General features: G+C 64.2%; 47 protein-coding genes (2 of these 47 running past the window's edge). 9 read left to right on the plus strand and 38 right to left on the minus strand.

Translation table 11 applies throughout. The features are described 5' to 3' along the window. The 14 genes from GO707_RS02855 to kdpA form a co-directional block, all read right to left on the minus strand. Positions 1–223: the start of a prolyl-tRNA synthetase associated domain-containing protein gene (locus GO707_RS02855; protein WP_237974325.1), read on the minus strand. It extends 287 nt beyond the left edge of the window; the window shows 223 of its 510 coding nt (coding positions 1–223); its start codon is at positions 221–223; its stop codon lies beyond the left edge, outside the window. A 105-nt stretch (positions 224–328) separates the two neighbouring features. Continuing rightward, positions 329–769 carry a DUF4405 domain-containing protein gene (locus GO707_RS02860; RefSeq protein WP_114539624.1) on the minus strand — a complete coding sequence of 147 codons (441 nt, stop codon included), beginning with the start codon at positions 767–769 and terminating at the stop codon, positions 329–331. Then, positions 759–1160: a hypothetical protein gene (locus GO707_RS02865; RefSeq protein WP_114539623.1), complete on the minus strand. Its 402-nt coding sequence runs from the start codon at positions 1158–1160 to the stop codon at positions 759–761. The genes GO707_RS02860 and GO707_RS02865 overlap by 11 nt, the downstream gene beginning before the upstream one ends. Before the next feature lie 343 nt (positions 1161–1503). After that, positions 1504–2793 (minus strand): NrfD/PsrC family molybdoenzyme membrane anchor subunit, encoded by a 1290-nt coding sequence (gene nrfD / locus GO707_RS02870; RefSeq protein ID WP_114539622.1) that lies wholly within the window; start codon positions 2791–2793, stop codon positions 1504–1506. Positions 2794–2866: 73 nt separating this feature from the next. Continuing rightward, positions 2867–3496 carry a 4Fe-4S dicluster domain-containing protein gene (locus GO707_RS02875; protein WP_114539621.1) on the minus strand — a complete coding sequence of 210 codons (630 nt, stop codon included), beginning with the start codon at positions 3494–3496 and terminating at the stop codon, positions 2867–2869. A gap of 2 nt (positions 3497–3498) precedes the next feature. Continuing rightward, entirely contained in the window at positions 3499–5952 is a 2454-nt protein-coding gene (locus GO707_RS02880; protein WP_157011986.1) for a molybdopterin-containing oxidoreductase family protein, read from the minus strand. 655 nt (positions 5953–6607) lie between these two features. Then, complete coding sequence (locus GO707_RS02885; RefSeq protein ID WP_114539618.1) at positions 6608–7555, minus strand: slipin family protein; 948 nt, start codon at positions 7553–7555, stop codon at positions 6608–6610. Beyond that, positions 7458–8000 carry a GntR family transcriptional regulator gene (locus tag GO707_RS02890; RefSeq protein WP_227070354.1) on the minus strand — a complete coding sequence of 181 codons (543 nt, stop codon included), beginning with the start codon at positions 7998–8000 and terminating at the stop codon, positions 7458–7460. The genes GO707_RS02885 and GO707_RS02890 overlap by 98 nt, the downstream gene beginning before the upstream one ends. Continuing rightward, on the minus strand, positions 7988–9073 hold the full coding sequence (nrfD, locus tag GO707_RS02895; protein ID WP_198160993.1) for an NrfD/PsrC family molybdoenzyme membrane anchor subunit: 1086 nt from the start codon (positions 9071–9073) through the stop codon (positions 7988–7990). Before nrfD (GO707_RS02895) ends, GO707_RS02890 begins: the two co-directional genes overlap by 13 nt. Positions 9074–9155: 82 nt before the next feature. Then, positions 9156–9866, minus strand: a complete 711-nt coding sequence (locus tag GO707_RS02900) for a response regulator (protein WP_227070352.1) — start codon at positions 9864–9866, stop codon at positions 9156–9158. After that, positions 9856–12687, minus strand: a complete 2832-nt coding sequence (locus GO707_RS02905) for a sensor histidine kinase (RefSeq protein ID WP_227070351.1) — start codon at positions 12685–12687, stop codon at positions 9856–9858. The genes GO707_RS02900 and GO707_RS02905 overlap by 11 nt, the downstream gene beginning before the upstream one ends. Before the next feature lie 121 nt (positions 12688–12808). Then, the gene (gene kdpC, locus GO707_RS02910; protein ID WP_157011993.1) at positions 12809–13420 is read right to left on the minus strand and encodes a potassium-transporting ATPase subunit KdpC; all 612 of its coding nucleotides are present in this window, start codon (positions 13418–13420) and stop codon (positions 12809–12811) included. Between the two features lie 80 nt (positions 13421–13500). Continuing rightward, a complete protein-coding gene (kdpB, locus tag GO707_RS02915; protein ID WP_157011995.1) occupies positions 13501–15579 on the minus strand; it encodes a potassium-transporting ATPase subunit KdpB in 2079 nt (692 codons plus the stop codon). A 16-nt stretch (positions 15580–15595) separates the two neighbouring features. Beyond that, positions 15596–17383 (minus strand): potassium-transporting ATPase subunit KdpA, encoded by a 1788-nt coding sequence (kdpA, locus tag GO707_RS02920; RefSeq protein ID WP_157011997.1) that lies wholly within the window; start codon positions 17381–17383, stop codon positions 15596–15598. Between the two features lie 494 nt (positions 17384–17877). Between kdpA and GO707_RS02925 the strand changes: the two genes are divergently transcribed. Beyond that, positions 17878–18243 (plus strand): NifB/NifX family molybdenum-iron cluster-binding protein, encoded by a 366-nt coding sequence (locus tag GO707_RS02925; protein WP_022740458.1) that lies wholly within the window; start codon positions 17878–17880, stop codon positions 18241–18243. Between the two features lie 151 nt (positions 18244–18394). Here the strand turns inward: GO707_RS02925 and tsaD are convergent, their stop codons facing one another. The 3 genes from tsaD to GO707_RS02940 form a co-directional block, all read right to left on the minus strand. Next, positions 18395–20917 (minus strand): tRNA (adenosine(37)-N6)-threonylcarbamoyltransferase complex transferase subunit TsaD, encoded by a 2523-nt coding sequence (tsaD, locus tag GO707_RS02930; protein ID WP_157011999.1) that lies wholly within the window; start codon positions 20915–20917, stop codon positions 18395–18397. Positions 20918–21022: 105 nt separating this feature from the next. Continuing rightward, positions 21023–21535 carry a tRNA (adenosine(37)-N6)-threonylcarbamoyltransferase complex ATPase subunit type 1 TsaE gene (gene tsaE, locus GO707_RS02935; protein ID WP_114539610.1) on the minus strand — a complete coding sequence of 171 codons (513 nt, stop codon included), beginning with the start codon at positions 21533–21535 and terminating at the stop codon, positions 21023–21025. A 103-nt stretch (positions 21536–21638) separates the two neighbouring features. After that, positions 21639–22457, minus strand: a complete 819-nt coding sequence (locus GO707_RS02940) for a formate/nitrite transporter family protein (RefSeq protein ID WP_114539609.1) — start codon at positions 22455–22457, stop codon at positions 21639–21641. A gap of 350 nt (positions 22458–22807) precedes the next feature. Here GO707_RS02940 and GO707_RS02945 point away from each other — a divergent pair, with 350 nt between their 5' ends. Beyond that, complete coding sequence (locus GO707_RS02945; protein ID WP_114539608.1) at positions 22808–24505, plus strand: FAD-dependent oxidoreductase; 1698 nt, start codon at positions 22808–22810, stop codon at positions 24503–24505. A 39-nt stretch (positions 24506–24544) separates the two neighbouring features. Here the strand turns inward: GO707_RS02945 and GO707_RS02950 are convergent, their stop codons facing one another. The 5 genes from GO707_RS02950 to GO707_RS02970 form a co-directional block, all read right to left on the minus strand. Beyond that, on the minus strand, positions 24545–25984 hold the full coding sequence (locus tag GO707_RS02950; protein ID WP_157012001.1) for a LuxR C-terminal-related transcriptional regulator: 1440 nt from the start codon (positions 25982–25984) through the stop codon (positions 24545–24547). A 111-nt stretch (positions 25985–26095) separates the two neighbouring features. Further along, entirely contained in the window at positions 26096–26956 is an 861-nt protein-coding gene (locus tag GO707_RS02955) for a bifunctional 5,10-methylenetetrahydrofolate dehydrogenase/5,10-methenyltetrahydrofolate cyclohydrolase (RefSeq protein WP_157012003.1), read from the minus strand. After that, entirely contained in the window at positions 26956–27570 is a 615-nt protein-coding gene (locus GO707_RS02960) for a cyclodeaminase/cyclohydrolase family protein (RefSeq protein ID WP_227070346.1), read from the minus strand. Before GO707_RS02960 ends, GO707_RS02955 begins: the two co-directional genes overlap by 1 nt. A 170-nt stretch (positions 27571–27740) precedes the next feature. Continuing rightward, positions 27741–29429 (minus strand): formate--tetrahydrofolate ligase, encoded by a 1689-nt coding sequence (locus GO707_RS02965; RefSeq protein ID WP_227070344.1) that lies wholly within the window; start codon positions 29427–29429, stop codon positions 27741–27743. 213 nt (positions 29430–29642) lie between these two features. After that, a complete protein-coding gene (locus GO707_RS02970) occupies positions 29643–30413 on the minus strand; it encodes a type III pantothenate kinase (RefSeq protein ID WP_157012005.1) in 771 nt (256 codons plus the stop codon). A 136-nt stretch (positions 30414–30549) separates the two neighbouring features. On the opposite strand from GO707_RS02970, the gene GO707_RS02975 reads away from it, so the two are divergent. Further along, positions 30550–31245 (plus strand): response regulator transcription factor, encoded by a 696-nt coding sequence (locus tag GO707_RS02975; RefSeq protein WP_022740466.1) that lies wholly within the window; start codon positions 30550–30552, stop codon positions 31243–31245. Between the two features lie 250 nt (positions 31246–31495). Here GO707_RS02975 and GO707_RS02980 read toward each other — a convergent pair whose 3' ends face one another. The 9 genes from GO707_RS02980 to rlmD form a co-directional block, all read right to left on the minus strand. Further along, entirely contained in the window at positions 31496–32140 is a 645-nt protein-coding gene (locus GO707_RS02980; protein WP_114548806.1) for a biotin transporter BioY, read from the minus strand. A 122-nt stretch (positions 32141–32262) separates the two neighbouring features. Beyond that, positions 32263–33801, minus strand: coding sequence for an MATE family efflux transporter (locus GO707_RS02985; RefSeq protein WP_227070342.1), 1539 nt, complete (start codon positions 33799–33801; stop codon positions 32263–32265). A gap of 39 nt (positions 33802–33840) precedes the next feature. Further along, the gene (locus tag GO707_RS02990; protein WP_157012007.1) at positions 33841–34686 is read right to left on the minus strand and encodes a biotin--[acetyl-CoA-carboxylase] ligase; all 846 of its coding nucleotides are present in this window, start codon (positions 34684–34686) and stop codon (positions 33841–33843) included. A gap of 2 nt (positions 34687–34688) precedes the next feature. Then, complete coding sequence (gene folP, locus GO707_RS02995) at positions 34689–36002, minus strand: dihydropteroate synthase (RefSeq protein WP_114539600.1); 1314 nt, start codon at positions 36000–36002, stop codon at positions 34689–34691. A gap of 391 nt (positions 36003–36393) precedes the next feature. Continuing rightward, positions 36394–38742 carry an ATP-dependent zinc metalloprotease FtsH gene (gene ftsH / locus GO707_RS03000; protein WP_157012009.1) on the minus strand — a complete coding sequence of 783 codons (2349 nt, stop codon included), beginning with the start codon at positions 38740–38742 and terminating at the stop codon, positions 36394–36396. Between the two features lie 15 nt (positions 38743–38757). Continuing rightward, the gene (gene hpt / locus GO707_RS03005) at positions 38758–39306 is read right to left on the minus strand and encodes a hypoxanthine phosphoribosyltransferase (RefSeq protein ID WP_335878682.1); all 549 of its coding nucleotides are present in this window, start codon (positions 39304–39306) and stop codon (positions 38758–38760) included. A 227-nt stretch (positions 39307–39533) separates the two neighbouring features. Then, entirely contained in the window at positions 39534–40274 is a 741-nt protein-coding gene (locus GO707_RS03010) for a Maf family protein (protein WP_114539597.1), read from the minus strand. Then, positions 40267–41391, minus strand: coding sequence for a tRNA lysidine(34) synthetase TilS (gene tilS, locus GO707_RS03015; protein WP_157012013.1), 1125 nt, complete (start codon positions 41389–41391; stop codon positions 40267–40269). Before tilS ends, GO707_RS03010 begins: the two co-directional genes overlap by 8 nt. A 51-nt stretch (positions 41392–41442) precedes the next feature. Next, positions 41443–42777 (minus strand): 23S rRNA (uracil(1939)-C(5))-methyltransferase RlmD, encoded by a 1335-nt coding sequence (rlmD, locus tag GO707_RS03020; protein WP_232325538.1) that lies wholly within the window; start codon positions 42775–42777, stop codon positions 41443–41445. 251 nt (positions 42778–43028) lie between these two features. On the opposite strand from rlmD, the gene GO707_RS03025 reads away from it, so the two are divergent. Beyond that, positions 43029–43400 carry a phage holin family protein gene (locus GO707_RS03025; protein ID WP_022740483.1) on the plus strand — a complete coding sequence of 124 codons (372 nt, stop codon included), beginning with the start codon at positions 43029–43031 and terminating at the stop codon, positions 43398–43400. 309 nt (positions 43401–43709) lie between these two features. Here GO707_RS03025 and GO707_RS03030 read toward each other — a convergent pair whose 3' ends face one another. Then, a complete protein-coding gene (locus GO707_RS03030; protein ID WP_114539593.1) occupies positions 43710–46904 on the minus strand; it encodes an ABC transporter ATP-binding protein/permease in 3195 nt (1064 codons plus the stop codon). Between the two features lie 250 nt (positions 46905–47154). Here GO707_RS03030 and GO707_RS03035 point away from each other — a divergent pair, with 250 nt between their 5' ends. From GO707_RS03035 to trhA, 3 genes are all read left to right on the plus strand, one after another. Next, positions 47155–47670, plus strand: coding sequence for a ferritin (locus tag GO707_RS03035; RefSeq protein WP_114539592.1), 516 nt, complete (start codon positions 47155–47157; stop codon positions 47668–47670). Between the two features lie 19 nt (positions 47671–47689). Beyond that, entirely contained in the window at positions 47690–48580 is an 891-nt protein-coding gene (locus GO707_RS03040) for an epoxyqueuosine reductase QueH (RefSeq protein ID WP_114539591.1), read from the plus strand. A 121-nt stretch (positions 48581–48701) separates the two neighbouring features. Continuing rightward, the gene (gene trhA / locus GO707_RS03045; RefSeq protein WP_114539590.1) at positions 48702–49442 is read left to right on the plus strand and encodes a PAQR family membrane homeostasis protein TrhA; all 741 of its coding nucleotides are present in this window, start codon (positions 48702–48704) and stop codon (positions 49440–49442) included. Positions 49443–49450: 8 nt separating this feature from the next. Here the strand turns inward: trhA and GO707_RS03050 are convergent, their stop codons facing one another. Beyond that, the gene (locus GO707_RS03050; RefSeq protein WP_114539589.1) at positions 49451–50287 is read right to left on the minus strand and encodes a deoxyribonuclease IV; all 837 of its coding nucleotides are present in this window, start codon (positions 50285–50287) and stop codon (positions 49451–49453) included. Between the two features lie 431 nt (positions 50288–50718). Here GO707_RS03050 and GO707_RS03055 point away from each other — a divergent pair, with 431 nt between their 5' ends. Continuing rightward, positions 50719–51663 carry an AEC family transporter gene (locus GO707_RS03055; RefSeq protein ID WP_114539588.1) on the plus strand — a complete coding sequence of 315 codons (945 nt, stop codon included), beginning with the start codon at positions 50719–50721 and terminating at the stop codon, positions 51661–51663. Between the two features lie 5 nt (positions 51664–51668). Here the strand turns inward: GO707_RS03055 and GO707_RS03060 are convergent, their stop codons facing one another. Together GO707_RS03060 and GO707_RS03065 are read right to left on the minus strand one after the other, a co-directional pair. Beyond that, the gene (locus tag GO707_RS03060; protein WP_157012017.1) at positions 51669–52796 is read right to left on the minus strand and encodes an aldo/keto reductase; all 1128 of its coding nucleotides are present in this window, start codon (positions 52794–52796) and stop codon (positions 51669–51671) included. 65 nt (positions 52797–52861) lie between these two features. Next, positions 52862–53170 carry a thioredoxin family protein gene (locus GO707_RS03065; RefSeq protein ID WP_114539586.1) on the minus strand — a complete coding sequence of 103 codons (309 nt, stop codon included), beginning with the start codon at positions 53168–53170 and terminating at the stop codon, positions 52862–52864. Between the two features lie 300 nt (positions 53171–53470). Here GO707_RS03065 and amrA point away from each other — a divergent pair, with 300 nt between their 5' ends. After that, entirely contained in the window at positions 53471–54925 is a 1455-nt protein-coding gene (gene amrA, locus GO707_RS03070) for an AmmeMemoRadiSam system protein A (RefSeq protein WP_114539585.1), read from the plus strand. Here the strand turns inward: amrA and GO707_RS03075 are convergent. The 3 genes in view from GO707_RS03075 to GO707_RS03085 are tightly spaced (each overlapping or abutting the next) and all read right to left on the minus strand, a layout consistent with a single transcriptional unit that may run on beyond the window. After that, positions 54922–56127 (minus strand): hypothetical protein, encoded by a 1206-nt coding sequence (locus GO707_RS03075; protein WP_114539584.1) that lies wholly within the window; start codon positions 56125–56127, stop codon positions 54922–54924. The two genes, amrA and GO707_RS03075, sit on opposite strands and share 4 nt — an antisense overlap. Then, on the minus strand, positions 56124–57533 hold the full coding sequence (locus tag GO707_RS03080) for a galactokinase (protein ID WP_157012019.1): 1410 nt from the start codon (positions 57531–57533) through the stop codon (positions 56124–56126). The genes GO707_RS03075 and GO707_RS03080 overlap by 4 nt, the downstream gene beginning before the upstream one ends. Then, positions 57508–57671, minus strand: the 3' portion of a protein-coding gene (locus GO707_RS03085) for a glycoside hydrolase family 2 protein (protein ID WP_114539582.1). The gene runs 1906 nt beyond the window's last position; 164 of the gene's 2070 nt are visible here — the last part of the coding sequence; its start codon lies beyond the right edge, outside the window; the stop codon is at positions 57508–57510. The genes GO707_RS03080 and GO707_RS03085 overlap by 26 nt, the downstream gene beginning before the upstream one ends.

Genomic DNA, 57671 nt, shown 5'->3' on the forward strand with positions numbered 1-57671 from the left:
GCAAAGCCTTCAGATTCGCCGGCTTATCCTCGGGCATGACGACCAGATAGTAGTTGCGCTTCTTGTCGTCGCGCAAAAAGAGGTTCTTCACCACCACATTGGCGAAGGGCAATGAGAGCGCATCCATCGCCTCCATGGTGAAGACCGCCTCGTGATCGACTCGATCGTAGACAACCCCGCGACTGTCCAGATACGCGCACACCTCTTCTTTTCCAAATGTCACGGCCCCGCTCCTTTCCGCCGTCCGGCATCGCCTATCGCAAACACGCCGTCGATTTCTCTGCGGCACAGTATAGCGAAGAAAAGCGGGGTGGAAGACTAACTTGGATCAGCGGCCCATCAGGCAATCGCTTTCCGCAGCGCGAAGACCCCTGCGTTGCCGTAGAACCGCCAGCGCGGCGGGAGCGCGCACGACCAGATGCACGAGCAGGGCCGCCAAGAGCACCTTGGCCGCCACCGCGTGAAGCGGATCCCAAAAGTGGTAGCCCGAGGCGTACAGCCCCAGGGAGGGCAGCACCGTCCCCGACACCATGACGCCGGACACGACGCACACAGCAAGCGCCAGGAGCAGCACGGCGTTCAGAACGAGCTGGCCCACGCGCCCGCGGCCGCCCAGACCTTCCCCGCTCTCGACCACATGGGCCGCGACCATGATGAAGGCGCCGAGCCCAAGGAACTCGTGCAGCGGGATGCCCGTGAGGGCCGGGTTGGCCGCCAGCAGGTACACGGCGAGCACGGCGATGTCGAACAGCGCATGGCTACGCTTCATAGCAGGCCTCCTCTTCGCCGGCAGTCCTACGAGCGCCGCGGCCCATGCGGCGCACGAGCAGCCACAGCCCCAGCACGAGGGCCACCGGCATAAGTATCCACACGTTCAACGACATGTCGGAGGCCTGATGGTAGCGCTCGATCAGCGAGCCCCACCCATGGCACTCCGTCGACGCGCAACCGGCCTCGGGGCACACCATCTCGTGAGCCCCGTCGGGCTCGGGCACCGCCTCGAACCCATGGCACGCGTCCGACGCGCACCCCGCGGCCGGACACGGCGAATCAGCGGCGATGGGCTGGATAGCCGTCGAGGGCGCAGCCGCAAAGCCGACCATCGCCACCGCGCCCACGAGCGCCGCCAAGACAGCGGTGGCGACCAACTTCTTCAGCATTGCGAATCTCCTCCCTTTCGCTGAGCCAGACAATTTTCAAGCCATTATTGGACCAAGATTTTCGAGTTGTTAGGGGTTTGCTTGCGCGCTCGGAGAGCCCACAGGGAAAGCGCGGAAGCAAAACCCCAGGTCGTAGAGTTTTCTCCCAACCGATACGGCCAATGGCGCGCGCAACGACACCTAACAACTCGAAAATTTCGCTCCCACGCTTCACTTTTATTTTCTGAGACTTCCTTTGTGGAGCATCCCCTCCGAAACCACACTCGCGAATGCGCCACGTCTATCTCACCAAAGGGACCCGCGCCGGGAAGGGGCGGCGCGGGCCTGCACATAAGAGGGACGGTTACTCGGAAGGCGCCTCGTCGTCTTTCGGGCGAAGGGGCAGGAGCTTAATGCCCAGCAGGAACACCAGCACGCCCAGGGCCACGACGCCGAGGGTCACGCCGAGCTCCAGCGGCGTCGGCCAGTAGACCATGCCGCCGTAGATGCCGGAGAGGCCGGAATCCCACGCCGTGTGCTGCATGGGGGTTAGCGGGCCGGCGTAGTCCAGGTTGGCGATCTGGAAGCCGCCGACGAGCAGCTGCACGCGCTTGCAGAAGATGCCGAGGATCGCGAGCAGCGAGCCGGCGACCAGCAGGGCGTTGGTGCGCAGCGCCGGCGTGAAGCAAATGACGGCGCAGAGGGCGCAGCCGACGACCTCCGTCCAGAAGTAAGGGACGAGCGGGCCGGCCGTCAGCATGGCGACCACCTCCGCGCCCGAGCCGCCGGGGAACGCCTCGGTGAGCAGGTCGCAGCCGAAGAAGTACAGGTCCACCACGACGAAGGCGCCGAGCAGCTTGGCGAGCTTCACCAGGTAGGCCTGGTCGAGCGAGAGGTATCCCGCGCGGCGCAGCGCGATGGCGACCACCATCACGAGCGCCGTGCCGCACACAAGCGCCGAGGACACGAACCAGGGGGCGAGCAGGGCCGTGTGCCACATCTCGCGGCCTTGCTGAAGCCCGAAGATCCAGGCGGTCACCGAGTGCACGAGCACGGCGGTGACGAGCGCCACGACCGAGATCACGCGCAGGGCGGTGTGGGACACCTTGCCCGCGTCGGCCCGCACCTGGGCCCACAGGTACACGCAGGACAGGATGAGGTAGGTTCCGAGCACCACGATGTCCCACATGAGCGGGCTGCCTAGGTTGGAGTAGGCGAACAGCTCCCACAGGCGCGCCGGCTGGCCGAGGTCTACCACCACCATGCCGATGGCGGCCACGGTGCAGGCGATGGAGCTCATGACGGCCACCTTGGAGATGCCGCCGAAGCCCGCGATGCCAAAGGCCTTGGGCACCGACGAGATGATGAGGCCGCCGGCCGACAGGCCCACGAAGAACATGAACGACGTGATGTAGAGGCCCCACGAGCTCAGATTGCGCATGCCGGTCTGCACCATGCCGCCCGAGAGCTGCACACCCCACAGCACGATGCCGGCAACCATGATGACGGCCGAGACGCCGATGGCGGCGTTCAGCCCCTTGCCGCCCCATGCGGCCGTCTTAGCAGCGACCGCCTCATGGCTTTTTGAGCGGCCCTTGGCCGCACTAAGGTCGAGGTCATCATCGACGATGGCCCCAGTAGAGAAATCAGACATGAGAATCTCCTAGAAGTAGGCGGGCGGCGCAACCACGCCCCGCCCGCGATATCGCATGACGAGGGAAAGCGCCCTACACCAGGTAATACACCGACGGCTTCGTTCCCTCTTCAGGAAGCAGCTGCTTGTACTCGCGCGAAGCTATAAGCTTGGAAATTTCCGAATTCGGATCGTCCAAATCGCCCCAATGCCTAGCCTTTGCCAAGCATGCCTCTACGCAAGTCGGCTCTTCTCCACGGGCAAGCCTATGCCAGCACATTGTGCATTTTTCCACCGTATGCTTCTGGTGTTCAGGCGCATCTGTGTCTCCAACGGCAAATCCTATTGAATGAGTCGGCTCATCCCAATTGAAAGAACGAACCCCCGTATAAGGACAAGCAGCTATGCACATACGACATCCAATGCATTTATCATAATCTTGCCTTACCGCACCGGTATCCGGATCTTTAAACGTTGCACCGACAGGGCAGACCTTCACACATGCAGGATTCTCGCAATGTTGACACGCAACGGTTACATACTCCTTGCTGAGATTAGGAAACGTTCCACTCGCTGTATCCATGGAGGCGCCACCATTTGTCAAAACGCGGTTCCAGATCACATCGTCTGGTAAATTATTCTCAATTTTGCATGCTATAGAACAGGTATGGCACCCGACGCACCTTATTGTATCTATGGCAAAGCCGTATCTCGATCCACTCATTTTTACTCTCCCTGCCCCCACGGTCGAATGTCTGCCGCCACATCCATAAACGATGTGTTTACGGTAAACGGATTGCAATGAGCTGAGGTCATTTCCGAGAACCCGCCTTCCTTGAATTCACACTGCTGCCAGCCTTTCGGGTAAATCAGCACCCCTGGACGAATATCGTCTGCGTAAATCGCACGAACGACGGCATGTCCTCGTTCGTTGAACAGCTCGACATAAGAATTGTCTTCAATGCTGCGGGCTATTGCATCTGATGGATTAATCTTCACAATGGGCTCGGGCGCGATCTCACGCATCCATTCATTTTCGAACTCGCCAGTGTGCCAGCGTGTTCGTAGCCGGTGCGACATCAAAGTAAAAGGATATTTTTTCGCGACCTCACCCCTGGGCCACGCTTCGTTGGGGAGAGAGAACGTTGGAACATGTCCAAAATCAGGATCGAGCTCTTGACCCCAATCGATACGCGGCACAACCGTTTCGCAATAGATATTTGCCCTGCCCGTTTCTGTTGGAAATACTCCGCCATAGAATTTGATATCTGTTTCGTCGTAACAGATATCTTTTTCAACCCGAAGCCTATCGAGAGTGATGCCCCGTTCAAGACCGAGCTCGGACTCGTCAACCAATTCCCTCAAGTACTCTTCATCGGTCTTTTCAAAATACTCTCCAACGCCCATTTCGACCGATATTAACCGGGCAATATCAGAATCGCTTTTTGCCTCTGCAGGCGACTCGACCGCCTTTTCGGTTATTCCAACATACGGATAATAACTACCCTTTAGCACATCCTCGACTTCAAGCGCATGCGCACAAGGCAACACTATATCGGCATATTTCACACTATCGCTATATTGCAGATCAGACACAACGATAAAGTCAATCTTATTCCACCATTCCAATATCTCATTTGAGCTTCCACCGCTCGACATAGGATTCGCAGCAGCTACAAATAGAGACTTGATCGGGTAGTCTTCCCCAGCATATTGCCCGGAGTCCATAATGTCAGTCATAGAAAGAACGGGAACAGTATTAACAAACGTGCCTGTCGGAGCCATGAACGCAGGATTAGTGTTGAAAGAGTACCAAGAACCTCCAACACAAGAGCCAGCACGCCCTACCGTGCCCGTCAAAATAGCCAGCGTAGCAAGCGCCTGCCCGAACTCGGCACCATTATCGTAAGCCTGACTTGCATATCCTGCGATGTTCCAGATCTCTCCTTCGGATTCCTCGATTGCGAGCTTTCGGATATCGTCAACTGAAACTTCAGTCAGTTCCGAGGTTCTTTCAAGCGAGTACTTTCCGAGCTCATCGCAAAGCATGTCGAAGGCTGTTTTCACTGGTATCCCATGCACCAGCCTCTCTCCGGAGAGAGCCGGGCTGACAGCGGCATCATAGGCAACTGTTGTCTGCGATTGCTCATCCCAGACAATAGGAGAATCGAGGATTTCCGACACATTTTCGACAGAGGAGTCTCCTTTCTCCTTAGAAAGAATGCCGAGGTCGCTTGCACGAAGGATTTTTTTTGTATCCTGACGTATCAAAAAAGATGCATTCGAATGATTTAGCAAAAACTCCTTATTGTGCAAATCGTTTTCGACGATGTAATTCATTATCCCAAGGAGCAGAGCGGGGTCCGAACCGGGACGATTAGACACCCACATATTCGCCTTAGACGCAGTGGTGGAGTAGTTGGGGTCAACTACGATAAGCCTCGTACTTCCCTTTTCCATTGCATCAGCAAGGGGCCACCAATGCTGCCACCAAGCATCGACAAAGTTGCACCCCCACATGACAACTTTATCGGCATTGCCTATGAGCGAGGCTCCATTTCGGAACATCCCGTCCCCCGCAACCCGCGCCATGCCATATCCAAGGGCCATATCTGTGCAGTAATCCACCATGGTCATCTCGAGAACATTTGCAAGCCGTCCTAAAAGACCTCCAAAGTTGCCCGAACCAAGCGCGGCGCAATTCCCAGAACCCCAATAGTATGCAACAGAGCGTGGACCGAATTCCTCCCTATACGATTTCCATTTTGACGCAATAGTAGATATTGCCTCATCCCAACTGATTCGTTCCCAATTGCCTTCCCCTCGCTCGCCAGCTCGCTTCATCGGATAAAGAATTCGATTGGGGTTGTAAACAGCACGCATCCTTGAACGACCTCGAAGGCACATACGAGAACCCCGAGGGCTTCCGCCCTCAATCGGAGAAAGCTTTACAATCTTTCCATCTCTAACGTGTGCTTCATATTGACAGTAAACACAGGTCCAGCAGCAGCCTACACGACATTTTGTTTGGTCCTCAGGCTCCTCGGCAAAAGCCCCCTCATCAGGACCAAGCGCCCGTAAGACACCGCCGCCGATAAGCGCCGCCGCTCCCACAGTCGCCCCAGTAGCCTTCAGGAGACCTCTGCGAGTGAGATTGGAACGCTTTTCGCTTCCAGACATTCTCTCCTCCTCTTTCGAGTGAGAGGAACGCGCAATTCAGACAGAGAGCTGATCCGCAGAATCGTCTTGCGCTTTCCTCCTCTTTCCCATCCCCCATGGGCGAACCCGGTAATCGCGCAACAGTTTGATGGGATACCGTACATGTCTTTAGAATCGGCCGGATTCTGATGCTGCCAGTCTGTCATACTTTGTCATATGTTGTCAAGAGAAAATGTAGGACAATCTATGACAAAATTTGTCCTTGATTCAAAACACCGGATCAGAGATCATTTCATGCAAACCATTTTCATGGCAGAAAATTGCACCATTTTGCAAAGTCAAGTCTTGATTATAGAATATTTGTTTGTATTATTATGAATTAAGCGGGGAGCTGGGGCTCTCTGCATACATCTCCCCTAACACCAATTCTAGATAACGGGAGGGAGGTGATGCAGATGAGCATTTTCCTGGCCTTAGTCCAGACTTTGATTGGAGCCGCCACTCTTGGGGTTGCACTTTTGGCCCTAGAAAGCGGGGACCCGCCACATAGTGACGGGTCATCCAACAACAGCGAGGACTAGGCACCCTCGCTACCGGGACGTCTTCGGGCGTCCCGGCCCTTCGGGGCCAAGTTCTCTAGGCGAGGCCCATTGTAGCACAGATGCGTCGTCGGTCGCTAGGCCTTCTCCCCGCCTTCGGGCACAAAGCCCTCGCTGAAGGCGCTGGGGATGACGAGCGTGCCGCCAGATTGCTTCACGGACTCGTAGGCCAGATGCATGGTGCGCAACCTCATAGCCTCGGGGTCTCCGGCATAGCTGGCGCTCGCGTCCTTCAGCATGTCGGAGATATCCGCCTCCGCCTCGGCCAGGGTCATGCGGGCGTCGCGCTCGCGGGCCGCGATGGCACCGGCGGCCATCGCCGGCTGCAGCTCGCGGGGCACCACGATGTCGCGCACCTCCACGTCTATGACGTCGATCCCCCAGCCGTCCAGCTTCGCCTCCAGCACCTCTTTCAGCTCGGCATCCAGCTGATCGCGCCGACAGGCCACCTCGGCCAGGCTCGCACGGCCGATGGCCGCCCGCAGCGTGGCCTGGGCCATCCACGCCACGGCGCTCGCGTAGTCCTCCACCTCGCAGGCCGCCTTCTTCGGGGAAAACACCATCCAGAACACCACGGCATCCACGTTCACGGGCACCAAATCGGACGTGAGCGTCTCCTCGGCGCCGAAGTAGGTGGCCGCCACGCGCTGGTCGATGCGCACGGTGTAGAACTCGATGACGGGCCAGGTGAACACGATGCCCGGCCCCGCCACACGGTTGAAGCGGCCGAAGCGCATGACCACGGCGCGCTCCCATTCCATGACGATGTGCACCGACGAGGCGGCCAGGGCGCCAACTACCGCGGCGATCACGAGGGCCGCAAGGCCAATACTGCCCGCGAGGGCCTGGGCGCAGGCGAGCACCAGCGCGCAAACAGCGGCGAACACGATGATGGTGAACGCCACGGCGCCGTTGCGGGAGGTGCGGTTACGCCCCGTTTCCAGCCGCGCGCCCGTCTGCGGCGCCCTCTCCTGCGGGCTCGGGGAACTTGACGAGGCGTCCGCGCCGTGCTTCTTGCGGGTCATGGGCTGCTCCTTCGCTTGTGCCATCCTTCTCGCGCTTGGCCTTGGCGGCCACGAGCGCCGCTGTGAACTGCGCGTCGATATCCTCCAGCGACATGCCGAGCTCCTGGCAGCGCTTGAGGTACTCTGCCGTGACGATCTCCGCCGTCACCTCGGCCAAGACGCCGGGCTTGTCGGACACATCGGCCACGAACGCCCCGAGCCGCCGCTTCGACACGATGTAGCCGTCCTCCTCCAGGCTCTGGTACACCTTGCTCACGGTGTTGTAGTTCACCTCCACCTCGGCGGCCAGGCCCCGCACCGTGGGCAGCTGGTCGCCCGGCAGGTAGAACCCCGAGGTGATGAGGTAGATGAAGCGGTTCTTCAACTGGAGCCAGACGGGGATGGAGCTGGCATCGTCCAGCTGGAACAGGTCCCCGGCCGGTATCGTCTTGCCTAGTTTGACCACAGGGTCACGTCCTCTCTTCCCGTTGCGGAGCCTTCTCCCCCGCTTTCCTCTGCGGAAGGCGCGGAACGCAAGCCCGCCGCCTCCTCGTTTTCGGAAGGTACGGAAGCGGGGGCTTCCGCTTCCTGCAGCTCCAAGGGACGCTGGGCACCGGCCTCCACCACCGCGGCGCGCAGGCCCAGAGCACCCACGAGCACGAGGGCAGCCGCAAGAGCCAGGGCCGCAGCGGGATACGCCTTCGCGACCGCCTTCGCAGCCGAGCGCGAGCGCCCGTGCCCGCGAACAAGGCAGCCGACTTCCACGGCGAGCGCCGCCGCAAGGCCGCAGGCCACGAAAGCCGCCCACCAGGGCAGCGCCGCCGGGCCGTGCATGAGGCTCGTCGCCGAGGCTCGCACACCCGCGTGATCGCTTCCCAGCGCGAAGGCGAGAAGCCCCGCGGCCGCCACCGCCTCCGCCACGATGACGACCACATCGACGCGGGCGGCGCTGCGCACCGCCTTCCGAACGCTCCCGTCGCCTTCCACGAAAAGCGCCCCGGCCATGAGCAGGGCGCAGCCGCAGGAGGCGGCCGACAGTGCGAAGAGCGCCGGTACCCAGGGCGACGACCACAGCCGCACCCCGGAAAGCGTCTGCAGCAGCAGCCCGGCGTAAACCGCCACGACCACGGCCAGCCCGCAGGCGACGATCTCCGCGACCACCATCGCGCACCGACGCAACCAGGGCACGTACAGAAACCGCGCCAGGGCGAGCGCCGCCGCCAGCGCCGTCAGCAGCGCCACGGCCCAGGCGCCCAGGTTCATGAGCGTCACAGGCGGTGCCGTAAACAGCGACAGCACGCGGTCGATACGCCCGAGGTCGGCGGCGAGGCAGCCGGCGCCCAGGGCCAGCGCCCCGCAGGAGAGGGCCAGCACACCGGCGACCAGGCGCTCAGCCGGGCGCTTCTCAGCGAAGTCAGGCACCACATCCGCGCCGAAGGGCTCGCGCACGAAGAGCAGGTCGGCCACAGACGCCGCGGCCACGCCGCCCGCGCCGACCCCGGCCAAGAACAGATAGGCTGTCACCAGCTCCCCGAACAACGCGCCCCCTTCGATTCCGTTTCCCGAAGTATGACACAAACGCTCGCCAATGTATATGACAACATGGGGCAGAAGCGAAAACCTATTCCACACGCAGCATGCGGTAGCCGATGCCAACGTGGGTTTGGAGATAGACCGGGCTGGCAGGATCGGGCTCGATCTTTTTGCGCAAGGTGGCCATGAACACGCGCAGGCTGGGCAAGTCGCTCGCCAGGGCGGCGCCCCACACCTCCTTCAGAATGTAGTTGTGGGTGAGTACCTTGCCGGTATTGTGGGCCAAAAGCACCAGAAGCTTGTACTCGATGGGAGTCAGATGAATCTCGTCGTCGCCCCTCACGACAACCTTGGCATCGAAGTCGATGGCGAGATCGCCATTGCGATACGTCTCCCCCGCCTCTTCCTCGGTCTCGTCGAAGGCGACGCGACGCAGCGCCACGCGCACTCGGGCAAGCAGCTCCGCAACTGAGAAGGGCTTTGTCAGGTAATCATCGGCCCCCGCATCAAGAGCCGTCACCTTATCGGCATCCTCCTGGCGCGCCGACAGAACGATGATCGGCACGTGCGACCACCCGCGCACCGCTCCGATGACCTCCGTCCCGTCGCGATCGGGCAGCCCCAAATCCAAAATGACGAGGTTGACATCCCTCGCGCACGTAAGGTCAGCGAGAGCCGCCGTAGCCGTGGATGCCTCGCGCGAACGATAGCCGTGCACGTCAAGGGCACACGTAACCAGATTGCGCACCGCCGGGTCATCCTCCACAACGAGGATAACGCCCTCGTCTCTATCGCTCAACGTCCGCACTCCCTTCCTCGACGACGCCAACCGGAGCCTCTTCGCGCAGCTCTGCCGCGGGAAGAGCGAACGAGAACACGCAACCGTGCGGATAGGCATCGCGCAACACGATATCACTGCCGTGCGCCCTTAAGATAGAGCGGCAAAGCGAAAGACCCAGCCCCATTCCTCGACGCGCATCGCCCCCTTCGCCGTCCTCGCAGCCTGTGCCCACCCGTCCCCCGTGGTAGAACAGATCGAACACGCGCGCTTGCTCGGCGGGAGGGATGCCCGGACCGTCATCGGCCACCGCGACAACCACCCTATCGCCGGAAGCGCTGCGCTCGCGATGCGCGGTGAGGCGAATGGACGACCCCGCGGGCGTGTAGGCGATGGCGTTGTTCAAAAGGTTCACCACCACCTGCACAATCAAACGTCCGTCCATCTGAGCCAGGAGAAACTCATCCTCGATCTCCACCGTCAGCCGATGCTCGCTCACAAAGCGACTGACATGGCGCAGCGCATCGGCCAGCACGTCGGAAACCAGTTCGGGGGCGCGCGACACTTCGACGTCGCCGTCGTCGAGCCGCGTCACCGACAGCAAATTCTCCACCAGATTGATCAGCCAATTCGCGTCCTCATGGATATCCGACGTCAAACGCTTCCTCTGCGCCTCGTCCAGGACGTCCCCCGAGGCGAGCAACATATCGGCGTCGCCCGAGATGCTCGTGAGCGGCGTTCGCAAATCATGGGAAATGGCACGCAGCAGATTCGAGCGCAGCGCCTCCTTCTCGGCCTTCACGGCGAGGTTCTTCCGCTCGCTCGCCAGCGCCAGAGCCTCCGCCGCCTGACCGCATTCGTCAAGCAGCGCTACGAGCAGATTGCGCTCGAAGGAGCCGAAGTCGTCGTCGCCTTGCTCCATCACCAATCCCGCCACACCGAACACGCGATCCTTCGAACGAATGGGAAGGTACAGGCAGCGCGCCTCGCGCAAGGTATCCGTCGTCGCGCCGGCGGCCTCGCCATTGGCGGCGACCCACGACGCAACAGCCATCTCGCCCGGAGCCGCGAGATCCAGCTTCTCGGCGTCTCCCCCGCCGCTGCCGGGGACATCGAAGACCCGCGGCGGAAGGAGGCCGCCATGCGCCGCCCCGTCGACCTGGTACATCACCACCGGCCGATCGAGAATCTTCACCACTTGGGCCGCCGCCGTCTCCAAACAAGCGCCGAGGCTCACGACCGCCTGGAACTCCCGACTGCTCTCCAAAAGCACCTCGGTACGATAGGCCCGTCGCGCCGCCGTGGTCGCCTGACGCTTCAGTCGGATGGCCAAAGATGAGGCCCCCAATGTTCCTATCAGCAGAAACGCGAAGATGATGGGGGCCGATAGGCTATAGGCATGGAAGGTGTAGCGCGGCGCCGTGAAGAAGAAGTTGTAGGCCACGACACTGCCCAGCGCCACAAGCACGGCATACAGAAAACCATCCGCGCGCGTGGCGAGCAGCAGCGCGACCAGCAGATAGGTCATGAGGATGATCGAGGGCGTAGGGCTTGCCAGCCACGCCACTTCCCCCAGCGCCGTCGCAACGGCTATCGCGAGAAGCGCTCGAAAAACATCGGAGGCCGTGAGGCGAAAGCTCGCATGGGTGCGCAAGCGCTCGAGCACCGAGGGGGCGTCCACCGCGGGGACGGCCGTCACCATGGCCTCGGGAGCGGCCCGCATCAACCGCGACGCCACGTCCCCGCATCCGAGCAGGCCGATGCGACCGGGCATCGAGGGCACCACGATACGGCGAATACCCGCCGCTGCGGCGTAAAGGGCCACGGGCTGCACCGGATCGTCCCCCGTCAACGTGACGATGTGCGCACCCATCTCCTCCGCAAGGGCGATCGAGCGGGCAAGGGCCGCATCGCCTTTCGATCGCCCCTCCACGCCCTCGCCGCCCGATTCGACCACAAGCGCCGTGCACGAGCCGCCAAACGCCTCGGCCATACCCGCTGCCGCGCGAATAACTCGCGGCGCCGCCGCATCGGCGGTCACCAGCACCAAAACGTCTTCGCCGCCAGCCGCATGCGGCACCGTAGCCGCAGAGGCGCGCGTGAGGCGGTCGGCAGCGCGACGCAGGGCAATTTCGCGCAGCGCCGCCAAATTCGATCGCGAGAAAAAGTGCGAAAGCGCCGACCCGATCCGCTCGGGCGCGTAGATTTTGCCCGAGCGCAGGCGCTTGATGAGGTCAGCAGGCTCCAAATCGACGACTTCGACCGAATCGGCCGCGTCGAAAACGCGGTCGGGGATCCGCTCGGAGGGCGCCACAGCCGTCACGGAGGCAATCTTGTCGTTAAGCCCCTCGAGATGCTGCACATTCACCGTCGTGTACACATCGATACCCGCACGGAGCAGCTCTTCGACATCTTGATAGCGCTTGCGATGGCGGCACCCCGGCGCATTGGTATGCGCCAGCTCGTCTACCAGCACAACTTGGGGACGGCGCTTCAGGGCGGCGTCGAGGTCGAATTCGCGCAAAGCGACGTTTCGGTGCTTCACCGATTTCACGGGCAGCACTTCCAGGCCATCGAGCAAGGCAAGGGTGTCGGCACGCGTGTGCGGCTCAACGTAGCCCACTACCACATCGACGCCCTCATCTTGGACATGATGAGCCTCGGTGAGCATGGCGAAGGTCTTTCCCACGCCGGCGGCGTACCCGAAGAACACTTTGAGCCGGCCGCGCCCCTCGAAGCGCTCCGCCTCACCCGCTTCCTCTTCCTCCCGGATTCGCTGCAGGATGGCATCGGGGTCGCCGCGGCCGCCGCCGATCTCCCATCTCTCTCGAACTTCCGCCACGTCACTTGCCCTTTCGCGTCGTCCCGACAGCGCCCCTGCATCCTAGCACGCCCCACCCCTCAGCCGCATCTCATTCGCTATCCGTTTCCCTCAGGTTTTCTCCAAGCGCGCCAAGCTCCACTTACTCCAGCACGCCGTCGAGCATGAGGTTCACCTTCAGCACATTCACCCGCGCTTCGCCGATAATGCCCAACAGGGGGTACTCGGTGCACTGAGCAATAATGGCACGCACCTCTCTCTCGGGCCGTCCCGTTGCCGCAGCGATACGTTCCACCTGGTAATCGGCAGCGGCCGGCGAGATATGCGGATCGAAGCCCGATCCCGACACCGTCACCAAATCACTTGGAACGGGCTGCGCGGCACGGTCGGGATGGGCCGCCCGCACCTGCTGTATGCGTTCGTCCACTCGCGCGGCAAACTCGTCGCTCGCGGGACTGAGGTTCTCGGGGCTGTACCACAAAAGCGGCTGCCCCTCCGCATCGGAGAAGGAGCCGGCGTCGACCACCGTGGGCCGACCCCACAAATGGGTGTCGCTTCTAAAGGGCTGTCCCACTAACTCGCTGCCGTACTTCACCCCGTCGACCTCGATAATAGAGCCTGTCGCCTGGTACGGGAACGCTATAGCCGACAGCCCCGTCACAGCCCAGGGGTAAACGATCCCGCACAGCACACTTGCCGCGATAAACAACGCCAGGGCACTCGCGAAGCACCGCGTCACCATCTTTCCACTCATAATGCGTTCTTCCTGTTCTCGAAAATTGCCTTCACAACGGTTCAAACGAAGGCCGCCGCCATGTTGCGGCCCGGATGCCTTTACGCAACGCCGACAAGTACCATGAGCGCATCGAGCGCCTTGATGGCCGCAAAGGGAACGATCACGCCGCCCAAGCCGTACACTGCCAAATTGCGCGCGAGCAGACGGTGCGGCGACGCCTCGCGACACTTCACCCCGCGCAGCGCAAGCGGAATGAGCGCGACGATGATAAGAGCGTTGTATATGATGGCCGCAAGCATCGCCGAGGCGGGTGTGGCCAGATGCATGATGTTGAGCACCTCCAAACCCGGATAAAGGGGCACGAGCAGCGCAGGGATGACCGCGAAGTACTTTGCCAGGTCGTTGGCGATCGAAAACGTGGTGAGGCTGCCGCGGGTCATGAGCAGCTGCTTGCCGATACGCACGATTTCGATGAGCTTGGTGGGCGAGGAATCCAGGTCCACCATGTTGCCGGCCTCCTTGGCCGCCTGAGTGCCGGAGTTCATGGCCACGGCCACATCGGCTTGGGCCAGCGCCGGAGCGTCGTTGGTGCCGTCGCCGGTCATGGCGACCAGATGCCCCTCGGCCTGGTAGCGGCGGATGGCCGCAAGCTTCGCTTCGGGCGTGGCCTCAGCGATGAAGTCGTCAAGCCCCGCCTCAGCGGCGATGGCAGCGGCCGTGAGGGGGTTATCGCCCGTGACCATCACTGTTTTAATGCCCATGGCGCGCAAGTCGGCGAAGTTGTCGCGAATGCCCGACTTGATGATGTCCTTCAAGTGAATGACGCCGAGCACGCGCGCATCGCGCGCCACCACCAAAGGCGTCCCGCCCGATCGAGACACCTCCTCGGCCACGGCGGCCACCTCCGCGCCAAAGACGCCCCCGCGCGCTTCCACGTAAGCCCGCACGGCGTCGGCCGCACCCTTGCGAATCTCGTGACCCTCGAAATCCACACCGCTCATGCGCGTTTGGGCCGTAAAGGGAACTACCGCAAAACCGGACTGCGCCAACTCGCGCTCGCGGATGCCGAAGCGCTCCTTGGCGAGCACCACCACACTGCGTCCCTCGGGCGTCTCGTCGGCCAGGCTTGCCAGCTGAGCCGCATCGGCAAGTTCGCGCTCGCTAACGCCGCCAACGGGCAGAAAGGCCGCAGCCTGACGGTTGCCGAGCGTGATAGTGCCCGTTTTGTCGAGCAGGAGCACATCTACATCACCCGCCGCCTCGACGGCACGTCCGCTGGTGGCCAGCACATTGGCTGCATTCAGTCGGCTCATGCCGGCAATGCCGATAGCGGACAGCAGCGCGCCGATGGTGGTAGGCGCCAGGCACACGAACAACGCCACCAACGAGGTGATTCCCAGAGGATTTCCCGAGCCGTGCTGCGCGGCGGTAAATGCTCCGAACAGGTACAAGGACAGCGACACCGCAAGAAACACCAACGTCAGCGCGATGAGCAGCAGCTCGAGAGCCTGCTCGTTGGGGGTCTTTTTGCGCGCGGCTGACTCGACCATGGCGATCATCTTATCGAGAAAGCTCTGACCCGCCTCAGCGGTCACCCGCGCTACCAGCCAATCGGAGAGCACCGTCGTGCCTCCGGTAATCGACGACCGATCGCCGCCGCTCTCGCGCACGACCGGCGCCGATTCGCCGGTAATCGCGCTTTCGTCCACGCTTGCCGCCCCCATGATGACCTCGCCGTCGGCGGGCACCTGCTCGCCCGCGCGAACAAGGTACACCTGCCCCCGCTTCAACGTAGCCGATCCCACCGCGCGGCCTCGATCAGCAAGAAACGCCGACGGGTCTTCCATCGTGGCGGCATCAGCGAGGGCGGCGTTGTCTATGAGGCACGCCTCGACATCGCGTTTGGCGGAGCGCAGCGCATCGGCCTGCGCTTTGCCGCGACCCTCGGCGAGCGACTCGGCAAAGTTTCCGAACAGCACCGTCGCCCATAGCACCACGCAAATTGCCGCAATGTAGCCCCACGGAGCGTCAGATATGCCCGCGAGCGCCAACGCAAGCAGCACGGTGGTCAAACAGGCCGACAGATACACCATGAGCATAACCGGATTTTGAGCCTGGCTGCGAAAGGACAGCTTGGCGAAAGCGTCGCGAATCGCTCGTTTCGTTTCCTTTTTCATAGACCACGCACCTTACCTAGAACGCACCCATGAACTGCTCGGCCAGAGGTCCCAGCGCAAAAGCCGGAAGAAGGGAGAGCGCGCCGATGAGCACGATGATGACCAACAGCAGCACGGCGAACAAAGCGCCGGAGGTGGAAAGCCCGACCGCTCCCGTCGCCTGAACCTTGAGCTGCGCCAAATTCCCGGCGAGCACCAGCGCCGCAGCGAGCGGAGCCAGGCGGGCAAAGAGCATTTCCACCCCCAGCACCACATTGATCAGCGGCGTGTTCGAGCTCAGACCGGAAAGGCCGCTGCCATTGTTTCCGCCGGCCGAAGTGGCCGCATACAGCAACTCGGTAAAACCGAAGGGAGCCGGAGTTCCCACCGCCGCCGCGCTGGCGGGGCTCATCACAAGCACCGATGCGGCAAGCAGGATGGCAAGCGCCGGCGCCACCACGATAACGACCGCCATGCGCATCTCGGCCGGACCCAGCTTCTTACCCAGGTATTCAGGAGAGCGTCCTATCATCAGGCTCGCAACGAACACCGCCAGCACCGCGAAGCCAAGCAGGCCCACCAAACCCGTGCCGACACCGCCGCCGACCACCTCGCCAAGTCCGATGAGCGCCAGCGGCACCAGCGTTCCGATAGGAGTCATGGCCTCGATTGATGCGTTGGCCGAACCGTTGGAAGTAGCGCTCGTGAGCGCCGTCCACGCCGCCGATTCTCCGACGCCGATACGACATTCCTTTCCCTCCATATTGCCAGCCGACTGATCCAAGGCGCCCAGATACACTGCCCCATCGGCTGAAAGCTGGGGCGTGGCCGCCGTCTCGGCGGCGATAACGGAAAACAGGCCCGCCGCGAGAATCGCGAGGACAACCGTCATGAGCGCGCGACTCTGCCGACGGTCGCCCACCATGCGCCCGAAAGCAAATACCAGAGCGAAGGGGATGAGCGGCATCGCCGCGCATTGGAGGAGATTCGTAAGCGGCGTGGGGTTCTCCAAAGCCGAGGCGGAATTCGCGCCGTTGAAACCGCCGCCGTTTGTTCCCAGCTGCTTGATAGCCACCTGAGACGATTGCGGACCGAGCGGTACGACCGCCTCGGTCACCTCCTGCACCGCCGTCGGATCATCGGCATCGACGAGAGCCCCCTCGGCATCAACGCTCACCGGCTCCAAAAGCTGCACCATCTCATAGCCCTGAAACGTCTGGGGAGATCCCTGCCATACTCCCACCAAAGCGAGCACCAGCGACAGGGGCAGCAGCACGTAGAGCACCGCGCGCACGACATCGACGAAGAAGTTCCCGAGCTTGCCGCCGTCCGAAGATGCCAGGCCCCTCAGCAACGCGAATGCCACCGCGATGCCGACGGCCGGCGAAAGGAAGTTCTGCACCGCCAGACCAACCGCCTGCGAGAAGTAGCTCAGATTCGTCTCACCGGCGATAGGCTGCCAATTGGTGTTCGTCACAAAGCTCGCCGTCATATTGAAGGCCGTATCGAGCGCAAGCCCCGGAAAGCCCTCGGGGTTCCAAGGCAGTGCGCCTTGGCAGATCAGCAGGGTGAAGAGGCCAATAAAGCTTACCGCCGTAAAGGCGAGCGCACTGGCGAGAAAACGCCTCCAATCCATACCATCATCCTCGCGCGCGCCCACAAGACGGCACGCAGAGCGCTCGAGCGGGCCAAGCGCACGCCGAATGAGAAGGGGCCGACCTTCCATCACGTCAACCAAATACCCCGAAAGCGGGAGGGCGCAGGCCACGACGAGCGCCACCAGCACGCCCGCCTGCAGAAACTCCGACCCCGCGATCGCGCTCATCGCTGCTCACCGCCCCGCAGCAGCAAAACTGCCAAATACGCCATCGCGACGAGCGCCAACACGCCCACGATAGGTGTCACCACGAACATGATCTTGCCCTTGTCTCTCAAGATCCCGCAGGACCGCTTGCCAACATCCGGGAGGCAACGCGCTTCGCGCGCAAGAGCACCACCCGATGAATGTCAGCATAATCAGCAAGGGCTAAAGACGCCGTTAAGGTTCATGCGCCCGCATTAAGACGGTATTAAGATTGCAGTCCGGCAGCTCGTCTCCGCGTCTGCGTCGCATCCGCCCCGCTATTCAGCTTTCAACGGATACAGCGCGAGCGAGCTAGAAGCAACGGCGCCTCGAACGCTGGTGCACCGGACGCCACTTCGGAGGTCGTCGCCGATTTTCAACGCATGTTTGACGCAGTTCAAGCTATAATTCGCCCTGAAAGACACGTATGACTTGCCCGAGCAAAGGGCAAGTCGCAACAGCAAAGGAGCATTCGCATGAAGATCGCCATCCCCAGCGAAACCGACGCCGGCCTCGAGAGCATCCGCAGCGGGCACTTCGGCCACGCCGCGTACATGACCGTCGTCGAGTTCGATGACGACATGAACATCGTGGGCGTCGAGTCGGTGAAGAACGCCGATCACGATGCCGTGGGTTGCGGCGGCGTGATCGACTTCGTCTCCGGCATCGGCGTCGACGGCATTCTCACCGTGGGCATGGGCATGCCGCCGTTCACTCGCTTCACCAACGCCGGCATCAAGGTTTACTCCGACACCACCGAGCCCAACGTCGGTAACGTGGCCCGCCTGTTCGCGGAGGGCAAGGTCGCGCTCATGGATCCCGCCAACGCCTGCCGCCACTAGAGAAGGCCTCGGCCCGCAAAGGCCACGGGGCACCTGCCCCATCGCTCGCCCAGCCCGAAGAGCCGCCGACTCTTCGGGCTTTTGTTTTGGGCTCAACGCTCCGGGCCGCTAAGGGCAATCGGAAACGCCCGAACCCTGACGCCCGGAGCCGCTAGTACGGCACCTCCAAGTCGCCATGGGCCAAAGCGTCGGTGCTAAGCGGCGAGAACGCCCCGGCCCGATAGCGGTCGAGCGCCACTTCGGCGATCATGCCGGCGTTGTCGCCGCAGGAGGCGAGCGGCGGCATCACGAGGCGCACGCCCTCCTCGGCGCACATCTGCTCGTAGGCGGCGCGCAAGGTCGGATTGGCCGCCACGCCGCCGCCGAGGCAGAAGGTGGGCGCCCCCGTCTCGCGCAGGGCCGCGCGGGCTTTGGCCACCTGCACGTCCACAACGGCCGCCGTGAAGCTCGCGCAGATGTCGGGCACATTGAGCTCGCGCCCGGCGGCGCGCTCGTTGTTGATGTAGGTGACCACGGCGGTCTTCAGGCCCGAGAGCGAGAAGCGCAAATCACCCGAATGCAGCATGGCCCGGGGGAACGGAATGGCATCCGGGTCGCCCTCGGCGGCGAACTTCGAGACGACCGGGCCGCCGGGGTAGCCCAGGCCCAGCGCCTTGGCCACCTTGTCGAAGGCCTCGCCCACCGCATCGTCGATCGTCGCGCCGAGCACGCGATAGTCGCCCCAGTCGGCCATATGCACGAGCAGAGTGTTGCCCCCGGACACGAGCGAGACCACCGCCGGCGGCGCGAAATCCTCCAGCCCGATCTTGTTGGCGTACAGGTGCCCTTCCAAATGATTCACCACGATAAAAGGAATGTCGGCGCCCCAGGCCGCGCCCTTGGCGAAGGCCACGCCCACCACGAGTGCGCCCACGAGTCCCGGCGCGTAGGTGACGGCCACGGCATCGAGGTCGCGCCAGCGGAGGCTCGATCGCCCCAGGCTCGCCGCAGCGACGTCGAGCGCCTCGTCGCACACGCCGCAGATGGCCTCGATGTGCTTGCGGCTGGCAATTTCGGGGACGACGCCGCCGAAGCGGGCGTGGAAATCCACCTGGGTCGCCACCACGTCCGAGCGCAAAACTCCCCCGCCGTCGATGACGGCGGCGGCCGTCTCGTCGCAGGAAGACTCGATGGCCAGAATGAGAGGATGATTTGTCGCGATCACATCGCTCTCCCCGTAGGGGGCGACCTCGGTCGCCCCTGGATACGAAGCATGGCCGGGCTGCGCGTTAGCCGCTCCATCCTCGCGGCCGAGGGCGGCGCAAGAGGCGCCCCTGCGGGATTCGTCCGCGACGCTCTCGCCGTTCGGAACCGCTGCCAGGGTGATGGTGGGCAGAGGGCCCTGCATGATGAGGGCGTCCTCGCCGTCGGAGTAGTAGCGCGGGCGGCGGCCCAGCACCTCGTAGCCGAGGGCCGCATACAGCGCTTGGGCCCCGGCGTTTGCGGCACGTACTTCCAGCGAGCTCGTGCGCGCCCCCAGGTTGCGGGCGTCGTCGGCCACGCGGGCGAGCAGCACCCGAGCGATGCCGTGACGGCGCCACGCGGGATCCACCCCCACCTTCAGAATCTGCAGATCGCCATCGACCACCCAGCCGCCGGCATAGCCCACCAGCGGCGCCTCGGCGGAAAGCGGCATCTTCGGGTCCGCGGCGTAGGCGGCCCACCATACCCGGTCGGCGCGGCCCAGCTCGTCGGCCACGAGCGTCTCGTTCCACGCATCGGTTCCCATCACGGCCGCCTCCAGGGCCGCCACATCGGCCACATGACACGCATCGAGCGGCTTGTAGGCGATGCCCTCGCCGTTGGCCCGGGCGTTGGCGATGGCCGTGTCGTTCATGGTCACGTGCTTCGAGCCCCGCTTGCCCGCCAGGGCGCCGTCGGCCCGGGCCAGGCGCTGCCGCTCATTCTCCTCGGCGTCCGACAGGCGCGTGTACACGGGCAGGGCGAAGGCCGGATCGTGGCGCTCGGCGTCGAAGGGATCGCACTCCCCCGCGCGCCATGAGGCCCGAAGCGCCATCAAGAGGCCCGCGCCCGTCGGCGTCCACAGCGCCTCGGGCAGAAGGATGCCCGCGCCTTCGAAAAGCTCCACGTACTTGCGCAGGGCATCGCCCGCGATCAGGCGATCGGAGGCACTTGTCGCGCCGAGCTCTTCGGCGAAGGCATCCGCCTTGATCACGCGGTCGGCGGTCACGCGCTCCGCCCCCGCGTCGCTCAGGCGGTATTCCACGGGATACACCTCGCGGCGCATGGCGTCGGCCACGACGAGCAATGACCCGCGCTCGCTCGCCTTCCACGCGCCCCAGGCCACCGCGTCCAGCGACGAGACGCCCACAAGGCCCACCTCTAACGCGGACGCGATGCCCTTGGCACAGGCCAGGGCGATGCGCACCCCGGTGAACGATCCCGGTCCGCGCCCCACGGCCACGCAGGCGATCTCGCCGCGGCCCACGCCGGCCTGGGCGCACAGCTCATCGATACGCGGCAGTAGCTGGGTGTTCGACGCCCGCCGCGCCTCCACTTCCACGCTCGCCACGCACTCGATCGACTGCGTGGCGGCATCAAGCTTTCCCAGCCCAATGGCAATGACCTCGTTGGCCGTGTCGAAGGCAAGTACGAAAGAACGCTGTGTATTCAAAGGGAGAACCTTCCCGAAAACGACAAATCAGTGCGGCCTATTGTACCCCACTGCCCGCGCGCCGCAAGATAGCGAACCCAAGATAGCGAACTGCCCGAGGTCTCTCTACAGCTGGCACTTTCCCAAGCGCGATTTGGAATCGTTGGCCCAGACGCACAGAAGCTGGCGCGAGCGGGAGCCGAAGGAGTGCGCGACGATGCGCCGTGCGCCGTCGCCGTCGGCTGTGATGGCGATCTCCAGATAGTCGTAGGGCATGTCCTCGGGGAACTTCTCGGCCCATTCCACGAAGGCCGCTCCGTCTCCGTCGCCGTCGATGGCGCTGTAGTAGTCGATGTCCTCCAGCTGCCAGCGCGCATCCAGCCGGTACAGGTCGTAGTGGTACAGCGGCAGGCGCCCGTCGTGGTACTCCAAAAGGATGTTGAAGGTGGGGCTTGTCACCGCCGCCCGCACGCCGAGGGCTGCGGCCACTCCTTGCACGAACTGGGTCTTCCCCGCCCCCAAATCGCCGGTCAGAACGATGGTGTCGCCCGCATGCAGATAGGGCGCGAGCGTCGCCGCCAGCTGCTTGGTAGCCTCGGGGGTCGTAGTGGTGCGCTGATATGTCAGTCCGTTCGCCATGCTCCCATCATAGGCCGTCGGCCGCGCTTCGCAAGAGCACCCGCAGGGAAGCCGCAAAACCTGACCGAATTACCCACATTCCTGAAGAATTCGGCAGATTCTTCTACGCCCTCTTCGTGCCATGGCAGGCGTACATGACCAGCCCCACGGCCACGCCGCCAACGATGTTGCCCAAGGTCACGGGAATGAGGTTCGCGAAGATGAAGTCGCCGAAGGTGAGCAGGGCGGTGTTGATGCCCGCCGCATCGATGAGCCCCGTGTAGGCCGGATTCAGGTAGGCGAAGATGCCCGCGGGCACGTAGTACATGTCAGCGACGCAGTGCTCGAAGCCGGCCAGCACGAAGCCCATGATGGGGAAGAAGATGGCGAGCACCTTGCCGGCGGTGTCCTGGGCGGTGTTGGCCTGGTACACGGCGATGCACACCATGAGGTTGCAGAAGATGCCCAGCACGAAGGCGTTCATCCACGGCAGCGCGTTCTTCGCGGCAGCCACCTTGGCCGTGTACACCGCCAAGTCTCCCCCGCCGATGTTCAGCTGGCCGAAGAACGCCATGCAGGCGGCCAAGGCCACGGCCCCCACGAGGTTGCCGAGAAACACGATGCCCCAGTTGCGGAAGAGCCGCCCCCAGGTGATCTGGCCGTCGATGGCGGCGGTCACCATAAGGGCGTTGCCCGTGAACAGCTCGGTGCCCATGAGGATGACCATCATGAGGCCGACGGGGAAGATGAGCCCCGACATGAGCCGCACGAGCCCGGCGTTCTCCAGGCCGTGGGCGGCCGTGGACGAGGTGACCGCGCCGAGCCCGATGAGCACGCCGGCGGCCACCGCCAGCAGGAACAGCCGCCATGCCGGCGAGGCGGCCTTGCCCACGGAGGCCCTCATGTAGTTGTCGGTGATCTCGGTGGGGCTGAAGATGGCCATGGTTGCTCCTCTTCGGTCAATCGTCGCGCATCGGTACGCCTCCCATCATTCCACGAGAAGCCGCGCCCGACCCCCGCGGGCCCGCCCCAATCGGGCAGCGGCGTCGCGGGCCGCCGAAGGCGGACGGAAGCGACCGGCGGACGGCCGCCGGCGGCCACAGCGGGGATGGCGGCCCAAAAGGTGCCGCTCATACAGTCATATCACCATTTTATGGGAAAGGGCGCGACACATTACCCCCCTTTCCATGGGAAGCGCGAAAGCGGCAAGAGGGGCAGTATGGGCACCGAGGCGGCACAAGCCGCCCCGGGCGCGGAGAAGCGCCCACGTGCAACGACCCCAAGGAGGGAAACATGGAGAACATGGATCGACGGACGTTCCTCAAGGGCGGGGCCGGCCTGGCGGCGGGCGCCGCACTTCTGGGCGCCGCCGGCTGCGCCCCGTCGACTCCGGCAGCCAACGACGCGCTCGCCAGCACGGCGGCCGGCGAGCTGCCGGCCGACCTCAAGGAGAGCGACTTCGAGTTCAGCATCGTGGAACGCGAGCCCATTACGGAATTTGCCGCCGAGGAAACCTACGACATCGTCGTAGTAGGCGCGGGCTGTGCCGGCGTGCCCGCCGTGCTCACCGCCGTGGAGGAGGGCGCGAAGGTGGCCTGCCTCCAGAAGGAGGCCACGGTCTCGGCCAACGGCAACGGCTGCTCCTTCGTCGTAAAGGCCCACTCGAACCCCGCCGGCATCGTGCGGTGGCGCAGCGACTGGGCCCGCCTCAACGACTGGCGCATCAACAACGAGCTGTTCAACTACTATGTGGAATATGCCGAGGAGGCCGTGCCCTGGGTTATCAGCCAGGGACGCTCGGTCGGCATCGAGCCCATCGAGTTCCTCACCGACAGCTCCATCCGCTACGACGATGGCGGCGTCGTCGCCGTGTGCGATGCCACCCAGGCCTCGAACCAGGATCTTATGGTGGCCCTGGCCCAGAAGGCGGCCGAGGGCGGCGCCACGTTCTACTACGAGACCCCCTGCGTGCAGCTGGTCCAGGAGGAGGACGGCACCGTAACGGGCGCCATCGGCAAGCAAAAGGACGGCAGCTACGTCAAGCTCAACGCCACCAAGGGCGTCGTGCTGGCCGCCGGCGACTACATGAACAACGAGTCCATGGTGGACCGCAATTTGCGCGACGCCGCCATGTTCCCCCTGTGCCTGGTGAACCACACCGGCGACGGCCACATCCTCGGTATTCTGGCGGGCGGCCGCATGGCGCCCCTCGGCCATGCGCGGCAGATCCACACCAACTACATCGGCCCCTTTATGTTCTACCCCTTCCTGGCCCTCGATGTCCACGGCAAGCGCTTCTGCAACGAGACCATCCCCATGAGCAGCCTGAACATCTCCATGTCCGCCACTTACAAGCCCGAGGACCGCGGCATCCACTTCCGCATTTTCGACTCTAAGACCGAGGGCGCCGTGGAGGGCATTCCCGGCGTGCCGCCGGTGGCCCTCGTGGGCGAGGGAAGCGCCTGGATGGATCCGGAAACGGTGGTATCGGGCAACACCCTGGAGGAGCTCTGCGAGGCGGCGGGCATTCCCGTGGCCGACGGCGTCGCCAGCATCGAGCGCTACAACGAGCTGTGCGCCAAGGGCTGCGACGACGACTTCGGCGTCGCCGGATCCGATATGGCGGCCATCGACACTCCCCCCTTCTTCTGCATCAAGGGCGATGTGGGCATGTCGGGCATCAACGCCGGCGTCATGGTGGACAACCGCTACCGGGTGATCGACACCGAGGGCGCCCCCATCCCGGGCCTGTACGCCGCCGGCATCCAGGCGGGCAACCCCTGCGGCGGCATCAACTGGAGCATGCCGGGCGGTTTCTCGAACTCGCACATCTTCACCGCCGGGCGCTACACGGTCATCCACGCGCTGACCGGCGACATGACGCCCGCCCACCCGGCGAGCTTCGAGGACCTCGCCGACTCCTTCGTCGGTGAAGACGGCGGCTACGCCTGGGACAGCCCCCTCTGCGCCACGGCTATTACCGTCTGGTAAGCCAAGAACCCCTCGTCCCTCCCTTTGCGACCGGGCCCCTCAGCGGGCCCGGTCGTTTCCATTCGCGGCCTCGTTAACCATGTCGATCAGCTCCTGGCGCGAGTGCACGCCGAGCTTCCGATAGAGGCTCTTCGCGTAGGTCTGCACGCTGCTCACCGAAAGGAACAGGCGCTCGGCGATCTTTTTCTGGGTGTTGCCGCGATAGAGCAGCCCGAGCACCTCCCCCTCCCGCTCGCTCAGCCCATGGGCATCGGCCATGGCGGCGAGAATCTCCGATACATCGGCGGCGCCTGCAGCGCATTCGGAGCTTGCGGGCTCGACACCGTCAGGGCGCAGGCGCACGAACCAGAGCATCCCCAGCGTCATGGCGAAGGCCGTGACGAGCATGACGGCGTTGACCACCGAGTCCATCTGTCCGGGAGAGAGCCCGATAAGCCCGACGGTATGGATGGCGCAGTCGACGGCCACGATGAGCATGGGCGCAGCGACCGCAGCCAGCCACCAAGGGAGGTCCCGCGCTCCCATGCCCTCTTGAACCGCCACCCACAGCAGCGTGATGGCCATGGGGCGACTTGACAGGATCAAGGCCCGGCACAGCACAGCCAACGGCGAGTAGAGCAGGGCGGTGCAGTAGAGACAGGCGATGCAGAGGATGAAGAAGCCGAGCCACGGAAAGGCCGCGCGCCGCTGCCGCCATGCGGCGAGGGTGAAGAGGCAGAAGGCCGGATAGAGCACGAGGGCGAAGGCACAGTGAATCCATCCATCGGAAAACCAGGTCTCGCCCCGAGCCACCGACGAGAGGCTCATGAACGCCCCGCTTCCCAGTAGGTAGCAAAGCAGAATGGCCGTCGCGGGCACGGCGGCGCGCCCCGAAAGGGACGGCGCGAGGCGGGACGGAAGCGGTGCTTTGGGGGCATCGCAGCCAATGTGGCCGAGAATCACCAGGAAGATACTGCTCAGGGCGAACATGAGAGGGTTTGAGATGTCGCCGGTGGGCAGGGGATCCGTAAGCGCCACGATGGCCTCGCCGATTAGGAACGACAGGAGCAGGGAAAGGGCGAGCACGACGGCGTTGTCCCGAGGGGTCAAGCGCCGCGATGCCGCCGCGAGGGCCAGGGCAATCACTACGCCGTAAAGCGCCATGATGGCGGGGTAGGCAGCCATCATCCAACGCGGGACCGCTCCGGCATCGGCGCTGGCAACGAGCGCGGCCGCGCAGGCGAGCAGCAAGGCGCCGGACCCGACGATGGCCGCCGTGCTGCCGGCCACCCGTTCGGCCAGGCTGTCGCGAAACACCACGAGCACCCCACCCATAAGGGCCATGGTGACGAGCGTGATGAGGTTGCTGGCGAAGACGGGGCCTGCAACGTAGGAGGCATGGGACTCGGGCAGCACGTTCGCCGGGTAGGGGAACAGCACGAACAGCGACCAAAAGCAGGCGTAGGCCAGCGCGAGCAGCAGGATGCGCAGCTTGTTCAACCTCTCTCCTCTCGAATCAGAACCGGTCGCGCGCGGCCCCATGGGGGCCGCCACCATTATACCCGCCATCTGTCCCCAAGGGGCAAGGCACGTTTCACGAGTCGTCCGCCCCTAGCGCTGCCCAGCCTCGGCCGCCTGCACCACGTGGGCCATAGTGACGCTCGTAGTCACGCCGCCGAGGCCTCGGGGCACCGGCGTGATGGCGCCTTCGGGCCCCAGCACGGGCTCCACGGCGCCGAAGTCCACATCGCCGCAGAGATTGCCGGCGGCATCGAAGTTGATGCCCACATCGAGCACCGTCTGGCCCGGCGAGAAGTACTCGGGACCGTAGGCGCGGGCGCGGCCGGTGGCGCACACGACGATGTCGGCCTCGCGGGTGTGGGCGGCCACATCGGCAGTGCGGGAATGGGCCAGCGTCACGGTGGCGTGGCGCGCCAAGAGCATCATGGCCACCGGACGCCCGATCACGAGGCTGCGCCCGAGCACCACCACTCGCTTGCCCGCAACGGGAATGTCGTAGAAATCCAGCGTCTCCAGGCAGGCCTGGGCCGTAGCCGGCGGGAAACCCTCGCCGGTATCGGCGAACACGCCGGCCAGCGACGCCGACCCGATGCCGTCGATATCTTTGGCCGGGGACAGGCGATCGCACACGGCGCGCTCGTCCATCTGCGGCGGAAGCGGACGGAACATAAGGCAGCCGTGGATGCGCGCATCGGCATTCACGAGGTCGATGACGGCCTCCAGCTCGGCCTGCGTCGCCTCCGTTGGCAGCACGAAACGACGCACGGCGATGCCGTGGAGATCGGCCTGGCGGGCGCAGGTGCGCTCGTAGGACAAATCGTCGGGCCGCTCCCCCACGCGCACAATGGCGAGCGTCGGCGCCACGCCGTGCGCCCGCAAGCGGTCGATGCGGGGCAGCAGGCGCTCCCACAGGGCCGAGGATACCTCCTTGCCGTACAGAATCCTCGCCATCAGCTAAGCCTCTTCACGACATCGGCGTACACCTCATCGGCCATGGCGCCCCCTGCGGCGAGAAGGTCCTCCATCTGATTGCGGTAGACGTCGGCCCGCTCGACATCATCCATGGAGCCGATGTTGATGACCACGTTCAGGCTCGCCGCCATAAGCGCTGCTTTGGCGAGCACGGCGCCCGCCCCGGCATCCGAGAGAGCCAGCACCGAGCCGTGCCGGGCCACGAACACGCAGGACTCGATGACCTGCAGGCAGCAGGCCATGATCTCAAGCGGCACCTCGCAGGCGCCCACGAGCGCCTTCTGCAGCGCCGCGTTCTGGGCCGCACGCTCAGCATCGGTGTCCTTGGGCATCCCGTAAGCGGCAGCGAGGGGTTCGAAGGCGCGAGCGTCCTCGTCGATGAGCGACAGCAGGTGCGCCCGCGTGTCGTCCAGCTCGACGAGCTCGGCCCGCATCCGCTCCTCGACATCGGCGTACTTCTTCTTGCCCACGGTGAGGTTGCCCACCATGGAAGCCAGCGCCGACGCAAGCGCCCCCGCATAGGCCGAGGCCCCGCCTCCACCGGGAGTCGGGGCCTTTGAAGCCAGCGCCTCCACAAACTCGGTATCGACCACGCAAACCCTTCTTTCCGAAAGAGCAGGGCTCGGACTCGGTGCGGTGGTACCGCGCGCAGTTCATTGAAGTGCACGAAGCACGTCCGGAGCAGAACTCCGACGGTGCACTTCAATGTTGTTTGAGCACGGCACTTCCGCTCCGAATCCGAGCCCGGACAACTACGTAAATGCTAGAACAACCCCGTGATCGTGCCGTCTTCCATCACATCGATCTTATGGGCGGCGGGGGCCTTCCCCAAGCCAGGCATGGTCATGATGGAGCCGGTGAGCGCCACGATGAAGCCGGCGCCGGCGGACACCTTCACCTGGCGCACCGTGATCTGGAAATCGCGGGGAGCGCCCAGCTTGGTGGCGTCGTCCGAGAACGAGTACTGGGTCTTGGCCATGCACACGGGCATCTCTCCGAAGCCCAGGGCCTCCAGCTGCGCGATCTCCTTCTGCGCCGCGGGCTCGAACACCACGCCGTCGGCATGGTAGACGCGCTTGGCAATGGCCTCGATCTTCTCGGCGATGGACAGGTCGTCCTCGTAGGAGAACGTGAAGGTGTCGGCGGAGCGCCCGGCCTCATCCCCGTTCTCGCACAAGGCCACCACCTCATCGGCCAGGGCCAGGCCGCCCTCGCCACCGCGCGCCCACACCTCGGACAAAGCCACGTTCACGCCCAGCTCGCGGCACTTGGCTTCCACCAGGTCCAGCTCGGCCTTGGTGTCGGTCGGGAAGGCGTTGATGGCCACCACGCAGGGCAGGTTGTACACGTTGGTGATGTTCTCCACGTGCTGCAGCAAATTCGGCAGGCCCGCCTCCAGCGCCTCCAGGTTCTCCTCGTTGAGATCGGCCTTGGCCACGCCGCCGTGGTTCTTCAGCGCGCGCACCGTGGCGACGACCACCACCGCATCGGGCTTAAGGCCGGCGAGGCGGCACTTGATGTCGAGGAACTTCTCCGCGCCCAGATCGGCGCCGAAACCAGCCTCAGTGACGCAGTAGTCGCCGAGCGCCATGGCCATGCGCGTGGCCATGATGGAGTTGCAGCCGTGGGCGATGTTGGCGAAGGGACCGCCGTGGACGAAGGCCGGGGTACCCTCGAGCGTCTGCACGAGGTTCGGCTTTAGGGCGTCCTTCAGCAGCGCGGCCATGGCGCCTTCGGCCTTCAGATCGTGGGCTGTGACGGGTTTGTCGTCGTAGGTGTAGCCGACCACGATACGGCCCAGGCGCTCCTTCAGGTCGGTGATGGAGGTGGCCAAGCAGAAGATGGCCATGACCTCGCTGGCCACGGTGATGTCGAAGCCGTCCTCGCGGGGCACGCCGTGGGCTTTGCCGCCCAGGCCGTCCACGATGTGGCGCAGCTGGCGGTCGTTCATGTCCACCACGCGCTTCCACGTGATCTTGCGCACGTCGATGTTGAGCTCGTTGCCGTTCTGGATGTGCGCATCCAGAAGCGCCGCGAGCAGGTTGTTGGCCGCGCCGATGGCGTGGAAGTCGCCCGTGAAGTGCAGGTTGATGTCTTCCATGGGAATAACCTGGGCGTAGCCGCCACCGGCCGCGCCGCCCTTGATGCCGAACACTGGCCCCAGCGACGGCTCGCGCAGCGCCACGACCACGTTCTTGCCGCGCAGCGAAAGCGCATCGGCCAGGCCCACCGTCGTGGTGGTCTTGCCCTCTCCGGCCGGCGTGGGATTGATTGCGGTCACCAGGATGAGCTTGCCCGGGGCGTGCTCCTCCTCGCGCAGCAGGTTGTAATCGACCTTCGCCTTGTAGTTTCCGTACAGCTCAAGGTACTTTTCGTCGACGCCGGCAATGGCAGCGATCTCGCCAATAGGTTTCGGTTCGGTCGCCTGGGCAATTTCAATGTCGGTCAACACGTCGGGCCCTTCTTTCTCATGTCGCGGCGCGCAGGCGTACCTGGCAGCCTCATCGATAGATGGCGCAGCGCCGGCGGAAGGAATCGTCCTGCCGACCAAACGCTGACGCTCCCATTCTAGCGATGCGGCCGCGCCCCGTCGCCCCTCTATCCCCAAAGGGCGCAACTTCCCCTCATTGCGGGGATTCCCGAAGGCATCCGCGCCCAACAGCCCCTAGCGGTAGGCGCGATCGGCGATAAGGCGCAGGCCTTCCAGCGTCAGCTCGGTGTTCACCTCGTCGATGGTACTCGAGTAGCGCTCGACGACCGGCGCCAGACCGCCCGTGGCGATGACCTTTGCCGGATAGCCCAGCTGGTCGAAGATGCGGCGCACCAGCCCGTCCACCCGGTCGGCCTCTCCCAACATGATACCCGATTGGATGGCCTCCACCGTGTTGGTGCCGATGACCGCCGGCGGTGCCACCAGCGCGATGTCCGGCAGCTGAGCGCCGTGAGTGAACAGCGCGTTGGCCGAAGTCTGCACGCCCGGCGCGATAACGCCGCCGCGGAAGCGGCCGTCGCGATCGATGACCTCGATGTTCGTGGCCGTTCCGAAGTCGACCACCACCACCGGCGCCCCGTAAAGCGCCCGGGCCGCCACCGCGTCGGCCACCCGGTCGGCACCGATCTCGCGGGGGTTGGGGTAATCGGCGTCGAAAAGGCCCTCGGCCGTCTCGGCATTGCACACCAGCGACCGCGCGCCGGTGGCGTCCTTGATGGCCTGCATCCAGGCCTTGGTCAGCTGGGGCACCACCGAGGCGACCGCCGAGGCGCGCACCTGGGAAAGATCGAGGCCCTCGAGGGAAAACAACGTGGAGAAGACGATGCGCAGCTCGTCGGCCGCCGCCTTCCGATTGGTGGCGATTCGCCACATCGCGCGCAGAGAATCCCCCGCGTAGACCCCGATTACGGTATGGGTGTTACCGATGTCAATAGCAAGTAACATAATTATGACAATCTTCCTCAGTTTTCCAGTGAAACGCCCTTGTTTGCGTATAGTTAACGCGTAAGAGATTATAGCAATGTCTCAACGATATGCCCCCGACGGGCATTCGTCGATATGACGAGAGAAAGGCAAGACCATGATAGAGACACCGAGCCGCATCCTTGTCGTTGACGACGAGCCTTCCATCACCGAATTCGTCAGCTACGCGTTGAAAAAGGAGGGCTACGAGACCGACGTCGTCGACAACGGCGAGGACGCCTTCGCGTTGGCAAGCGCCAACAACTATGATCTGTTTATCTTGGATATCATGCTGCCGGGCATGGACGGCTACGAGCTGTGCCGTCGGCTGCGTTCGAAGACCACGGCCCCCGTGCTGTTCCTTTCCGCCCGCGACACCGAGCTGGACAAGGTCGTGGGCCTGGAGATCGGCGGCGACGACTACCTCGCCAAGCCCTTCGGCGTGCGCGAGTTGATCGCCCGCGTCCGCGCGCTTCTGCGCCGCGGCCAGGGCGGCGAGTTCCCCGGCGCGAGCAATTCCATCACCGCTTCGGGCATCACGCTGGACGAGGACGCCCACACCGCCGCCGGCGACCACGGCGAGATCGACCTGACGCCCCGCGAGTTCGAGCTTCTGGCCTCGCTCATGAAGAACGCCGGCAAGGTGGTCTCCCGCGAGGATCTGCTCCGCGACGCCTGGGGCTGGGAGTACCTCACCGAGACCAAGACGGTGGACACCCACATCAAGCGTCTGCGCGACAAGATTCACGCCGCCGGCTACGACCCGGCCCTCGTGGAAACGGTGCGCGGCTACGGCTACCGCTTCAAGGCGTAAGCCAACTCGCGAGAAATCTGCTCCCATGAAGGGAAGGCTCCCGAGCGGGAGCCTTCCCTTTTAGCGACGGGTTTCTACCGACCGTTTTCTAAGGGTAAATGCCAGTTCGGCCCCGTTATGGCGTGCTGCGATGCCCGTTAAGGGGTGAAATGGCAAGCAAATGCCAGTTCGGCCCCGTTATGGCAACACGCGGACGACCATTTCGGGGCCCAACTGGCATTTGCTCGAGGATTTAGCAGCGACGAGACGCCTACCGCACGGCGGCGCGGACGGCGTCGGCGCAGATGACAGCGGCCACGATCTTGCAGAGGTCAACGACCATAAACGGCGCCACCGCCGTGAGGAACGCCGTGGCCAGATCCACGTGCCCCACCACCATGTACTGGACGCACCCGCACACGTAAGCGATAGCCGTAAAGATGATGCCGGCGATAATCTCTACCCCGAAGCTGCGCAGAAACGCACCCGCGCGCTGGAGCGGCGTCATGGCCGTCTTCTCCGCGCGAGTGAGCCGCGGCGCATTCTTGCCGCCGGCCATACCGAGCCTCGTGCGCACCGCGTGCAAAAACAGCGCGGCAGCCGCCACGCCGAAGAGGTATCCCCACAGAAAGCCGCCCGTCGGCCCGGCCAGAACACCGATTCCACCGCGCATGCCCGAGAACACGGGCACCCCCACCGCACCCAGCAGCAAATAGCCCGTGATGGCCGCAATGGCCTCCTTGGGACTCAGCACCACTATGGCAAACGTGATGGCGAACATCTGCAGCGTGAAGGGAATGGGGCCCAAGGGCACGACCACCCAGGCCGATACCGCCATGATGGCGATGGTCAAGCCGACAAAGACCACCGACCGCGTTCGCTGGGTCGCCTCGCTGCGCGTCTTCGTTGATTCCATGCATCTCTCCTTCCACTCGAAGAATTTCATGGTAGGAGACGAGCGCGCCCCGCAGCCCTCGCGAAGCGCCTCAAGCGGTTAGCGGGCTGCCATGCCAATAAATTTGTGCAAGTGCTCAAAAACTAATCGTACATCGCGGCGAGCTTGCGGAGGCGCACCATTTCCCAGGCCACGAAGATGGCCGTGGTGAAGATGGAGAGAAAGTCAGCCACCGGTGCCGCGAAGTACAATGCGTCCAATCCGGTGAACTGCGGAAACAGCTGCGGCAGCACCACAGGCATCAGGTACAGCAAGGGCACGAGGAACAGAATCTGTCGCGTCAAGGTGAGGAACACCGACTTGGCCGGCTGGCCCGTGGCCTGGAAGTAGTTCGAGCTGACGATCTGGAAGCCCACGAAGGGCAGCATGAGGAACTGCACGCGGATGGCGAAAGCCGTGAAATCAACGAGGCCGTCGTGGGAGATGCCGAAGGCATGGGCGATGGGCACCGCGAATACCTCGACGATGATGAACATGAGCACTGAGATGGAGGATGCCGCCCCGATGCCGTACCACAGCGTCTTGCGAACGCGATTGACGTTGTGAGCGCCGTAGTTGAAGCCGAGCAGCGGCTGCAGGGCGATGGCGATGCCGATGAGCGGCATGACCGAGAACTGCCCGATGCGCTGCACCACGCCAATGGCCGCCAGCGCGTCGTCGGCGCCGATGGGCGTCAGGGCCCCGTATTTCACCAGCTGGAAGTTGATGACGAAGTTCACGATGGCCATGCCCGCCTGCACGCAGAAGCTCGGCAGCCCGAAGGCGAGAATGGTGCGATCCATGGAAAAGCTCAGGCGCATGGCGGGCAAGCGCAGCCGCATGGGAACGTCGCTGCGCAGGCAGAAGTACTGCAGCACTGCCAAACACGAACAGGCCCAGCCGAGCACCGTGGCCAGAGCGCTGCCCATGACCCCCCAGCCGAGCGCCAGAACGAACAGGGCGTTAAAGGCCACCGAGCCCACCAGACCGATGACCATGGTGCCGAGCGCCCGGTTAGGGGCGCCGCAGGTGCGGATGAAGTTGTTCACGCCAAGGCCGATGCACTGCAAGATAAAGCCGGCACAAAGGATCTGGATGAACGTCTGGGCGTAGGGGCGCACCTCCGGCGTGGCGCTCGCCAAATCGAGCACCCAGGAGACCAGCGCCGGATTCCACCCGATGACGAGCACAATGACGGCAGCAACGAGACTCAAGGACACCACATTGCCCAGGGCGCGCTCGGCATCGTCGCGCTTGCCCTCGCCGAGGCGCAGGGCCGCCAGCGCGTTGCCGCCGTTGCCGATGAGCATGGCGATGGCCATGAACACGATCATGATGGGGTTGGCCACCGTCATGGCCGACAGCCCGATCTCCCCTACCGCATGTCCCAGAAACACCGAGTCGATGATGGCATAGGAGCCGTTGATGAGCATGCCCACCACCGACGGAATGGCGAACTCCGTAATGAGCCGCGGAATGGAGGCCGTCCCCATCCGCAGCACCTTGTCGTCACCCGCCGACGAGGCGCGCAACCGCTCCCCGCGCGGATCTCCGGCTGCTTGGGCGTCCACGCCAAGCTCGCGCTCGCCCTGCGCAGCTGCGCCCTCTTTCAATTCCCCGTCAAGCTTCTTCTCGTCACTCATGCCTTCGCGCCTTTCTTCTCTTCGGCGCTATTGTAGCCCTTACGGCATCACCATGACGTGGGCCTCGCCGGAGGCGACGGGGACGGTGTCGTCGGCGGTGCGGACGAGAAGGCGGCCGCGCTCGTCGACGCCGGTGGCCGTGCCTTCCAAAGTAGCGGTGCCGGCGGCGTCCTCGATGCGCACCGCGCGACCGGTGAGGAAGGACGAGCCCTCGTAGCTGCCCAACGTCGGCATGAAGCCGAGCTCGCGCCAACGACCGTAGTTCACGAGGATGCGGGCGATGACCTCGCGCTGGATGTCGGTGATGACCTCCTCGCGACGAGCAGCCTGCTCGCGCTCCGGCAATGCCGCGATGGCCTGGGCCAGTGACACGAAATGCCCCGGGGCGGATTCAGGGGCCGGCATGATATCCGCCATGTACTCGGGAACGTTGCGACCCTGCACGGGACGGTCGACCTCGGGGCGGAACACGTTGATGCCGATACCCACGCACACGCCGCCCCCGCACGCCTCCAGCGAGATGCCGCAGAGCTTGCGGTACTCGTCGGCGCGCTGGCAGTCGGCGGGCATATAAATCACGTCGTTGGGCCATTTCACTTGGATGCCGTCCTCGAACTGCGGCGCCGCCACCTGGCCTAAGGCGCGCTGGACCGAAAGGCCCACGACCAGGCTCAAAGTGGCCAAGCCGCTACCGGCCACGTCGGGGCGCAGCAGGATGGACATGTACAGGCCGCCCTCGGGACTGTCCCATTCGCGGCCCTGGCGGCCGTAACCGCTCAGCTGGCGCCGAGCGCGCACGATGAGGCCCTCGGCCTTTCCCTCGCGCAACGCGTTCTTCACGACCTCGTTGGTAGAGGTCACCTCGTCAAGCACCGTCAGCTTCATGGCTAGATCCTCCTCGCCTTCCCGACGCGCTCGGCCTCGGGCACGCGCCCCACGGGAGTTCCATCCGCCAGCTCCCAGCCGGGCAGAATCTCCAGCACAGGCTTCACGACGAAATCGCGCTCCGTCACGCGCGGGTGCGGAAGCGTGAGCTCGTCGTCGGACGCAACGTACATCTGGTAGTCGAGAATATCGATATCGAGCGTGCGCGGGCCGTTCTCAATGGCGCGCACGCGGCCGAGGGAGTTCTCGATGCTGTGCAAATACCCCAAAAGCTCTTTGGGCGGAAGGCCGCTGCGCAGGAGCACGACGGCGTTCACGAAGGCATCCTGATCCTCGTAGTAGGCCGGCTCGCTCTCGTAGAACGAGGACATGTCCACGATCTGGGTGTCGGGCAGGCTGCACAGCTGGCCCACGGCGAGGTTCAGCTGGGCGATTTTGGCCTCGGTCTCCTCGCCGGGCTCGGCCACCAGCGCCACGTTCGACCCCAGGCCCAAGAGCACCGCCGGCCGCAAGTCCTTCAGCGCGGCGACCGTCATCTCCACATTGTGGGTGCGCACGACGCTCGCCCCCAACTCGCAGGCGAGCAGCGCTTCGGCCGCCGAGGCCACGTCGCGGTCGTGAAGCTCCTCCACCTGGTAGGCCTCGCCCACGAAGCGCTTGCGCGAGACCGCCACCATGACCGGATAGCCCAGATGCACGATCTCGTGGAGGTTGCGCATAAGCTCGATGGTCTGCTTGGGAGTCTTGCCGAAGCCGGGGCCCGGATCGACGCAGATGCGGGAGCGATCGACGCCGGCCGCTTCCAAGGCAGCGGCCGCATCGCGCAGGTAGTCGCGCACTTCAGCAACCACGTCCTCGTAGACGGGGTCGTTCTGCATGGTGGCCGGCTCGCCCTTCATGTGCATGACCACACACCCGCAACCGCAGCGACGCACCGCTTCCACCATGGCGGGATCGCGGAAGCCAGACACGTCGTTGACGATGGAAGCGCCAGCATGCAGAGCGCGAGTCGCCACCTCGGCATGACGCGTGTCCACCGACACGCAGATGCCGGCCTCCACGAGGGCCGCGACGACATCCCCAATGCGATTCCACTCCTCTTCAGGCGTGACGGGCGTGGCACCCGGGCGCGTCGACTCGCCGCCTACATCCACGATGGCGGCCCCGGCGCGCACCATGTCAAGCCCGTGCTCCACGGCCGCTTCGGGATCGAGGTACGCCCCGCCGTCGGAGAAGGAATCGGGGGTCACGTTCAAAATACCCATGATGAGGGGCGTGCTGGTGTCGAAGTCGTATTGTCCGCAATGCCAGATCATGAATGCTGAAGCCTCGTCTTTCTCGGCGTTTCCTCCCTTTGATTCTTAGCCGATAAGTGTAACGGCGCAAAAGGCCCGTGTACACTGGTTTCTGATGAGTGTACCGTATTATCTCTTAGAGTGGGCTTCAAGATTGGTCGCGCGCACAAAAAAGAACGCCCGGAGGCGGCGCGCCGCTTTCAAGAACGCCGCGGCAAGGCGACCATGACAAAGCAGCCAAGGCAAGACAGCCATAGCAAGGCGACGCCAAAATAAGAGGCGCGATTTCCTGATTTTCACCTCGCAGCAGGCGCTGGAAGGTGGAAATCGGGAAATCGCGCCAATCTAAGGGCCATTCAGGTGGAAATCGGGAAATCGCGTCTCGCTCTCAGCCCCCCGGAGAAGCCGGCCGCTAATCCCTCTTGTCCGGGTCGGGAGCATCGGCGGAGGAATCCATGTCGTCCTCGCGGTCGATTTCCGCGTTCACCTCGGCCTGGGTGGGCATATCGGAGCGATCGGCATGCTCGGCGGGAGTGCGGAAGGGGGCGTTCGGATCCTGGTCGCCCGGCTCTACCGGCTCGTCTCTCCAATTCGGGTCGGCCAGCGTCTCGCCGGCGTCGGGATCGACCGCTGCGCCCGAGCCACCCGCTGCGCCCGGCGTGCCGTTCGCGCCGTCGCCCTCTCCCTGAGCCGCCAGAAGCTCGGCGTCCTTGGCGCGGGCCGCGGCCTCTTCCGCCTCCTTGGCGGCGATGATGCCGTCCTCGCGCGCCAGGTACTCGTCCCACTTGTTCTCGAGCAGGGCCTCGCAGGCCTCGCCCTCCACGGTCTCGCGCTCGAGCAGCACGCTGGCCATGAGATCCATCTGATCGGCGTGGGAGGACAGAATCGCGTGGGCCCTATCGTGGGCCTCCTTCATGATCTTGGCCACCTCTTCATCGATGCGACGGGCCGTCTCCTCGGAGTAATCTTGGGTGTTGCCGTAGTCGCGGCCCAAGAACACCTCGTGGTTGGGCTGGCCGAACACCTGGGTGCCCAAAGGGCTCATGCCGTACTGGGTGACGATGGCGCGGGCCATCTTGCTCGCGCGCTCAAGGTCGTTGGAGGCGCCGGTGGTGATGTCGTCGCAGAAGATCTCCTCGGCCACGCGGCCGCCCATGAACACCGCCAGCTCGTCTTTCATCTCGGAAAGCGAGTTTAAAACCTTGTCCTCGTCGGGAATGGAGAGGGTGTAGCCCAGCGCCCGGCCGCGCGAGATGATCGAGATCTTGTGCACCGGATCGGCATGGTCGAGCAAATGCCCCACGAGCGCGTGCCCGCTCTCGTGGTAGGCGATGGTGTGCTTGGTCTTCTCGTTCATCACGCGGCCCTTGCGCTCCGGGCCGGCGATAACGCGCTCCATCGACTCGCTCACCTCGCGCATGGTGATGATCTTCTTGCCGCGCCGCGCCGTGAGCAGGGCCGACTCATTCATGAGGTTCGCCAGATCGGCGCCGGTGAAGCCCGGGGTGATCTTCGCGATCTTCGCCAGATCCACATCCGACCCGATGGGCTTGTCCTTGGAATGCACCTCCAGAATGCGCTGGCGGCCCTTCACGTCGGGGGTGTCCACGACGATTTGGCGATCGAAGCGGCCGGGGCGCAGAAGCGCCGGATCGAGCACATCGGCGCGGTTCGTGGCCGCGATGAGCACCACCGAATCATTGGACTCGAAGCCGTCCATTTCCACGAGCAGCTGGTTTAAGGTCTGCTCGCGCTCGTCGTGGCCGCCGCCGAGGCCCGTGCCGCGTTGGCGACCCACCGCATCAATCTCGTCGATGAAGATGATGGCGGGGGAAGCCTCTTTCGCGTCCTTGAACAAATCGCGCACGCGGCTCGCGCCCACGCCCACGAACATCTCGACGAAGTCCGAGCCCGAGATGCTGAAGAACGGCACGCCCGCCTCGCCGGCCACAGCGCGCGCGAGCAGGGTTTTGCCGGTGCCCGGAGGGCCCACGAGCAGGCAGCCTCGCGGAATCTTCGCGCCCATGGACTGGTACTTGGCGGGATTGGCCAGAAAGTCCTTAATCTCCTGCATCTCCTCCACGGCCTCATCGACGCCGGCCACATCGGCAAACGTCACGTCGGGGCGCTCCTCCAGGGTCTTCTTCGCCTTGTTCTTCCCGAAGCTCATCTGGGAATTGTTGGCCTGCTGCATCTTGTAGAAGAAGAACATCAGAAGGCCGCCGATGATGAGGATGGGCAGAAGCGTGGCCAGAACCTCCAGGAAGGGGCTCGGCAACGTCACCTGATAGGAGATGTCGGGATGTGCCGCCAGAAGCTCGCCGAGCGAATCGGAGCCCACGTAGGTGGAGGTGTAGTTGTGCTCCTTGCCGAGCGTGGCCGGATCGAGCGTCGTGGTGGCCACACCGCCAAGCGCCTTGCCGTCCTCGCCGTGCTCGGTGGCCATAAGGGCGTTCAGTGAGTCGAAGGCCCCGTTGAAGGCGCCGGCCGCCTCGGAGCCGGCGGTGGCCGCCGGGAAGTAGGTGCCCGAGACGGTGTAGTCGCCGGCGGAGTAGGTGACCGACTTCACGCGGCCCTGCTCCACCGCCTGGGTGAACTCGGAGGTGATGAGTTGATCGGTCACGGTGGTGCCCATGGCGCCGGTACGCATGAACTGGCTGCCCACGAAAAACGCCACGGCCAAGAGGATGATGACCATGATCATCGTGGTGCGCTGGGTCGACGCCGGCGGGATTGGTTTCTTGGGATTGTTGTCTGCCATAGTTGATTGCTGCCTTTACTGGTAGATCTCGGGCTTCAGAACGCCGATGTAGGGGAGGTTGCGGTAATGCTCGGCAAAGTCGAGGCCGTAGCCGACGATGAACTCGTCGGGGCACTCGAAGCCGATATAGCGGCACGGGATGTCGGCCTGGGCCGGCGTGTCCTTGCGCATGAGCGCCGCCACCGTAAGCGACGCCGGCTCGCGGGACTGCAGGTTCTTCAGGAGGTACTTCAGCGTGAGCCCTGAATCGATGATGCCCTCGGCGATGACGACGTGGCGCCCCCGGATGTCGGTGCTGAGATCCTTCAGGATGCGCACCACACCGGAGCTCTTCGCGCCGTTGCCGTAGGAGGACACGGCCATGAAGTCCACTTCCAGCGGTAGATCGATGGCGCGGATGAGGTCGCAGGTGAACACCGCCCCGCCGCGCAGGATGGACACGACCACAATGCCCGCATCCCCGGCAACATCGGCATAGTCGCGAGTGATGGCCTCGCCCAGCTCGCGCACGCGTATCGCCAGATCCTGCTCGGAGAAAAGTATCTCTGAGATGTCGTTATGCACGTGAACCACTTTCTCTTTGCCCGCAGCGCGCGCTCCTCGCGCAAACGCCGCAGCGCTCTTTAATCGCAGTCCAGTTTACCAAAGACCTTTTCTCGAACAGCCGTAAGACAGCAACGCCACAAATTATGTGCGCTAATTGTCATCGAGCCGCTAAGGGCCGCATCGATACTGGCGGCATGCCAGAGCCCGGCGTCACGCAACCGCAAGACTCAGCCAACATTGATCGCTTAGCATTCTGCGGCCTCGGCGTTCACGAGGTCGGGGAATTCCTTGATGAGGCGTGTCGCAGGCAGGCCGATGATAGTGTCAAGGGCGCCGTCGTAGTGGTCAACGAGCGCCGCCCCCTCACCTTGGATGGCGTAGGCGCCGGCCTTGTCGAAGGACTCGCCCTTGCGCAGGTAGTCGGTGATTTCCTCGTCGGTCAGGTCGCGGAAGGTCACATGGCTTATGTCGGCGAAGGTGCGGAAGCCTAGCGACACGTCCTCGGCATTAGGGGCGGCCACCATCCAGACGGACACGGCCGTGATGACCTCGTGGGTGCGGCCGGACAGCTGACGCAGCATGTGCTTGCCGTCGGAGGCGCTGCGGGGCTTGCCGAAGATCTTGCCGTCGAGAACCACCATGGTGTCGGCGCCGATGACGATGAGCATGCCGGTGTAGTTCTCGGCCAGCACCTCCTGAATGACCGCGCCGGCCTTGCGCTCGGCGAGCTTCTTGGCGGCCTCTTCGGGGTCGGCGGCCAAATCGGGCTCCAGCGACTCGTCCACCGGCGTCACGGGAGTGCGCACCGTGAACTTCACGCCGGCCGCATTCAGAAGCTCGCGGCGGCGCGGGCTGTTGGAGGCGAGGATCACCTCAAAGCTAGGCGCAGCCGCAACTTCCGCTTCCTCTTCCACAGCCTGCTTCAGCTCGTCGGCGACCACCTTCGCGGCAACTTCGTTGGCAAGTTCGTCAGTTCTCTCAGTCATGCTTCTTCCTTCTTGCTCGGAAATAGGCCATGGGCTCCACGAGGACACCCCGCTTGTTCACGCTCACGGCCAGATCATACTGGATATTGGCCACATACCCGCTGTTGGGCGCGCCATTCGCGAAGCCAGCGAGCACGGCTTCCACGCTAGCGGCTTCCACCCGCGCATCCGGGCCGAGCATCGCTTCCAAAAGACGCAGCACCGCGCGACGCTGCAGCGGGCGCTCCGCTTTTCCAAAAGCGGGCAGAAGGCGGAAGCCCTCGGAGCGGTCGATGCCGAAGGTGTCGTCCTCGGCCACCCATTCCGTGGACTCCTCGGCCAGCTTTTCGGCCATGTTCTGCAGCATGTCGTCCTCGTCGGCGATGAGGTTCATCGAGCGGGTCAGCACCTCGGGCAGCGCACTGTTCCATTCCTTGGCCACCGGCACGATCTTGTGGCGCACATAGGCGCGGAAGCGGTCGGTGTGGGCGTTGGTGGCGTCCTCGCGCCAGAGCGCGCCGGACTCATCGCGCACCACGGTCTCCCCCGCCGCCTCGCGAGCGGAGAGGTAGTCGTGCAGCTCGTCGCGGGTGATGTCGAGCAGGGGACGCACCACGGGTCCGTTGCGGTAGAGCATGCTGCGGAAGCCGCCCGGACCGGTGCCCACGATGGAGCGCATGTAGAAGTTCTCGATGCGGTCGTCGGCGGTATGGGCCGTGAAGATGCGCGCCTCGGAGAGGGGGCGTCCCTCGTGCTGGCACATCGAGCGCAGCGCCTCGTTGGCGGCCAGGTAGCGCTCGCGCCGGGCCACGGCTTCCACGTTCTCGCGGCTGCGCTCGGCTTCGGCAGCGATGTCGATGGAGCAGATGAACAGCGGGATGTCCAGCGCCTCGGCCAAAGCCGCCACGAAGCGCTCGTCGGCATCGGCGTCCTCGCCGCGCAACTGGTGGTTCACGTGCAGCATGGCCACCGGTCCCACATCGCCCGCCTCGCGCAGGGCAGCGCCCAAATACGCCAGCGCCGTGGAATCGGAGCCGCCGGACACCATGAGCAGCACAGCGGCATCGGGCGCCACCAAGTCGTGAGCTGCGATGGCGGCACGGGCCTTTTCGAGGGTTCCTTCAATCAAGTCAGTCATTTTCCCTTCCTTCTTCTTGCAACTCACCGGGGCCGGGGCGCGGGGTAATGCTCAGTCGCTCAAACAGTCCTCGCTCGGCGAAACAGCCCACTGGGCTGTTTCGTTCGCTGCGGAACTCGCTTGGCGAGCACCACCCCGTGCCCCTCCGCGCCTGTCTTCCCGTTCCAGCATGACGATGGATTCTACGTGGTCGGTGTGGGGGAACATGTCCACCGACCGGATGGCGCGCATCTCGTAGCCGCTCTTCACCAGCTGGCGCACGTCGCGGGCCTGGGTTGCGGGGTTGCACGAGATGTAGACGATGCGCTCGGGGGCAAGCGCCGCGGCGCCCGCGAGGAACTCGGGCGTGGAACCGGCCCGCGGCGGATCCATGAGCAGGACGAGGGGCTGCGGACGCTCTTCCGATGCTGCAAGCTCCTTCATGAAAGCGGTGGCGTCCTGCGCCACGAACTCGGCGTTTTCCACACCGTTGTGGCGGGCGTTGTTGGCGGCGTCGCGGATGGCCGCCTCCACGGAATCGACGCCGATAACGCGGGCCGCCCCACGGCTCGCGGCCACCAGCCCAATGGTGCCTGTGCCGCAATAGGCGTCGATAACCGTCTCGACGCCCGTAAGATTCGCCAAGCGGATGGCCTCGTCGTAAAGCACCTCGGTCTGCGTGGCGTTCACCTGGTAGAACGACTGCGACGAGATGCGGAACGTGAGTCCGCACAGCGTGTCCAAGATGAATCCGGGGCCGAAGAGCACGCGCTCCTTGTCGCCCAAGATGACATTGGTCTGGCGCGCGTTCACGTTCTGCACGATGGTGGTCACCTCGGGCACGCGGCGCGCAAGCTCGCGGCAGAAGGCCTTCGACGCGGGAAACTCCTCGCCGTTGGTCACCACGGTGACGAGCACTTCTCCGCTCTTATGGCCCACGCGCACCACGGCGTGGCGCACGAAGCCGGCGCCGGTGTCCTCGTTGTAGGGCTCCATGTTCCAGCGGGCCATGATGTCGCGGATGGCGAGCGTCACCTTCTTGGCCGTCTCGTTTTCGATAGCGCACGTATCGGTGGGAATGAGCCGGTGGGTGCCGGTCTCGTACATGCCCGTGAGGATGTCGGCGCGGGCGAGCTTGGCATCCTTTCCCTTGCGCTTTGCGCCCTTGGCCGGGGCATAAGGGGAGATCACCTTGTTACGGTAATGGAAAGGGTCGTCCATTCCCAGGATGGGCAGCAAGGCGCCAGCGGGGGCGATGCCTTCGAAAAGAGCGGCCACCTGCTGCTCCTTCGCAAGCAGCTGATCCGCATAGGAGACATCAAGCCGGCTGCAGCCGCCGCAGCGCCCGAAGGCGGGACAGAGGGCGCACGCCGAGCCCTTTCCCGCAGCCTTGGTGGTCTGGGACAAGGGGCGACCAAGGTCGCCCCCTACGGGGGGCTTTGACGCTCGTCGCGCCCCCTTCCCCCTACGCGCCTGGGGCAGGGGGCGACCGAGGTTGCCCCCTGCGGGATCGGCCCCGGAGCGTTTAAGGCGCGGCCGGTTGGCCCGGAGCGCTTTGGGTTTGGCGGGGCGGTTACTGGTGCGTTTCGGGTTGTTGTCATGTTTTCTCGTCATGGCCTCATTTTGACATAATGGGGCCACAGGAAAAGGAGGCACTTATGAACTTCATCATTCGCTGGATCGTCACCGCCATCTCCGTCGCCGCCGCCGTGTGGCTCGTGCCGGGCATCGAGATCTTGAGCAACAGCGCATCCTGGGTGGGCATCGTGTTCTTCGCACTCATTCTGTCGCTCATCAACATGTCCATCAAGCCGATTCTGCAGATCCTCTCGCTGCCGGTGACCGTGCTCACCCTGGGCATCTTCTATCTCGTGGTGAACACGCTTCTGCTCTACATCGCCGCATGGCTCGCCAACGGGCTGTTCGGCGCCGGCTTCTACATCGCCAGCTTCGGCAGCGCCTTTGTGGCCTCCATCGTCATCTCGCTGGTGTCCGCCCTCGTCAACGGCCTCATCGGCAACGACGCGTAATCTCAGCTGCAGCCCCCAGCGCTTGCGGCAACCCGTAGCCAGAGAGGGCATTTTGCCAGGCACCCCAGCGTGTTCCGACATTTTCAGGCCTCGGGCTACGGGTCTTTTTCTGCGCCAAGCATATCAAAAGACGCTGACCAGGCGTTTCTCTGAGAAAGAAAAAGTTAAATGATGTTTACACCGTAGCCCGGGAGGGGATAATGCCAGACTTGTTGGAGAGAGCTGGCAAAATCCCCTCTCGGGCTACGTTTTCGAGACTCTTACCATCGGCGCAACCCCTTCGCGCGCCGCCTCATCGCATGCGTCGCCCTACTCCGAGCGCAGGGCCTCGACCGGGTCTTTGCGGGCGGCGGCCATGGCGGGGAACAGGCCGGCGACAAACGACAGGAACACGCTGATGGCCACGAGGATCGCTCCGGCCACCGGCGGCAGCATGGCGATGTCGGGCACGTCCAAAAGCCCGTACACAATGGCGTTGACCGGAATGCACACGAGCGCCACCACCCCTACGCCGATAAGGCCCGCCGTCAGGCCCTCGATGATGGTCTCGGCGTTGAACACCCGCGAGATGTCACCCTTGCTCGCGCCGATGGCGCGCAGGATGCCGATCTCCTTCTTGCGCTCGAGCACCGAGATGTAGGTGATGATGCCGATCATGATGGACGACACCACGAGCGATATGGCCACGAACGCGATGAGCACGTAGCTGATCATGTCCACGATCGTCGTGACCGATTTCATGAGCGTGCCCACGAAATCCGTGTAGGAGACTTTCTTGTCGTCCTGCCCCGAGGCCACCATGCGGTCGTTGTAGTCGTCCAGAATGGCGATGACCTGCTGCTTGTCCTCGAAGTTGTCCGGGTAGATGTCGATCTGCGAGGGCTTCGAGAGCTCCGCGTAGCCCAACTTGCTCAGGTTCGCATCGAAGGACCGCGTCCCATTGCTCATGAGCGACATGATGAGCTCGGTCAGCTCCTCTTCGGTCATCTTCATTTGGAAGGCGTTCTGGAAAGCGCCGGTATCCACGGACATGGCCAGAGGAATGCTCGCCGCCATGTCGCCCATCACCTTCTGCACCGAGGCCTGGGTCTTGGCGGTGATCGTGGCCATGACCTGCTCCATGTAGGCTTTCATGGAAGATTCCAGGGCTGCGGAGATCTTCGTTGCCATCTCCTTCTGCAGGGCGTTGGCATCGACGATCTGCGCCGCGTACTGCCCCATAATGGCCTGCAGCTCGGGGCTTTGGGCGTAGGACTCCAGCGTCGACTGCGCCAGCGTCTGGAAGTCCGGCGGCGTGCCCGACGCCGCGGCCTGGGCATAGGCGGCGCCGAGGGCCTGGGTGTAGCCGGCCAACGCCGCGCCCATCATCTCGCCCATGGCGTCGCTGTTGAAGGCGGAGGTCACATCCAGGTTCAACGCACTTGCATCGAGCCCGGGCATCGCCGGCAGATCGCTCGCCGACATCCCCTCGCCCAGCGCGCTCGTGTCCATGTTCAGCTTCGACTCATCGAACTTGAAGGCGTTCTGCAGCGCCTCCTCGTCGATGCTGAACAGGTTCTCCATAGAGAAATCCGAGCCCGATTCCTCTTCCTCGGTGAACTCCTTGCCGTTGAACACGTCGATGGTCGGGTAATTCAGCTGCTCCTGCACGATGGCGGTCTCGGAGGCCTGCTCGATCAGATGGCGCGTCAGCTCGGGCGTGTAGTAGATGCCCATAGAAAGCGCCGTGGCCTTCGCGTCCGGTCGCGGCTGCACAATGCCGACGATCTTCAGCTCCTCGCCGGCGTCCACGAGCCCCTTCATGTACTCCTCGTCGCCGGTTTTGTCGACCCAGACCTTGTTCTCCTCGTCATAGGTGTAGAAGTCGGCGGCGGGCACCATCTTCAGCGACACGCCCATGATGTCGTCGTAGGTGAAGGTGAGGTCGTCGTCGGGGCTTTCCACGTCTTCCTCGTTCATAAATTGGTCGATCATATCCTCCAGCACCGCATGGTCGCGCAAGCCCAGCGCGTAGCTCACCAGATCGGGAACCGTGCCGTTCGCCGTCAGCACGACGACGCACTCGTTGTAGGCGGAAGGCCACCGGCCCGCCTTCACGTCGTACTGCTCTTCCACAATGGCGGTGTTGCCCATCATCTCGCTGAACACATCGGTGGAGTACATGGACGACATGAGCGCGTTGGACGAACCGGAGCCCATACCGAAGGCGGAGAACGTCGTGTCCGGATTGATCTGGCGCACCCCGTCCTCGGTGTTGCCGTCGAAGATCTGGGGCACCACGTTGTAGGAGTACTCGATGGAGTTCACGTAGCTGTTGATGTCGCCGCCGTTCTCGTCGAGGAACAGCTTGAGCGAGGCGAGGTCGTTGTTCTCCAGGCTTGCGAACATATCGGTGACCATGCGCGTCTCGGGCACGTTGCCGTCGGCGGCCGGGTCGTTCTCGTCCCCGTTCTTGCCACCTTGAAGGCCCATTTCCGCAAGCGGGTCGTCGCCGGTGCCCTCGCCCGTCGCATCTCCCCCGTCGCCCGTGCTCCCATCGGCGGCCATGCCCATGAGCGCCGTCATGTCGAAGCCCGTGGACATGATCTGCAGCGGGTACACCGACAGCGTCTCCTCCTCGGTGCGCTCGATGTAGTTGTCCACGCCGTTGGCGAGCGCGAGTATGGCCGCAATGCCGATGATGCCGATGGAGCCGGCGAAGGCCGTCATGATGGTGCGGCCCTTCTTGGTCATAAGGTTGTTCGCCGACAGCGCGAGCGCCGTGGGAAAGCTCATCGAGGTCTTGCGGATGGGCTTGCGCGAGGCGTGCATCTCCTCTTCCGTGGGGAAGTAGGGATCGGTATCCGAGCGGATGACGCCGTCGGCGAGGTTCACCGTGCGCGTGGCGTACTCGGCCGCCAGCTCCGGGTTGTGGGTGACCATGATGACCAGGCGATCCTTGGCGATCTGCGTGAGCAGGTCCATGATCTGCACGGAAGTATGGGAATCCAGGGCGCCGGTGGGCTCGTCGGCCAGCACGATCTCCGGGTCGTTGATGAGCGCGCGGGCAATGGCCACCCGCTGCATCTGGCCGCCCGAGAGCTGGCTCGGCTTCTTGTTCAAGTGCTCGGTCAGGCCCACGGATGCCAGGGCCTCCTTGGCGCGGCGCGTGCGCTCGGCCTTCCCCACGCCCGAGAGCGTCAGCGCCAGCTCCACGTTCTGCAGGATGGTCTGGTGCGGAATGAGATTGTAGCTTTGGAACACGAACCCGATGCGGTTGTTGCGGAAGGTGTCCCAGTCGCGATCCTTGTAGCGGTGGGTGGAGATGCCGTCGACGATCATGTCGCCGGAGTCGTAGTGATCCAGGCCGCCCATCACGTTCAAAAGCGTCGTCTTGCCCGAGCCCGACGGGCCCAGAATCGCCACGAACTCGTTGTCGCGGAACGAGATGGAGACGTCGTTCAAGGCCACCTGGGTGAAGTCGCCCGTCGTGTAGGACTTGCAGATATTCTTGAGCTGCAGCATGCGCGCATTCCCTTTCCTTCAATTCTCGGGAGCCATTATGAAGGTGCGGCGGTGCGCGCCGCCTGGCGCTTTCGTTAAATGCGGGTTATTTGCATAGATTTGCCACGAAGATTAAGGGTTTTCGCGGTATCCTGTCTTGCGGTTCACCAAGAAGCGTCGGCGTTCCCCGCCGGCTGCGCGGGTGCGGGCCCCACGCCCAACGCCCCGTTGCGCCAGGCGGCATCGCGCCGACCAACGAGAAAGGATTTTCATGGACGCCAAGGTCTACGAGCTCATCAACGACCAGATCAACAAGGAGCTGTACTCCGCCTACCTGTACCTCTCCTTCGCCGACTACTACGAGGAGGAGGGCCTGTCCGGCTACGCTAACTACTTCGAGATCCAGGCTCAGGAAGAGCGCGATCACGCGATGATCTTCCGCAACTACCTGCATGAGAACGGCGAGGCCGTGAAGCTTCTGGCCATCGACATGCCCGACAAGACCTTCGCGAACTTCCTGGAGCCGCTCGAGGCCGCCATGGAGCACGAGAAGTACGTGACCTCGCTCATCAACGACATCTACGCCGCGGCGCTCGAGGCCCACGACTACCGCGCCCAGAAGTTCCTCGGCTGGTTCATCGACGAGCAGCTGGAGGAAGAGGACAACGCCGACACCATGATCACCAACATGAAGCTGTTCGGCGGCGACCCGAAGGGCCTGTACGACCTGGATCAGGCCTGCGCCGCCCGCATCTACACCGTGCCGAGCCCCCTGGCCGGCAAGTAGGCCGCCGAGCTTGCCACCCTTGGAACGCATCCTGTTACATGCTTGCTGCGGACCGTGCTCCTTGGAGCCGGTCCGCATTTTGCGCTCGGAAGGGGTGGAACCCGTCGTGTTCTACGCGAACTCGAACATCCACCCTGCCGAGGAATACGCCCGCCGCCTGGCTACCCTGCGCGAATGGGCCGCGGACGCCGACGTGGAAGTCGTGGAAGGCGCCTACGACCCCGAGGCTTGGGAGGCCACTGCCGGCCGCATAGGCGACGCTGCCGAAGCCAAGTTCGGCGTCATCGCCAACGAAGAAGGCGATCTTGAGGAGGAAGCCCTCTTTGGGGCAAATCCCGTAGGGGGCGACCTTGGTCGCCCCTCATCAAGCAAGTCAACCGTGCTCGATGAGGGCGGCGCAAGCCCCGCCCCTACGGAAGGGCGTACGACAGCGCGTCGGGCCCGCGAGGCCCGCTGCCGGGCTTGCTACCGCCTGCGCTTTGAAGAAGCCGCGCACTACGCCCGCGAGCACGGCTTCGCTGCCCTTGGCACCACGCTTTCGGTGAGCCCCTACCAGTACACCCGCATCATCCGCGAAGAGCTGGAGCGCGCCTGCGCCCGCGAGGGCATCAAGGCCTGCTTCGCAGACTACCGCCCCTTCTACGACGAGGCCACCCGGCGCTCGCGCGAGGGCGGCATGTACCGCCAGAACTACTGCGGCTGCCGCTTCTCCGACGCCGAGGCCGCCGCCGAGCGCGAAGAGCGTCGCGCCGCCCGACGAGCCGCCCGCGAAGCGGAGCTTGCAGCCCATGCCGACAAGCGCGCTGCCGCCGAAGCCGAACGCGCCCGCACCCGCGCCGAGAAGCAGGCCTACGCCGACAAGCAGGCCAAAAAGCGCGCCATTCTCAAAGCCCTGCGCGAGCAGCAGTAGCCGCATCTCTCGTGGCGTCTTGCCGTGATTTGCCTTTCTCCTACGGTTTGCCTATCGTTGTCTGGGAAGCCTGACCAATGGTCTATGATGCGGTGATCTATCCGCACGCGAAGGAGGAGCGATGCCCAACATTCGCCTAACCCATCCCGAGCTCTCCCCCAACGCCGCTGCGGCGGCGGCCAAGGTGTCGCCCGAAATTCGGGAACTCATCAAGCGCTCCGGCAAAAAGCCCGTGCGCGAGTACACCTTGGGCGAGGAGATCTTCAACGCCGTCACCCATGGCGTAGGGGCGGGCCTGGCCGTGGCGGCCCTCGTGCTTCTCATCGTGAAGTCGGTGGCCGATGGCGGCGGCATCCTTTTAGCAGCGGCCCTCGTGTACGGCATCGCGCAGTTGCTGGAGTACCTTATGTCCACGCTGTACCACGCGCTGGCAGCAGAACGCGCCAAACGCGTGTTCAAAGTGCTCGACCATTCCGGCATCTACCTGCTCATCGCCGGTACCTACACCCCTTACTGCCTCATCACCTTGGGACATGTGGGCGGCATCTGGCTCGCCGCCTTCGTCTGGGCCGTCTCACTTGTCGGCATCGCCTTTGAAGCCTTCTGGACCTACCGTCCCCGTTGGATATCGGCCGTGCTTTACGTGGCGCTCGGCTGGTCCATCGTGTTCTTCATCCCGACGCTGTTCGCCGAGCTGGCCCCCGCAGGCTTCTGGCTCTTGGTTGCCGGCGGCATCAGCTATACCGTGGGCGCCGTGTTCTACATCTTCAAAAAGGTGCGTTACATGCACTCGATTTTTCACCTGTTCGTGCTGGCCGCCAGCTGCCTGCAGTTCTTCAGCGTGTATTTCTTCGTGATTTAGCGCTGCAGCTACTCGGTGTGCGCGGCGCGCAGGGCGGCGATTTCGCGGCCCCAGCCGGAAAGATCGTCCTGAGGCGTTTCCAGGAAGAAGGGCAGATCGCGTAGGGCCGGGTGGTTCGTCACGGCAGCGAGCGCGTCAAAGCCGATGCAGCCCTCGCCGATGGGGGCGTGGCGGTCCTTGTGGGCGCCGAGCGGGTTCTTCGAGTCGTTCAAGTGGATGGCGCGCAGGCGGTCGAGCCCGATCACGCGATCGAACTCCTCCAACACGCCGTCCAGATCGCCGGCGATGTTGTAGCCGCCGTCCCACACGTGGCAGGTGTCCAGGCACACGCCCACTTTCTCGTCCAATTCCACGGCGTCGATGATGGCGGCCAGCTCTTCAAAACGGCCGCCGACCTCCGTGCCCTTGCCTGCCATGGTTTCAAGCAGCAGCGTGGTGGACTGCTCGGGCGTGAGCACCTGGTTCAGCGCGTCGGCGATGAGCGCGATGCCCGCCTCGGCGCCCTGGCCCACGTGGCAGCCCGGGTGCATGTTGTACAGCTGGCCGGGGGTGTTTTCCATACGCATGAGGTCGTCGGTTAAGAGCTCGATGGCAAAGGCGCGCGTCTCGGGCTTGGCCGCTGCCGGGTTCATGGTGTAGGGCGCATGGGCCAGAAACGTCGTGATCCCGTGGGCGCCCGCGAACTCGTGGAACGCAGCCACATCGGCCGGATCGATGGCCTTGGCCTTGCCGCCGCGCGGGTTGCGCGTGAAGAACTGGAACGTGTTCCCATCGATGGAGGCCGCATCCTGGGCCATCTTCAGATACCCCTTGGCGCTGGACAAATGACAACCGATGGTGAACACGGACTCATCCTTTCGACGAAGCTAACGCAGCGCTGGCCAGTATACGCCAACGAGCCGCATCGTCGCGCGCTTTCCAGAAAACCCGTAGCCTCTACAACGCGGGGACGCGATGTCGGAACCGCAATGCGCGTCGCGATATTCTCGCCCTCGCCTGCGAGGCAATCCGAAGTCCGAATTTGGGCAAGAATTTCGAGTTGTTAGACATTTCGATTCATCCAGCACCTGCCAGTAGCGCCGAAAACACCGAAAGAAGCCGCATCCGATGCCTGAAGAGACCTAAATCGTTCCATAAATCCATTTGCCGCACCCCTGAAAGTCTAACAACTCGATTTTTTTGCCACAATCTGTCCTGCAAATTGCTCGAGAAGACCGACGAGGGTCGCAAAGGATCGAGCGAGCGTTCCGCAATCGGAGAAAGAGAGCTTCGCCCCATGACCGAGGGCATGATAGGCATATTCAAGGAGATCATCACGCTGTTCGTCATCGTGGGAGTGGGCTACGCCGCGAAGAGGCTGCGCTTCATGAACGACGAGTTCGACCGCATGCTCTCGAAGCTGGTCATCAACATTGCGTTGCCGGGCATGATCTTGGGCTCGGTGCTCACGGCCACTGAGCTGCCCACACAAGCGGAAGTGTGGTTGTGCCTGGGGCTTTCCGTGGCGAGTACTTTTGTCATGTTCGCCGTGGCCTACGGGTTCACGCTGCTTCTGCGCATTCCCGACGGGCGCCGGGGCGTGTACCGGTTCATGCTCTGCTTCGGCAATGTCGGGTTCATCGGGTATCCGGTGCTCTCGGCCATCTTCGGCCCCGATGCGCTCGTGTACGCCGCCGTGTTCAACCTGCCCTTCAACTTCTTCGTGTTCACCGTGGGCGCATGGTTTCTCACCCAGGATATTGATGGCGACGTAAAGGTGCAAACCAGCTGGCGCACTTTCGTCACACCGGTCATGCTGTCATGCGTGGCGGCGGTGGTTCTCACGCTTGCCGGCATTCACCATGCGCCGATTCTGGGGGAGGCGCTGAACACGCTCGGCTCCATCACCACGCCGGCGGCGCTGCTCATCATCGGCTCGTCGCTCGCGAACCTGCCAGTGCGCGACCTCATCGGCGGTCCGCGCCTGTGGACCTGCTCGGTGTTCCGGCTGATCGTGATGCCGGCCATCATCTGGGCGGTCTTCCACGCATTCGTGCCGGCGGGGCTCATGTTCTCAGTGGCGGTGGTGCTGGCGGGCATGCCGGTGGCCACCAACGGCACCATGCTCTGCTACCAGTACGGCGGCAACTCCCGGGTCATGGCCCAGGGCACCTTCGTCACCACCGTGCTGGCAATAGCGAGCATCCCCATACTGGCAGGGTTCGTGGGAGTGGTTATGTAGGAAGACTACCCCTCGAAGTGCTCGACGGCTTCGGCGAGGTGGTCGATGATGCCGATGGACTGGGGGCACATAGCCTCGCAGGTGCCGCACTGGATGCACTTGGACGCGGGGCCCTCGGCGGCCTGCCAAGAGTAGAGACCCTTGACGAACTCGTTGTCCTCGCAGGTCTTCTCCAGATTCAACAGGTTCATGGCGATGGGGATCTTCACACCCTCGGGGCAGTCCTTCACGCAGTAGCCGCAGTTCGTGCATGGGATGAGATCCACGCTGCGCAGGGCCGCGATGGCGCCGTCGATGGCACCGCGCTCCGCCTCGGTCAGCGGCGCGTGGCTTTGGAAGGTGGCCATGTTGTCCCGCATCTGATCGAGCGTGGAGGCGCCGGCGAGCACCGTGAGCACGCCCGGCAGATCGAGGCAGAAGCGGTAGGCCCAGCTCGCCTGGCTCGCATCGGGATCGGCAGCGGCCAGCACCTCGGCGCCACGCTCGGGCAAGTTCGCCAAACGGCCGCCGCGCACCGGTTCCATGATGATGACGGGCACGCCGTGGGCCGCGGCCACTTCCATGCAGCGGGCAGACTGGGTGACCGGGTCGTCCCAATCCAGGTAGTTTACCTGCAGCTGCACGAAGTCCACCTCGGGATGCGCCGTCAGAATCTCCTCCAGCGTCTCGGGGCCGTCGTGCATGGAGAAGCCGACGTGGCGCACGAGCCCGTCGGCCTTCGCCTTCGCCACGTAGTTCCACATGTCGTACTCGTCGAACTTGGCCGTGCGCGCGCCGCCTAGGTTGTGCAGCAGGTAATAGTCGATGTAGTCGACCCCCAGCCGCTCAAGAGAAGTGGGCAGGCACGCCTGGGCCTCCTCCTTCGTGGGGCACGCCCAGGCCAGACACTTTGTGGCGAGGGTGTAGGCGTCCCGCGGGTAGCGTTCCACGAGCGCCTCGCGCAGAGCCGTCTCAGAGGCGCCGTTGTGGTAGACAAACGCGGTGTCCACGTAGGTACCGCCCTTCGCGATGAACTCGTCCATCATGGCCTTCAGCTGCTCGATGTCGATGGCGGTCACGTCGTCGGGGTCTGCGAGCGGAAGGCGCATGGCACCGAAGCCGAGCTTCGCCACGCCCTCGTAAGATGCGGTCATGAATTCTCCTCTCAATCATTGATGAGGAGAATGATAAAGGTTGGAGTCGGCTCCAAGTCAAGCGATTAAGCAACAAGCGCAAGCAAACGCTCTTCGGTCTGCTCGCCCACCAGGGTTTCGGCGAGCTGGCCGTTCACGAACAAGGCGAAGGACGGAAAGCCGTTGGGCGCGTAGGTTTGAGCAAGGTCGGGTGACTTGTCGACATCAACCTGGTAGACCACGGCCTGGCCCTGGACGCGATCGGCCACCTCGTTGATGATGGGCATCATGCGCTGGCAGTGAGGGCACCAGGTGGCGAAGAATTCGACGAGCACATTGCCGCTCGATTGCAGGACTTTCTCGTCGAAGTTGCCCTCGTTCAGAATCTCGATCATGATAGCTCTCCTTTGCTGGGGATGAGTCCACAGTCAGATGCGTCCCCTATTGTGGTTTCGGAATGCATCGAGACCAGCGACGCGACTGTTCTGTTATCTCCGCGCGCCCGATTGTTGCCTGTTTGTTGGAAGACGGCGAATACAATCCCGTGACGCTTTGGCGGTTCGGTGGGGAATACGGATGCGGTGGGTCATCATGAATGCAAATCCACTGTCACGGGAAGATCCGCGCGAATGCCCGCGCCCGCGCCCGCGCCGGCATTCGCTCCCCACGCGCTCCTCCAAAAGAAAGGTGATCCCATGGCCCTGCTCGCTGCCTACGCCGTTCCCCATCCGCCGCTCATCGTGCCCGCCGTCGGGCACGGCCAGGAGGCGGCCATCGCCGACACCATCGCCGCCTACCGCGAGGTCGCCCGACGCGTGGCCGCCCACCGACCCGACCTTATCGTCATCACCTCGCCTCACGCGCCGCTGTACCGTGACGGGTTCTTCATCGCCGACACGCCGGAGGAAACTGGCTCGCTGGCCGCCTTCGGGCAGCCGGACGAGCGCGTGACGACCCGCACCGACCTTCCCTTCGCCGAGGACGTGGCCGCGCGCCTGCACCGCCGAAGCATCCCCTCGGCCGGCGCCCCGGCGTCCATGGCCGACATCGACCACGGCACCTTCGTGCCGCTCCATTTCCTGGAAGAGACTATCAATCTTGATTCCGTGACGGTGGTGCGGATGGGGCTCTCGGGACTTTCCGAGGCCGACCACCGCTTTCTGGGCCGGGCCATCACCGAAGCCGCTCGCGCCCTGGGGCGCCGCTGCGTGCTCGTCGCAAGCGGGGATATGTCCCACAAGCTGAAGGAGGACGGCCCCTACGGATTCGCCCCGGAAGGACCTAAGTTCGACCGTACGGTAGCCGAGATGTTCGCCCACGGGAATTTGGAAGGCCTGTTCGGCCTGGACGCCGCCCTCTGCGACGGCGCCGCCGAGTGCGGGCTGCGCTCCTTCCAGATCATGGCCGGCGCCCTAGAGGCGACCGGCGAGCCCTTCGCTTCCGAGCTCTTAAGCTACGAGGGGCCCTTCGGCGTGGGCTACGCCGTGGCCGCCTTCGAAATCGAGGACGCGCCCGAGAGCACCGAAGAGGAGGCGGCGGCCGAAATCGTGCGGGAAGAGGATCGCGAGATCGGCGGGGCTCGCGGCGGTTCGCCGGCGTGGCCGCCGCACCCCGGAGACGACCCGATTGTGGCCCTCGCCCGGGCGAGCGTGGAGTCCATCGTCGCTCAGGGCACCGTCTTACCCCTTCCCACCGACGCACCCGAGGAGCTGACCGGCCGGCGCGCCGGGGCCTTCGTGAGCCTGCACAAGCACGGGCAGCTGCGCGGCTGCATCGGCACCATTGCGCCGGTGCGCAAAAGCCTTGCCGAGGAGGTCATTCGCAACGGCGTGGCGGCAGCCACCGAGGACCCGCGCTTCGCTCCCGTGCGCCCCGAGGAACTTCCCTTCCTCGAGTATTCCGTGGACGTGCTCGGCGAACCGGAGCCCGTCGACAACCTGGAAGAGCTCGATCCGACGCGCTACGGCGTCATCGTGACTCGCGGGCATCGGCGAGGCCTGCTGCTTCCCGATTTGGAAGGGGTCGACACCGTCTTCGACCAGATCGCCATCGCCAAGCAGAAGGCGGGCATCCGGCCAGACGAGCAGGTGCACCTCGAGCGCTTCGAGGTCGTCCGCCACACCGCCGGCGGCGAGCCGCGACGCTCCTAGATAGTCGCGAGGAAAGTCTCCCAGCCGCGGCGGCCGGCGGGGTCGTCCTTGAAGACGCCTGTGGCCATGAGGATCTCGTAGAAGGCGCGGCTGCACTCGTCCTTGATAGCAGGCAGTTCGGCTGCCAGGCGCGCGGGGAGGATGGCGCGGCCCATAATCTCGATGAGGCCGATGTTCTCCTTCTTGATGTGGAAGAGCCGCTCGGGCACATGGAAAAGCCCGAAGGGGCGCTCCGGCGTCGTGCGGTTGTTGCGCAGCACGATATCCATCACGTAGTTGTCGTCCTCGCGCCACAGGATGGGATTCGCCGTGTTGTGCTGCACGAAGCGCGCGGGAGCGCCCTCGACACCCGAGGAACCCGGAGCACTTCCCCGGCACGCCCCGCCGGGCGCCGCGGCATCGCAATCGAGGGCGGCCGTCAGAAGAACCGAGAAGGCCTTAATGCCGCACTCCTCGAAGGTGAAGGGGCGCCAGGCGTCCAGGATGCGGCAAGCTGCCTCAGTGAGGGTCGAGCGGTTGCGGCTGCGCAGGCGCACCACGGAGGCGGGCCAGCGCACGATGCCCGCCTCCACGCCTTCCAAACCTTCAATGGGAAACGCTCGCGCAATGGGCGCGTTCATCAGGGGGAAGCGGTGGCCGCCGCCTTGGAAGTGGTCGTGGCCCAGAAGGGAGCCGCCGACGATGGGCAAATCGGCGTTGGAGCCGATGAACCACTGCGGATAGGCGTCCGAGAAATCGAGCAGCCGCGCGATGGTGTCGTGGCCGATGGCCATGGGGCGGTGCTCGTGGGACGCCACGATGAGATGCTCGGGGAAGTAGCCGTAGGGCGAGAACCACCAGGCCCACGGCTCGTCGCCAAGGAAAACCTCGGTCACGGGCGCGCCCGAGCGCCCCAAACGCGCGAGGCCGTCCTTCCCCGACGGTTCCCAGCACAGGTCGCAGGTCGTCGGGGCGGCGAAAGACCCCTCTCTCGCGTCGCCCTCCACCGAGGTCACCGCAGCCTCGCCTTCTCCAGCAGGGACCGCCGCAAGCGCCGTACCACCGAGGGTTGCCCCCGCCGCAGCGGCGATGTCCCGCGGATCCTTCTCGGGCTTGGCCAGGTTGATGGTGATCTCCAAGGGCCCTGTCGGAGAATCGTACGTCCAGAAAGGATTGCCGCGCTCGTCCACGGCACCTTCCGTGCCTCTTGCGGCCCCGCTCATGGCAGCCGCCTCGCCAGCACGCCGGGGCCGCCCACGACCGCCTCACGGCAGGCCCGGTAGCCGAGCAGGCCGTCCATCGCTTCCATGAAGCCGGAAACCTCGCCGACGGGCACGAGCGCCAGCACCGATCCGCCAAAACCGCCGCCGTGGATGCGCCAGGCGCCCTCTTCGCTGAGCAGGTGCGCGCACAGCCCCTGAATGAGCATGGCCGGCTGGCGCTCCCCGCAGCCGTCGCCGTGCGGGGACACGTTCTGCAGAAACTGAGCGGAGGAGGCCCCCGACAGACGCACGCACTTCAAAAACAGCGGGAAATCCCCCTCTTCCAAAGCCTGACGCTGCCGATCGACCCGGGCCACCTCGTCGAAGTAGTGCAGGGCCCGCATGACGCGCCCGTCGCCCAAGGCCGCGCGGATGTCCTGTAGGCTCGCGAACAGCGCATCGACGTCTGCGTCACCCAGGCGCGCGGCGCCCAGATGATTGGCCACCATGCGCATGTCGGCCGGGACGGAGGCGAACTCCTCGGTGTGCACCGAGTGATCCTGGCGCGAGTCGACGAGCACCACCGCATAGCCGACGCCCGTCGCGTCGAAGGCAAGCGGGGTCACCGTGGGTACTTTCGGCCCGAAATCGAGAAGCACCGTGCCTCCGCAGGCGCTGGCCAGCTGATCCTGGGCGCCGCAGGGCTTGCCGAAGTAGCGCTGCTCGGCGGTCACGCCCGCCAGAGCCAAGGCCACGGGATCAAGGGGAACGAAGCCGCCTTCTCCCCCTTCCGCGGCGACCTGGCCCGGTGCCGGTTCCGGCGTGCCCGCGAAAGGGCCGGGGCCGAACAGCGCTTCCAGAACGGCGCCCACCATCACCTCGAAGGCCGCCGAGGAGGACAAACCGCAGCCGGCGGGCACCTCCGAGCAGGTGGCCAGATCGAAGCCGCGCAACGGGCCGCCCGCCTCGTCGTAGGCGGCCAGCATGCCGCGCAGAAGGGCGCCGGAGGACTGGGTCTCCACGCCGTGGGGCCTCCGCCAATCCGCATCGTTCAGGTCGATCGCATCGGTGCCGAAGCCCTCCATGGACACCCGCACCAGATGCTTTCCGTTTTCGGCCGCAAGCCCCCAGACGCGCTCGCCGATGGCCGAGGAAATGACGCGGCCGCCCTGGTGGTCCACGTGGTTGCCCGCCACCTCCAACCGGCCCGGCGCCGAGGCGAGCACGAAGGTGCCATGGGCCGCCACGGGTGCGAACGGGGCGACCGCATCGACGTCTCCGCCGGCACCGTCGTCGGCGTCCCTGTCGACGTCCCTGCCGACACCCTCATCGGCCGCCCTCACGGGGAACGCCTCGGCGAACCGTTCCCGCAGATGCGCCAACTTGCGCTCGGCATCGGCGTCACATCTCAGCGCTACCGCACTCATCGCCGTCCTCCTTCAGCTTGTTCACCCGCCGGTCGTAGGTGAGGATGCCATTGCACTCTTCTTCCACGTCCGACAGCTGCGTGTACACGTAGGCGGAAAGCCCCGCCCCCTCCAAGGCCCCCGCGGTATCCAGGGTTC

It is taken from the genome of Adlercreutzia rubneri, assembly GCF_009755265.1.
In the GTDB taxonomy this organism is placed as follows: domain Bacteria; phylum Actinomycetota; class Coriobacteriia; order Coriobacteriales; family Eggerthellaceae; genus Adlercreutzia; species Adlercreutzia rubneri.

Bases quoted from the DNA above. Each gene is read 5' to 3' on its own strand.
- GO707_RS02860 (WP_114539624.1), bottom strand. From the start codon at position 769: ATGAAGCGTAGCCATGCGCTGTTCGACATCGCCGTGCTCGCCGTGTAC.
- GO707_RS02865 (WP_114539623.1), bottom strand. From the start codon at position 1,160: ATGCTGAAGAAGTTGGTCGCCACCGCTGTCTTGGCGGCGCTCGTGGGC.
- nrfD (WP_114539622.1), bottom strand. From the start codon at position 2,793: ATGTCTGATTTCTCTACTGGGGCCATCGTCGATGATGACCTCGACCTT.
- GO707_RS02875 (WP_114539621.1), bottom strand. From the start codon at position 3,496: ATGAGTGGATCGAGATACGGCTTTGCCATAGATACAATAAGGTGCGTC.
- GO707_RS02880 (WP_157011986.1), bottom strand. From the start codon at position 5,952: ATGTCTGGAAGCGAAAAGCGTTCCAATCTCACTCGCAGAGGTCTCCTG.
- GO707_RS02885 (WP_114539618.1), bottom strand. From the start codon at position 7,555: ATGACCCGCAAGAAGCACGGCGCGGACGCCTCGTCAAGTTCCCCGAGC.
- kdpC (WP_157011993.1), bottom strand. From the start codon at position 13,420: ATGAGTGGAAAGATGGTGACGCGGTGCTTCGCGAGTGCCCTGGCGTTG.
- kdpB (WP_157011995.1), bottom strand. From the start codon at position 15,579: ATGAAAAAGGAAACGAAACGAGCGATTCGCGACGCTTTCGCCAAGCTG.
- kdpA (WP_157011997.1), bottom strand. From the start codon at position 17,383: ATGAGCGCGATCGCGGGGTCGGAGTTTCTGCAGGCGGGCGTGCTGGTG.
- GO707_RS02925 (WP_022740458.1), top strand. From the start codon at position 17,878: ATGAAGATCGCCATCCCCAGCGAAACCGACGCCGGCCTCGAGAGCATC.
- tsaE (WP_114539610.1), bottom strand. From the start codon at position 21,535: ATGGCGAACGGACTGACATATCAGCGCACCACTACGACCCCCGAGGCT.
- GO707_RS02940 (WP_114539609.1), bottom strand. From the start codon at position 22,457: ATGGCCATCTTCAGCCCCACCGAGATCACCGACAACTACATGAGGGCC.
- GO707_RS02945 (WP_114539608.1), top strand. From the start codon at position 22,808: ATGGAGAACATGGATCGACGGACGTTCCTCAAGGGCGGGGCCGGCCTG.
- GO707_RS02955 (WP_157012003.1), bottom strand. From the start codon at position 26,956: ATGGCGAGGATTCTGTACGGCAAGGAGGTATCCTCGGCCCTGTGGGAG.
- GO707_RS02970 (WP_157012005.1), bottom strand. From the start codon at position 30,413: ATGTTACTTGCTATTGACATCGGTAACACCCATACCGTAATCGGGGTC.
- GO707_RS02975 (WP_022740466.1), top strand. From the start codon at position 30,550: ATGATAGAGACACCGAGCCGCATCCTTGTCGTTGACGACGAGCCTTCC.
- GO707_RS02980 (WP_114548806.1), bottom strand. From the start codon at position 32,140: ATGGAATCAACGAAGACGCGCAGCGAGGCGACCCAGCGAACGCGGTCG.
- GO707_RS02985 (WP_227070342.1), bottom strand. From the start codon at position 33,801: ATGAGTGACGAGAAGAAGCTTGACGGGGAATTGAAAGAGGGCGCAGCT.
- GO707_RS02990 (WP_157012007.1), bottom strand. From the start codon at position 34,686: ATGAAGCTGACGGTGCTTGACGAGGTGACCTCTACCAACGAGGTCGTG.
- folP (WP_114539600.1), bottom strand. From the start codon at position 36,002: ATGATCTGGCATTGCGGACAATACGACTTCGACACCAGCACGCCCCTC.
- ftsH (WP_157012009.1), bottom strand. From the start codon at position 38,742: ATGGCAGACAACAATCCCAAGAAACCAATCCCGCCGGCGTCGACCCAG.
- GO707_RS03010 (WP_114539597.1), bottom strand. From the start codon at position 40,274: ATGACTGAGAGAACTGACGAACTTGCCAACGAAGTTGCCGCGAAGGTG.
- tilS (WP_157012013.1), bottom strand. From the start codon at position 41,391: ATGACTGACTTGATTGAAGGAACCCTCGAAAAGGCCCGTGCCGCCATC.
- GO707_RS03025 (WP_022740483.1), top strand. From the start codon at position 43,029: ATGAACTTCATCATTCGCTGGATCGTCACCGCCATCTCCGTCGCCGCC.
- GO707_RS03030 (WP_114539593.1), bottom strand. From the start codon at position 46,904: ATGCTGCAGCTCAAGAATATCTGCAAGTCCTACACGACGGGCGACTTC.
- GO707_RS03035 (WP_114539592.1), top strand. From the start codon at position 47,155: ATGGACGCCAAGGTCTACGAGCTCATCAACGACCAGATCAACAAGGAG.
- trhA (WP_114539590.1), top strand. From the start codon at position 48,702: ATGCCCAACATTCGCCTAACCCATCCCGAGCTCTCCCCCAACGCCGCT.
- GO707_RS03055 (WP_114539588.1), top strand. From the start codon at position 50,719: ATGACCGAGGGCATGATAGGCATATTCAAGGAGATCATCACGCTGTTC.
- GO707_RS03060 (WP_157012017.1), bottom strand. From the start codon at position 52,796: ATGACCGCATCTTACGAGGGCGTGGCGAAGCTCGGCTTCGGTGCCATG.
- GO707_RS03065 (WP_114539586.1), bottom strand. From the start codon at position 53,170: ATGATCGAGATTCTGAACGAGGGCAACTTCGACGAGAAAGTCCTGCAA.
- amrA (WP_114539585.1), top strand. From the start codon at position 53,471: ATGGCCCTGCTCGCTGCCTACGCCGTTCCCCATCCGCCGCTCATCGTG.
- GO707_RS03075 (WP_114539584.1), bottom strand. From the start codon at position 56,127: ATGAGCGGGGCCGCAAGAGGCACGGAAGGTGCCGTGGACGAGCGCGGC.
- GO707_RS03080 (WP_157012019.1), bottom strand. From the start codon at position 57,533: ATGAGTGCGGTAGCGCTGAGATGTGACGCCGATGCCGAGCGCAAGTTG.